At 35.6% G+C, this 57,671-nt stretch carries 47 protein-coding genes, 1 pseudogene and 1 riboswitch (1 of these 49 only partly in view); of the genes and pseudogenes, 41 read left to right on the top strand and 7 right to left on the bottom strand.

The window, feature by feature from the left end; translation table 11 throughout:
• From AC3ISB_RS19535 to AC3ISB_RS19485, 11 genes are all read left to right on the top strand, one after another.
• Positions 1-785, top strand: partial view of an ABC transporter substrate-binding protein gene (locus tag AC3ISB_RS19535; protein WP_098369667.1) — the 3' portion only. Its footprint begins 403 nt before the window's first position; 785 of the gene's 1,188 nt are visible here — the last part of the coding sequence; its start codon lies off the left edge, out of view; the stop codon is at positions 783-785.
• Positions 786-861: 76 nt separating this feature from the next.
• Positions 862-1,740 carry a branched-chain amino acid ABC transporter permease gene (locus tag AC3ISB_RS19530; RefSeq protein WP_098369668.1) on the top strand — a complete coding sequence of 293 codons (879 nt, stop codon included), beginning with the start codon at positions 862-864 and terminating at the stop codon, positions 1,738-1,740.
• Between the two features lie 13 nt (positions 1,741-1,753).
• Positions 1,754-2,725, top strand: a complete 972-nt coding sequence (locus tag AC3ISB_RS19525) for a branched-chain amino acid ABC transporter permease (RefSeq protein WP_098369669.1) — start codon at positions 1,754-1,756, stop codon at positions 2,723-2,725.
• Entirely contained in the window at positions 2,700-3,479 is a 780-nt protein-coding gene (locus tag AC3ISB_RS19520; protein ID WP_489273928.1) for an ABC transporter ATP-binding protein, read from the top strand. The genes AC3ISB_RS19525 and AC3ISB_RS19520 overlap by 26 nt, the downstream gene beginning before the upstream one ends.
• The gene (locus tag AC3ISB_RS19515; RefSeq protein ID WP_098369671.1) at positions 3,479-4,186 is read left to right on the top strand and encodes an ABC transporter ATP-binding protein; all 708 of its coding nucleotides are present in this window, start codon (positions 3,479-3,481) and stop codon (positions 4,184-4,186) included. The genes AC3ISB_RS19520 and AC3ISB_RS19515 overlap by 1 nt, the downstream gene beginning before the upstream one ends.
• Before the next feature lie 47 nt (positions 4,187-4,233).
• Positions 4,234-4,413, top strand: a complete 180-nt coding sequence (locus tag AC3ISB_RS19510; RefSeq protein WP_489273925.1) for a hypothetical protein — start codon at positions 4,234-4,236, stop codon at positions 4,411-4,413.
• A 518-nt stretch (positions 4,414-4,931) separates the two neighbouring features.
• A complete protein-coding gene (locus AC3ISB_RS19505) occupies positions 4,932-6,110 on the top strand; it encodes an ABC transporter substrate-binding protein (RefSeq protein WP_076365040.1) in 1,179 nt (392 codons plus the stop codon).
• Positions 6,111-6,273: 163 nt separating this feature from the next.
• Entirely contained in the window at positions 6,274-7,152 is an 879-nt protein-coding gene (locus AC3ISB_RS19500) for a branched-chain amino acid ABC transporter permease (RefSeq protein ID WP_141995115.1), read from the top strand.
• Between the two features lie 13 nt (positions 7,153-7,165).
• On the top strand, positions 7,166-8,131 hold the full coding sequence (locus AC3ISB_RS19495; protein WP_141995116.1) for a branched-chain amino acid ABC transporter permease: 966 nt from the start codon (positions 7,166-7,168) through the stop codon (positions 8,129-8,131).
• Positions 8,103-8,885 carry an ABC transporter ATP-binding protein gene (locus tag AC3ISB_RS19490; protein ID WP_098369675.1) on the top strand — a complete coding sequence of 261 codons (783 nt, stop codon included), beginning with the start codon at positions 8,103-8,105 and terminating at the stop codon, positions 8,883-8,885. Before AC3ISB_RS19495 ends, AC3ISB_RS19490 begins: the two co-directional genes overlap by 29 nt.
• Positions 8,885-9,592, top strand: a complete 708-nt coding sequence (locus AC3ISB_RS19485) for an ABC transporter ATP-binding protein (RefSeq protein WP_098369676.1) — start codon at positions 8,885-8,887, stop codon at positions 9,590-9,592. The genes AC3ISB_RS19490 and AC3ISB_RS19485 overlap by 1 nt, the downstream gene beginning before the upstream one ends.
• A gap of 65 nt (positions 9,593-9,657) precedes the next feature.
• On the opposite strand, the gene AC3ISB_RS19480 is transcribed toward AC3ISB_RS19485, so the two are convergent.
• The gene (locus AC3ISB_RS19480; RefSeq protein ID WP_489273921.1) at positions 9,658-9,792 is read right to left on the bottom strand and encodes a hypothetical protein; all 135 of its coding nucleotides are present in this window, start codon (positions 9,790-9,792) and stop codon (positions 9,658-9,660) included.
• A 514-nt stretch (positions 9,793-10,306) separates the two neighbouring features.
• Here AC3ISB_RS19480 and AC3ISB_RS19475 point away from each other — a divergent pair.
• The gene (locus tag AC3ISB_RS19475; protein ID WP_489273919.1) at positions 10,307-12,190 is read left to right on the top strand and encodes a S8 family serine peptidase; all 1,884 of its coding nucleotides are present in this window, start codon (positions 10,307-10,309) and stop codon (positions 12,188-12,190) included.
• Positions 12,191-12,565: 375 nt separating this feature from the next.
• Here AC3ISB_RS19475 and AC3ISB_RS19470 read toward each other — a convergent pair whose 3' ends face one another.
• Positions 12,566-12,943, bottom strand: coding sequence for a helix-turn-helix domain-containing protein (locus AC3ISB_RS19470; RefSeq protein WP_489276972.1), 378 nt, complete (start codon positions 12,941-12,943; stop codon positions 12,566-12,568).
• A gap of 328 nt (positions 12,944-13,271) precedes the next feature.
• On the opposite strand from AC3ISB_RS19470, the gene AC3ISB_RS19465 reads away from it, so the two are divergent.
• Positions 13,272-15,290, top strand: coding sequence for a CDP-glycerol glycerophosphotransferase family protein (locus tag AC3ISB_RS19465; RefSeq protein ID WP_489273917.1), 2,019 nt, complete (start codon positions 13,272-13,274; stop codon positions 15,288-15,290).
• 204 nt (positions 15,291-15,494) lie between these two features.
• Here the strand turns inward: AC3ISB_RS19465 and AC3ISB_RS19460 are convergent, their stop codons facing one another.
• The gene (locus AC3ISB_RS19460; RefSeq protein ID WP_034308728.1) at positions 15,495-15,686 is read right to left on the bottom strand and encodes a hypothetical protein; all 192 of its coding nucleotides are present in this window, start codon (positions 15,684-15,686) and stop codon (positions 15,495-15,497) included.
• A gap of 205 nt (positions 15,687-15,891) precedes the next feature.
• Entirely contained in the window at positions 15,892-17,070 is a 1,179-nt protein-coding gene (locus AC3ISB_RS19455) for an MFS transporter (protein WP_489273914.1), read from the bottom strand.
• A gap of 1,261 nt (positions 17,071-18,331) precedes the next feature.
• Here AC3ISB_RS19455 and AC3ISB_RS19450 point away from each other — a divergent pair.
• Positions 18,332-19,936, top strand: coding sequence for a pectate lyase family protein (locus tag AC3ISB_RS19450; protein WP_489273912.1), 1,605 nt, complete (start codon positions 18,332-18,334; stop codon positions 19,934-19,936).
• 565 nt (positions 19,937-20,501) lie between these two features.
• Here AC3ISB_RS19450 and AC3ISB_RS19445 read toward each other — a convergent pair.
• Positions 20,502-20,813, bottom strand: coding sequence for a helix-turn-helix domain-containing protein (locus AC3ISB_RS19445; RefSeq protein WP_489273910.1), 312 nt, complete (start codon positions 20,811-20,813; stop codon positions 20,502-20,504).
• Between the two features lie 472 nt (positions 20,814-21,285).
• Here AC3ISB_RS19445 and AC3ISB_RS19440 point away from each other — a divergent pair, with 472 nt between their 5' ends.
• The 21 genes from AC3ISB_RS19440 to AC3ISB_RS19340 all read left to right on the top strand — a co-directional run bounded on the left by AC3ISB_RS19440 (position 21,286) and on the right by AC3ISB_RS19340 (position 48,865).
• Positions 21,286-21,975, top strand: a complete 690-nt coding sequence (locus tag AC3ISB_RS19440; RefSeq protein ID WP_489273908.1) for a YveK family protein — start codon at positions 21,286-21,288, stop codon at positions 21,973-21,975.
• A 36-nt stretch (positions 21,976-22,011) separates the two neighbouring features.
• Positions 22,012-22,689, top strand: a complete 678-nt coding sequence (locus AC3ISB_RS19435; RefSeq protein WP_489273906.1) for a CpsD/CapB family tyrosine-protein kinase — start codon at positions 22,012-22,014, stop codon at positions 22,687-22,689.
• 140 nt (positions 22,690-22,829) lie between these two features.
• On the top strand, positions 22,830-23,594 hold the full coding sequence (locus tag AC3ISB_RS19430) for a tyrosine-protein phosphatase (protein ID WP_489273904.1): 765 nt from the start codon (positions 22,830-22,832) through the stop codon (positions 23,592-23,594).
• A gap of 431 nt (positions 23,595-24,025) precedes the next feature.
• Positions 24,026-25,846, top strand: a complete 1,821-nt coding sequence (locus AC3ISB_RS19425) for a polysaccharide biosynthesis protein (RefSeq protein WP_489273902.1) — start codon at positions 24,026-24,028, stop codon at positions 25,844-25,846.
• Between the two features lie 75 nt (positions 25,847-25,921).
• Positions 25,922-26,584 carry a sugar transferase gene (locus AC3ISB_RS19420; RefSeq protein WP_489273900.1) on the top strand — a complete coding sequence of 221 codons (663 nt, stop codon included), beginning with the start codon at positions 25,922-25,924 and terminating at the stop codon, positions 26,582-26,584.
• A 2-nt stretch (positions 26,585-26,586) separates the two neighbouring features.
• Positions 26,587-27,231, top strand: a complete 645-nt coding sequence (locus AC3ISB_RS19415; RefSeq protein ID WP_489273898.1) for an acetyltransferase — start codon at positions 26,587-26,589, stop codon at positions 27,229-27,231.
• The gene (locus AC3ISB_RS19410) at positions 27,224-28,408 is read left to right on the top strand and encodes a LegC family aminotransferase (RefSeq protein WP_489273896.1); all 1,185 of its coding nucleotides are present in this window, start codon (positions 27,224-27,226) and stop codon (positions 28,406-28,408) included. The genes AC3ISB_RS19415 and AC3ISB_RS19410 overlap by 8 nt, the downstream gene beginning before the upstream one ends.
• A 184-nt stretch (positions 28,409-28,592) precedes the next feature.
• The gene (locus AC3ISB_RS19405) at positions 28,593-29,786 is read left to right on the top strand and encodes a glycosyltransferase family 4 protein (protein ID WP_489273893.1); all 1,194 of its coding nucleotides are present in this window, start codon (positions 28,593-28,595) and stop codon (positions 29,784-29,786) included.
• A gap of 292 nt (positions 29,787-30,078) precedes the next feature.
• Entirely contained in the window at positions 30,079-31,389 is a 1,311-nt protein-coding gene (locus AC3ISB_RS19400; protein WP_489273891.1) for a nucleotide sugar dehydrogenase, read from the top strand.
• Between the two features lie 118 nt (positions 31,390-31,507).
• The gene (locus AC3ISB_RS19395) at positions 31,508-32,314 is read left to right on the top strand and encodes a glycosyltransferase family A protein (protein WP_489273889.1); all 807 of its coding nucleotides are present in this window, start codon (positions 31,508-31,510) and stop codon (positions 32,312-32,314) included.
• Between the two features lie 22 nt (positions 32,315-32,336).
• The gene (locus AC3ISB_RS19390; RefSeq protein ID WP_489273887.1) at positions 32,337-33,545 is read left to right on the top strand and encodes an O-antigen polymerase; all 1,209 of its coding nucleotides are present in this window, start codon (positions 32,337-32,339) and stop codon (positions 33,543-33,545) included.
• A gap of 84 nt (positions 33,546-33,629) precedes the next feature.
• The gene (locus tag AC3ISB_RS19385) at positions 33,630-35,024 is read left to right on the top strand and encodes an oligosaccharide flippase family protein (RefSeq protein WP_489273885.1); all 1,395 of its coding nucleotides are present in this window, start codon (positions 33,630-33,632) and stop codon (positions 35,022-35,024) included.
• Positions 35,025-35,262: 238 nt separating this feature from the next.
• Positions 35,263-36,183, top strand: coding sequence for a glycosyltransferase family 2 protein (locus AC3ISB_RS19380; protein WP_489273883.1), 921 nt, complete (start codon positions 35,263-35,265; stop codon positions 36,181-36,183).
• Between the two features lie 397 nt (positions 36,184-36,580).
• Positions 36,581-38,032 (top strand): right-handed parallel beta-helix repeat-containing protein, encoded by a 1,452-nt coding sequence (locus AC3ISB_RS19375; RefSeq protein ID WP_489273881.1) that lies wholly within the window; start codon positions 36,581-36,583, stop codon positions 38,030-38,032.
• Positions 38,033-40,591: 2,559 nt separating this feature from the next.
• Positions 40,592-41,767 (top strand): nucleotidyltransferase domain-containing protein, encoded by a 1,176-nt coding sequence (locus AC3ISB_RS19370; RefSeq protein ID WP_489273879.1) that lies wholly within the window; start codon positions 40,592-40,594, stop codon positions 41,765-41,767.
• Between the two features lie 1,128 nt (positions 41,768-42,895).
• Positions 42,896-44,836: an asparagine synthase-related protein gene (locus AC3ISB_RS19365; RefSeq protein WP_489273877.1), complete on the top strand. Its 1,941-nt coding sequence runs from the start codon at positions 42,896-42,898 to the stop codon at positions 44,834-44,836.
• Positions 44,837-44,851: 15 nt separating this feature from the next.
• Entirely contained in the window at positions 44,852-44,983 is a 132-nt protein-coding gene (locus AC3ISB_RS19360) for a paeninodin family lasso peptide (protein ID WP_141489635.1), read from the top strand.
• Between the two features lie 142 nt (positions 44,984-45,125).
• Positions 45,126-46,067 carry an HPr kinase/phosphorylase gene (locus AC3ISB_RS19355; RefSeq protein WP_489273875.1) on the top strand — a complete coding sequence of 314 codons (942 nt, stop codon included), beginning with the start codon at positions 45,126-45,128 and terminating at the stop codon, positions 46,065-46,067.
• Positions 46,051-46,347, top strand: coding sequence for a lasso peptide biosynthesis PqqD family chaperone (locus AC3ISB_RS19350; RefSeq protein ID WP_489273873.1), 297 nt, complete (start codon positions 46,051-46,053; stop codon positions 46,345-46,347). The genes AC3ISB_RS19355 and AC3ISB_RS19350 overlap by 17 nt, the downstream gene beginning before the upstream one ends.
• A gap of 33 nt (positions 46,348-46,380) precedes the next feature.
• Positions 46,381-46,863: a lasso peptide biosynthesis B2 protein gene (locus AC3ISB_RS19345; RefSeq protein ID WP_489273872.1), complete on the top strand. Its 483-nt coding sequence runs from the start codon at positions 46,381-46,383 to the stop codon at positions 46,861-46,863.
• A gap of 202 nt (positions 46,864-47,065) precedes the next feature.
• Positions 47,066-48,865: an ABC transporter ATP-binding protein gene (locus AC3ISB_RS19340; protein WP_489273870.1), complete on the top strand. Its 1,800-nt coding sequence runs from the start codon at positions 47,066-47,068 to the stop codon at positions 48,863-48,865.
• 894 nt (positions 48,866-49,759) lie between these two features.
• On the opposite strand, the gene purF is transcribed toward AC3ISB_RS19340, so the two are convergent.
• Entirely contained in the window at positions 49,760-51,130 is a 1,371-nt protein-coding gene (purF, locus tag AC3ISB_RS19335) for an amidophosphoribosyltransferase (protein ID WP_489273868.1), read from the bottom strand.
• A gap of 813 nt (positions 51,131-51,943) precedes the next feature.
• Here purF and AC3ISB_RS19330 point away from each other — a divergent pair.
• From AC3ISB_RS19330 to AC3ISB_RS19305, 6 genes and pseudogenes are all read left to right on the top strand, one after another.
• Positions 51,944-52,289 (top strand): annotated as a pseudogene (locus AC3ISB_RS19330) (ATP-binding cassette domain-containing protein); the annotation flags it as partial.
• 416 nt (positions 52,290-52,705) lie between these two features.
• Positions 52,706-52,786, top strand: a riboswitch (cyclic di-GMP riboswitch).
• An 18-nt stretch (positions 52,787-52,804) separates the two neighbouring features.
• Positions 52,805-52,915 (top strand): anti-repressor SinI family protein, encoded by a 111-nt coding sequence (locus AC3ISB_RS19325; RefSeq protein WP_489273867.1) that lies wholly within the window; start codon positions 52,805-52,807, stop codon positions 52,913-52,915.
• Positions 52,916-53,195: 280 nt separating this feature from the next.
• Positions 53,196-54,206 (top strand): UDP-glucose 4-epimerase GalE, encoded by a 1,011-nt coding sequence (gene galE / locus AC3ISB_RS19320; protein WP_489273865.1) that lies wholly within the window; start codon positions 53,196-53,198, stop codon positions 54,204-54,206.
• A 1,042-nt stretch (positions 54,207-55,248) separates the two neighbouring features.
• The gene (locus AC3ISB_RS19315; RefSeq protein WP_489273863.1) at positions 55,249-55,380 is read left to right on the top strand and encodes a YwzD family small protein; all 132 of its coding nucleotides are present in this window, start codon (positions 55,249-55,251) and stop codon (positions 55,378-55,380) included.
• A 265-nt stretch (positions 55,381-55,645) separates the two neighbouring features.
• Positions 55,646-56,104, top strand: a complete 459-nt coding sequence (locus AC3ISB_RS19310; protein WP_489273861.1) for a hypothetical protein — start codon at positions 55,646-55,648, stop codon at positions 56,102-56,104.
• Between the two features lie 299 nt (positions 56,105-56,403).
• A complete protein-coding gene (locus AC3ISB_RS19305) occupies positions 56,404-56,583 on the top strand; it encodes a hypothetical protein (RefSeq protein ID WP_489273859.1) in 180 nt (59 codons plus the stop codon).
• On the opposite strand, the gene tagU is transcribed toward AC3ISB_RS19305, so the two are convergent.
• On the bottom strand, positions 56,569-57,498 hold the full coding sequence (gene tagU / locus AC3ISB_RS19300) for a polyisoprenyl-teichoic acid--peptidoglycan teichoic acid transferase TagU (protein ID WP_144526645.1): 930 nt from the start codon (positions 57,496-57,498) through the stop codon (positions 56,569-56,571). The two genes, AC3ISB_RS19305 and tagU, sit on opposite strands and share 15 nt — an antisense overlap.
• Between the last annotated feature and the right edge of the window lie 173 nt (positions 57,499-57,671).

The raw sequence follows: 57,671 nt of genomic DNA, 5'->3' as shown, positions 1-57,671 counted from the left end.
CTCTACTCACACCAACTGCAACAAATCCCGACATTACCAACAAAGCTGGAAAATTAAATGATTATGTGTTCAGAACTTGCTTTATCGATCCATTCCAAGGTACGGTGGCAGCCAATTTCGCATCTGACGAAATAGGGGCAAAGACTGCTGCGATCTATGTGGATAGCGCAAGTGATTATTCTAAAGGACTGGCCGCAGCTTTTAAAGAAGCGTTCACTGCAAAAGGCGGTAAAATCGTGGCGGAAGAAGCTTATGTAACGAAAGATACTGATTTCCGCTCTACATTGACACGTATCAAATCCGCAAAACCGGAGTTCGTTTTCCTTCCTGGTTATTATGAAGAAGTCGGATTGATCTTAAAACAGGCACGTGAAGACGGCATAGACCTTCCATTCATGGGTGGGGACGGCTGGGATTCCCCGAAGGTCGTTGAAATTGCCGGAGCGGAAGCTTTAAAAAATACTTATATCACGAATCACTATTCCCCGGAAGATGAAGATGCTAAAATCCAGGATTTCGTTGCAGCCTTCGAAAAGGAATACGATAAAACACCGGATGCCTTTGCCGCACTTGGCTATGACACTGGGTACTACCTAGCCGATGCCATCAAGAGATCTGGAGATGCTTCTCCCGAAAAAATCAGACAAGCATTGGAAGATGTTAAAGATCTTCAATTAGTTTCCGGAACACTGAACCTTGATGAAAATCATGATCCGATCAAATCGGCGACCATCTTGGAATATGTAGATGGCAAACAAACGTTCAAGACAAAAATCAATCCATAATACCTTATGTGGATAGGGGGCAAGTTCCCCCTATTCTATATTCACTTAAAAAACACCTTAACGGGGAGAGTGCAATATGGAACTGATTCAGCAATTGGTAAATGGCATTTCACTCGGAAGCATTTATGCTTTGATCGCTCTTGGTTATACGATGGTATACGGAATCGTCAAGCTCATCAACTTCGCCCATGGCGACGTATTCATGGTCGGTTCATTTGTAGGGTTTTACGCCATTACCGTAATGGACTTATCCTTCATCCCGGCTTTATTGATTTCGATGGTCACATGTGCCATCTTTGGCGTTTTAATCGAACGCATTGCTTATAAACCCCTTCGTAATGCAACACGGATTGCGGCGTTGATAACGGCCATCGGTGTTTCCCTTCTGATAGAAAATGGGCTGATTTACATCCGGGGCGCCCAGCCGGAAGCCTATCCAAATAATGTCCTTCCGATGGATAAACTCGATATATTGGGAGTTTCCATCAGCAGTCAATCGATATTGATCTTATCTGTTTCCATCATATTAATGATCATCCTACAATTTGTTGTCCATAAAACCAAAATCGGCAAAGCGATGCGTGCCGTTTCATTCGATTCCGAAGCGGCAAAGCTGATGGGAATCAATGTGAATAATACGATTTCAGCTACGTTCGCCATAGGTTCGGCCCTGGCAGGGGCGGCTGGTGTCATTTTTGGAATCTACTATATTAAAATCGAACCATTGATGGGTGTCCTTCCTGGCCTTAAAGCATTTGTTGCAGCCGTCTTGGGCGGCATCGGCATCATTCCGGGCGCGATGGTCGGCGGTCTGCTGCTTGGAGTGATCGAAGCTTTGGTCAGTGCAGCCGGCTACTCATTATGGCGCGATGGTGTGGCTTTCGTCGTACTTATCTTGATTTTGATTTTCTTGCCGCAGGGACTGTTCGGTAAAAATAAAAGAGAAAAAGTATAGGGGAGACATGGCGATGACTACTTTAAAGAATTCAAAGGGTTTTTGGCTCTCGATCGTGCTCGCACTTATTTTTTTCGGAATCATGCAGTACACCATTTCAAACGGTATCCTTAATCCATTTTATATCAACACGCTTATGTTCATCGGCATCAATATCATGCTGGCGACGAGCCTTCATTTAATCATTGGAATAACCGGGCAGTTCTCGATCGGACATGCAGGTTTTTTAGCGGTTGGGGCCTATGCTTCCGCAGTCATGACAATGAAGCTGGAACTTCCTTTCATCATAGCTATATTGGCTGGGGGCGTCATCGCCGCTGTTGCGGGTATGGTGATCGGAATACCCAGCTTGCGTCTGAAGGGGGATTACTTGGCGATAGCTACCCTTGGATTTGGGGAAATTGTCCGGATCGTCCTTTTGAATATTGACTATGTAGGCGGGGCAAGCGGGATGCAGGTATCCCACCTGACCACTTGGCCATGGGTTTTTGCCTGTGTCATGATCACCGTCTTAGTCATCAGGAATTTCACCAATTCGACTCACGGGCGTGCATGCATATCCGTAAGGGAAGATGAAACGGCAGCTGATGCGATGGGAATCAATACGACCTATTATAAAGTGGCGGCTTTCGTCATCGGAGCTTTTTTTGCCGGAATTGCCGGATCGCTTTATGCCCATAATTTTTATATTATCCAGCCATCGAATTTCGGTTTCCTGAAATCCTTCGATATACTGATTTTCGTCGTACTTGGCGGTCTTGGAAGTCTTTCAGGCTCGGTTTTGGCCGCAATTCTACTGACGATCGTGACGACATTCCTTCAGGATTATCCGGAAACGAGGATGATCATCTACAGTCTTGTCCTGATCCTGATGATGATTTTCCGCCCGCAGGGTTTAATGGGAACAAGAGAAATCACATCATTGTTCAAACATAAAAAAACGAAAGGGGGCAAAAAGGATGGAAGCCACAATACCGTTGCTTAAAGTAGATTCGGTGGGTATCCGTTTTGGCGGATTGAAAGCGGTGTCCGATGTGAACGTCGAATTATTTCCAGGGGAACTAGTAGGCTTGATCGGACCGAATGGAGCTGGGAAAACGACCTTCTTCAATTTATTGACGGGTGTGTATGTCCCTACAGAAGGAACGATTGCCTTGAACGGGGAAAATCTAAATAAGCAGCCGCCATATAAAATTACCCGAAAAGGGATTTCGAGGACCTTTCAAAATATTCGCCTCTTCAGTGAGTTATCCGTGATAGATAACGTGAAGGTTGCTTACCACTCGCTTTCCAAGCATGGAATTGCAAGCTCCATATTCCGGGTGCCGGGACATTTTTCCGGAGAAAAGGAAATGAATGAAAAGGCGCTGGAATTCTTGAGGATATTCAGCCTTGATCATTTTAAGGATGAAAAAGCGAAGAATCTTCCATACGGACAGCAAAGGCGGTTGGAAATTGCCCGTGCTCTTGCCGCCAATCCGAAACTTCTTTTACTGGATGAACCTGCAGCCGGGATGAACCCGCATGAAACGAAAGAATTGATGAACCTCATTGCTTTTATCCGGAGGGAATTCAATCTTACCGTTTTGCTCATCGAACATGATATGTCATTGGTCATGGGGGTATGCGAACGGATTTATGTCCTTGATCATGGACAGCTTATCGCTCACGGAAAGCCGGAAGAAATCCGCAACGATCCAAAGGTTATCGAGGCATATTTAGGGGAGGAGGTTTCCTGATGCTGAAAATAGAGGACATCAATGTTTATTATGGCAATATCCAAGCGTTAAAAGGGGTTTCCATGGAGATAAACGAGGGGGAAATCGTGACTTTGATCGGGGCGAACGGAGCGGGAAAAAGCACTTTGCTTAAAACGATTTCCGGTCTGTTAAAACCAAAGCAAGGAAAAGTTCTGTTCGAAGGCGATCCGATCGGGGGAAAAGCTGCACAGTCCATCGTGAAAATGGGCATATCCCATGTACCTGAAGGCCGCCGTGTCTTTGCTAACATGACGGTTGCCGAAAACCTGGAGCTTGGGGCCTATTTGCGGAAAGACAAAGAGAACATTAATAAAGACATGAAAAAGGTCTATGAGTTATTTCCGAGACTGCTGGAGAGAATCAAACAGCAGGCTGGCACGCTTTCAGGCGGTGAACAGCAGATGCTTGCAATGGGGCGGGCTTTGATGGCGAAACCACGTTTATTATTGCTCGATGAACCTTCGATGGGCCTTGCACCGCTTCTGGTGAAGCAAATATTCAACATCATCCAGGAAATCAGTGAGTCCGGCACAACGATCCTTTTGGTCGAGCAAAACGCCAACCTTGCTTTATCCATTGCAGATCGGGCTTATGTCGTTGAAACGGGCCGAATCGTCCTCTCGGGCAATGCCGATGAACTCACTTCAAGTGAAGAAATAAAAATGGCCTATTTAGGAGGCCATTGAACCGCCGTTTGGCAGTTTGAGTTTGTAGTCAAAAGGAGTTGTTTGGAATGGGTGTGCGAGACTCCTGCGGGAAAAGCGCGTCCAAGGGAGACAACGCAGGAGCAAAGTCTGCTGAGGGCGGGACCGCCCGCGGAAAGCGAGTGCCCTACGTTCCAATCAACGTTAAATCAAATATTATCAGGTTTGTCTACAGTCAAGAACCGCCATTTGGCGGTTTTTTTGATTGATGATCGGGATATGCATAATATACAGGGAGATAAAAGCAGGGGATATTCATGCACGATTTTATACATCCAGTATAGTATTATTCAATTTTGATATAGGAATTAAGACTAAAAAACAATGAAAAAAATGGGTTTAATTCCCTATCAATATACTTGTATTTTGGAAAAAATGTAAGTAATAGGATGAAAAAAATAAGAGAATGAATAAAATTTTTTGAGCAATTAATAAAGATTTTACAATATCAATATAATTAAATTATCAGTTTTTTCTGATTATATCGCCTATTTTCGCAATATTTAAAATATATAAAGATAAAAATGATATAGCACTCTCTGTGAAAAATATCCTATTTAGCGAAATCTTCTCACAATTATTGTATAGACGGAATGAAAATTATGCGGTAAACTATTTTTCGAAATATTAATTTAATTTGAAACATTTCATCTAATCAATTTTTTCTGAGGCATCTTGAATAAATATTCATGCATCAGAGCTTGATTACAAAATGGGGGGATTATTTATGAAAAAGAAAAAGTTAGCAGGTGCATTCCTTTCTCTAACACTTGCTGCAGGAGTGCTGGCTGGTTGTTCCGGCTCTGGTTCATCAGAAAAATCAAGCGGGGATGGAGATACGATCAAGATCGGTGTCAACCTTGAATTATCTGGCGGCGTAGCTTCATATGGACAATCGATTGCAGAAGGCCTGGAGCTTGCGACTGCAGAAATCAATAAAGAAGGCATTGACGGTAAAAAAATTAAACTTATAAAAGTCGATAATAAATCTGAAGCATCTGAAGCGACAAGCGGAGCGATCAAGCTGACATCACAAGATCAGGTTGCAGCGATCGTTGGTGCAGCGACAAGCACGAACTCAATTGCACAAGTGCAGATTGCCCAAGATAATAAAGTGCCGGTCATCTCACCATCTGGTACAAGCCCTGAAATCACTTTCAGCAAGGATAAATTGAACGATTACATTTTCCGGACAAGCTTCATCGATCCGTTCCAAGGGACAGTAGCTGCGAATTTCGCCACTAAAGAAATCAAAGCGAAAAGTGCAGCCATCTATATTGACAGCGCAAGTGATTATTCAAAAGGGTTAGCCGCAGCCTTTAAAGAACAATTCGAAAAAAATGGCGGAAAGATCGTGGCTGAGGAAGCTTACATTGCGAAGGATACTGATTTCCGTTCCACATTGACTCGTTTGAAATCGGCAAAACCTGATTTCATTTTCCTTCCTGGTTACTATGAGGAAGCTGGTTTGATCGTGAAGCAGGCACGCGAAACTGGACTTGACGTTCCATTCATGGGCGGTGACGGCTGGGATTCTCCTAAGCTAGTTGAAATTGCCGGTGCAAAAGCTCTAAATAACACGTTCATCACGAACCATTATTCTTCAGGTGATCCTGATGAGAAAATTCAGAATTTTGTGTCAGCGTTTAAAGCGAAGTACAAAGATAAATCCCCGGATGCATTTAACGCTCTAGGATATGACACAGGATACTTCCTTGCAGACGCGATTAAACGTGCTGGTTCAGCGGATTCAGAAAAAATCAAAGAAGCGCTGGAAAAAACGGCGGACCTTGAGCTTGTAACGGGTACATTCACATTGGATGAAAAACATAATCCAATCAAATCTGCTACCATCCTTGAATTTAAAGAGGGAAAACAAGTATTCAACACAAAAATCAATCCTTAATTTCGGAGAAAAACTCCAACCTTTTCGCCGGCCCTTCGTCAATAAGAAGGTGCTGGCGAATTCTCATTTTCAAAGCATACCAGGTCGCTGAACTTCCCCATTGCGGAATGAAAAGAGTCTGGACTAATCACTCATAAAATTAGATTTTCAAGGAGAGTCGAACATGGAATTGATACAACAGTTAATAAACGGGATTTCACTAGGAAGTATTTATGCCCTTATCGCTCTCGGATATACGATGGTTTACGGGATTGTTAAATTGATAAACTTCGCACATGGCGATGTATTCATGGTCGGCTCATTCGTTGGGTTTTACTCGATAACGGTTCTGGATCTGTCATTCATTCCCGCCCTATTAATCTCGATGACGGTCTGTGCGCTGTTTGGGGTTTTGATCGAGCGTATCGCGTACAAGCCATTGCGTAACGCAACACGTATTGCTGCACTTATCACTGCCATCGGTGTTTCCCTTTTGATCGAATACGGATTCATCTACGTCCGCGGTGCACAGCCGGAAGCTTATCCGAATGATGTATTGCCGACAGACAAGTTCAATATTTTTGGAGTTTCCATCAATAGTCAATCGGTTTTGATTTTTGGAGTGGCCGTAGTTCTAATGATCATCCTTCAAATCATCGTTCATAAATCAAAAATAGGAAAAGCGATGCGTGCCGTTTCCTTCGACGCGGATGCAGCTAAGCTGATGGGAATAAATGTCGATAATACGATTTCTGCCACCTTTGCAATCGGTTCCGCATTGGCTGGGGCAGCGGGTGTCATTTTCGGTATTTACTATATTAAGATCGAGCCGCTCATGGGTGTGCTTCCGGGATTGAAGGCATTCGTTGCCGCCGTACTTGGAGGGATCGGGATTATACCGGGAGCTATGGTCGGTGGCCTATTGCTAGGTGTCATCGAAGCTTTGGTCAGTGCCGCCGGTTACTCATTATGGCGTGATGCTGTAGCCTTCGTCGTACTGATTCTTATCTTGATTTTCATGCCACAAGGCTTATTCGGTAAAAACAAAAAAGAAAAAGTATAGGGGAGACAAAGCAATGACTACAATTAAGCGAGCAAAAGGTTTTTGGCTCTCGATTTCACTATCATTGATCTTTTTCGCCGTAGTTCAAGTGTTAATCGGCGGCGGATCGCTAAATCCTTTTTATCAAAATACGCTCATGTTCATCGGGATCAATATCATTCTGGCAGCGAGCCTTCACTTGATCATCGGGATAACCGGGCAGTTCTCCATCGGACATGCCGGATTCCTGGCAGTCGGTGCCTATGCTTCGGCCGTTATGACGATGAAGCTGGAAATGCCATTTTATGCGGCATTGATAGTCGGAGGTTTGGCGTCAGCGTTGGCAGGATTGATCATCGGAATTCCAAGCTTACGCTTAAAAGGTGACTACCTGGCGATTGCGACCCTCGGTTTTGGGGAAATCGTCCGGATCATGCTTTTGAATATCGATTATGTCGGAGGAGCGAGCGGCATGCAGGTTTCCCATTTGACCACTTGGCCGTGGGTATTCGCTTCCGTCCTCGTTACGATCATCGTCATCAGAAACTTTACTAGCTCGACCCATGGCAGAGCCTGCATATCGATCCGCGAGGACGAGACGGCTGCCGATTCGATGGGAATCAACACGACGTATTACAAAGTTGTCGCGTTTGCAATCGGTGCATTTTTTGCCGGTATTGCTGGAGGGCTTTACGCTCATAACTTCTATATCATCCAGCCATCGAACTTCGGATTCTTGAAATCATTCGATATTTTGATCCTAGTCGTACTTGGCGGTCTTGGAAGTCTTTCCGGTGCCGTATTGGCCGCGATATTACTGACGGTAGTCACGACTTTCCTGCAGGATTATCCGGAAACTCGAATGATCATCTACAGCCTTGTGCTTATCGTGATGATGCTCTATCGTCCACAAGGTTTAATGGGGACAAAAGAAATAACATCCATGTTCAAACGTAAAGGAGGAAGCAGCCATGAAAAAAATAAAAACACCGCTGCTTAAAGTCGATTCAGTCGGCATCCAGTTCGGAGGGCTTAAAGCCGTTTCTGATGTTAACGTCGAGTTATATCCAGGAGAATTAATTGGCTTGATCGGGCCGAACGGCGCTGGAAAAACAACTTTCTTTAATTTGCTGACAGGAGTTTACGTCCCGACAGAGGGCACCATTTCTTTGGAAGGTGAGAACTTAAGAAAACTGCCTCCATATAAAATCACACAAAAAGGGATCAGCCGGACATTCCAGAACATTCGCTTATTCAGTGAACTATCCGTGATAGATAATGTTAAAGTGGCATATCATTCGCTTTCGAAGCATGGCATTTTAAGTTCAATCTTCCGCATGCCGATCCATTTTAAAGGCGAAAAGGAAATGGATGAAAAGGCGATTGAGTTCCTGAAGATCTTCAACCTTGATCAATATAAGGATGAAAAGGCGAAGAACCTGCCATATGGTAAACAAAGACGTTTAGAAATCGCCCGCGCACTTGCAGCCAACCCGAAACTGCTTTTACTGGATGAACCGGCTGCGGGGATGAATCCCCAGGAAACGCATGAACTCATGAACCTGATTGCCCTTATCCGTAAGAAGTTTGATTTGACCGTATTATTGATAGAACATGATATGCCGCTCGTCATGGGTGTTTGCGAACGCATATACGTACTCGATCACGGACAACTGATCGCTCAAGGAAAGCCAGAGGAAATCCGTAACAATCCAAAAGTCATCGAGGCCTATCTGGGCGAGGAGGTTTCATAATGTTAAAAATCGAGGACATCAACGTCTATTACGGAAACATTCAAGCCTTGAAAGGAATCTCGCTTTCTATTAACGAAGGCGAAATCGTGACCCTTATCGGGGCGAATGGAGCCGGGAAAAGCACGATGCTGAAAAGCATTTCCGGCCTATTAAAACCAAAACAAGGGAAGATTATCTACGAAGGGCAATCCATCGGCGGAAAGGCAGTACAATCCATCGTGAAAATGGGCATCTCCCATGTCCCTGAAGGCCGGCGTGTCTTTGCTAACATGACGGTTGAAGAAAACCTTCAGCTTGGTGCTTATTTACGCAAAGATAAGGCAGGAATCAAGCAGGATATGGAGAAAGTCTATGAATTATTCCCGCGTTTGCTAGAGCGCCTGAAACAGCAATCCGGGACCCTTTCCGGAGGGGAACAGCAAATGCTCGCAATGGGCAGGGCACTCATGGCCAAGCCCCGGCTTCTGTTATTGGACGAGCCATCGATGGGACTCGCGCCATTATTGGTGAAGCAAATCTTTAACATCATCGAAGAAATCAACAAAACAGGTACAACGATCCTGCTGGTCGAACAAAATGCCAACTTAGCACTATCCATCGCGGACAGAGCCTATGTTGTCGAAACCGGCCGAATTGTCCTATCAGGCAAATCAGAGGAACTGACCGCAAGCGAAGAAATCAAGAATGCCTATTTAGGTGGACATTAAACCGCTTTATAGCGGTTACAGACTGCAGGCAAACTCGAGGAAAAGCGAGTTTGCCTGCAGTTTTTTTATTTTAAAAAGTTCCAGTTGATTTCAGAAATCCGCTCCCTTTCCGCCGACTGTCTACCAAGCCTCATCAAAGCAAGCGGCTGTGGGGTCTCGGCAAGCCAGTAATTCGGCAGGAGTGTCGCAAATTTCTTCAATCTAGTGTTTCATCCATATAAAAAGTAAAAAACATGAAGGATAAACAAGTCTTCTTTTAAAAAAGGATTCGGGTGAGATACTTCGGCCCCCTTTTTTAGACAAAAGTGTTTTTATCTGAATAAGTTGATTGGAACGGAAGGTACGAGACTCCTGCGGGAAAAGCGAGTCCAGGGGAGACCCCACAGGCGCGAAGCGTCGAGGAGGCTCCCGGACCGCCCGCGGAAAGCGAGTGCCTGGAGTGGAAATCAAAGTACAAATTTTAAAGTAATCAATTATTATCAAGTTTGTCTACAGTCAACCGCTTTGTTTTAAAATTAGATAGAACCCAATTTGTCGACAACTGAAACCGCTTTATAGCGGTTTTTTGTTTTTTAAATAAGCTATTTTAACTAGATAAAAAGGTTAGTAAATCCAAATCAGACGGTATACAATCTAGTTAGGAATAATAGTAGAATTGGTTCATGATATAACCTCATCGATAGCTATTCTTAATCATATTTTTGGAGTGATTGTATGCACAAACTTATTCAGGCTTTACTGCCGGTATTATTACTGTTTATGATTCTGCCAATCTACCAGCCAGATGCTGCATCTGCAGAAGAAACCCCGCAATCAGATGGTGTCATCGTCAAATATAAAGAGACGAACGATGAGCCGATCAACGAGTTGATAGAAAAGGTGGAGGTTCCTAAAGGGGAAACGACCGACAACGTAATCGAGGAACTTGAAGAACAGAAGAATGTGGAATATGCAGAACCAAACTATCTTTTCAAGAAGATGGAAAGTCCGAACGATCCAGCTTACATAGACCAATGGCATCATAAAAGGCTTGGTACGAGTGCAGCGTGGACAAAAACAATGGGATCAAAGGAATTGATCGTGGCCATTATTGATGACGGCATCGATCGCAACCACGAAGATTTAAAAGGGAAGATCGTCAATGCTTATGATACGATAAAAAATCGGAAGCATATCGTACCAAAAGGGGCGCATGGAACGCATATCGCAGGCATCATTGCCGGTTCTGCGAACAACGGCATAGGCGGAACGGGTGTTGCCCCGAATGTTAAACTAATGCCGATCAATGTCTTTGATGGAGAGTATGCCGATACGGCGGATATCATTGAAGCGATACATTATGCCGTTCAGCAAAAGGCAAACATCATCAATATGAGTTTAGGAGACACCAGTTATTCGGAGGCCTTGAATAAGGCTGTCCAGGAAGCCTATAAAAAAGGCGTACTGATCGTCGCGGCTGCCGGGAATGAAGGGGATATGGGGAAAAATGTACAGCGTGTGTACCCAGCCGCATTCAGCCACGTCATATCCGTTGCTGCCACTGACTCAAGGGACAGGCGTCCCAGTTATTCCAACTACCATTCAACAGTCGATATCGCGGCCCCTGGAGATGATATCCTTTCAACCTTGCCATATGGTAGATACGGCTGGATGAGCGGAACATCGATGGCCACGCCGATGGTGGCAGGTGTAGCGGCATTGATTTGGTCCAATGAGCCCAAACTTAACAAAACCGAGGTCGAATACCGCCTCTACGATTCAGCCGTGGACCTAGGTGCAAAAGGGAAAGACATATACTATGGAAACGGGCGGGTCAATGCCAAAAAAGCACTCGAGATGAAGACACTGACCAAACCGGCCGTGACCGCGATATCCGATAAGGACACCAAGATCAATGGGAAAATCCCGACTGATTTTAAAACGGGGACTGTCTCCATTTATACCGGTAAAAAGCAACTCGCCACAGTGAAAATCAACGGCGAAAAAACGTTTACAGCGACTATTGCAAAACAAACAGCCGGAACGACCATCTCTACTAGGCTAATCGATAAATCGGGAAATAAAAGTATTCCTGTTTCATTTAAAGTGGCAGATAAAACGGCTCCTGCAAGACCGTCCGTAAATACGGTAGGTGACAATACCGTCAAAGTAACCGGCAAAGCGGAAGCGGGCTCTTCCGTCACTGTCAAAACTGGCAGTACGGTTCTAGGTAAAGCAAATTCCAACAGCGCAGGGAATTTCACCGTAACGATGTCAAAAAAACAAATAGCCGGAAAAGTCCTATCCGTTACAGCAACCGATAAAGCAGGAAATGTTAGCTCGATCAAAACAGTAACCGTCGCAGACAAAACAGCACCAAGTAAACCGACGGTCAACACAGTAACGACAAAAACGACAAAAGTAACAGGCAAAGCAGAAGCCAACTCCACGGTATCCATCAAAGCATCAAGAAAAGTGATCGGCTCTGCCACTGCAACGTCCAAAGGCACATTCTCGGTTAAAATCCCCAAGCAAAAAGCCGGGCAGAACCTATATACCTATGCCAAAGACAAAGCGAAAAACGTTAGCGAATCAAGAAAAGTCACAGTTAAAAAGTAATAAAAAACAAGAACAGCTCCCAATACTCAAATTGGGGGCTGTTCTTGTCAATCTCTATTTCCATACATCATTTCCGTGCTTCGGCTGTAAAGTTCAATGATATTGCCGAAAGGATCTTCACATTGAACTACCCATCACTTATCGACCTTACAGTCTGATTGAAGTGGGGAATTCCTAAGAACATTGCTACTCCCGTAGTTACTACGCTTTGCTGCATAGCTTTGCAGACCAACAGAGGTTCAATCAATCAGATCTTATCGAAATTGAAATTGCTATCCTTATTTTAAAATACAAATAAGGTGCTGCCATTACGTAGCACCTCAGCTTTTTAAAATTTCTATTAGCCATACAATTTCAAAATGACTTCTTCTTGTTTTATTTTTTCTTTGATTGTAACCAGTCTAAAAAGTCATCCCTGAAAACCCTCTTGGACCTTTTTAAACGAATTAAAGGAAAATCGGGACTTCCCATGTATTCATCAGCAGTTCTTTCACTAACGTTTAAATAATCTGCCAAATGCTCTACAGTTAATAATTCTGGTAGTTGTGATATTTCATTCGTTTCGTTCGTTATTATTTCTTCCCTTTTTTCATCATTTACGTAATTTATATGGCCTTCTCCAATGAATACCGCTACTTTCGAACACTTGGGACACGTCAGTGTATCAACCCTATCTTCGATAACAGAAAAACGAGATACTACGCCAAACAGTGTTGAACAACTTTCACATAAATAAGTATATACACCTTCCACTTTCAAATTTATCACTCCTTTGACTTATTATTTGTTAAACTAACAAAATCTATAAGGAGCCAATCTGATATGTGACAGGTTTCACTAATCAAGCTTCTATTTATTGTGCTACCCCGAAGGTACTCCTCCATTATGGCTACAATATCCTAGGGCTATTAGGATGAACCAACAAAAGATATAAGTTTTTTTAAATTATAATTACATTGAAGTGTTTAACTAGTATAATATCATAGGTATATTGTCTGTTTTTCAAAATATAGGGTGTGACAAAGGTACCTGCAAAATATGTCGTAGGATTACAAGTTCCGGAAAACATGGGGGGAAAGAATTGAAACAAGAAACAGTTTATGGTCGTCTTGAAAATGGAAATCCTGTTTTATTGGATGACTATTGCCTTTTCAATGGCACAAAGAGTATAAGTAAAAAAAGGAAATTCAATATAAAGTATTTCGTGTATAGTCAAGAAACGAACAATACGGTTACTCTCTCAGCATATGAACCAATGACAATCTTACAAACAATCACTTTAAAGAAAGGTCATGTTAATAAAGAGGGGAAATTTGAGAATGAAAGAATCATTTTCTTCGTAGATACAAACTGCAAACTTTCCTTCGTGAAAACAAATCAAAAAAATCTGCAGATAGACAAAACTCTGGATAAAATAGAGAAAAGCCCGTTTTTCAAAAGTTTAGTATTCCTTTTATTCTTTCGCTTCCTATTTGTTGGGGTCATGCGTTTCAGAAATTATTCGTTCAAAGAAGCATATTTATCGTTCGGTTACGATAAAAGTATAAATTTCAAAGTGCATTTTCTCTTTCCAGTCAAAATAAGAGAGAAATTTGCATTGAAGACAGGAAAGATATCCGTACTCATTCATACTTACTGGACTTTCGTGCCAATGAAAGAAATTTATCAACATTATGTAAATACTAGCGAGATAAATACGCCTATTTTTATCCAACTCAGTCACTCTGATCATAATTATTGGTATAATTTTAAATCAGACTCTAAGCACAAATACGATAAAAATCATTATCTGTACAACACCCGTTCCTATCGTTTGGGGCAGATGAATAGTGAACTTTTTATTCGGAAGTCTATCACAGGTCAATACGTTATCGTATTGACAAGTATGATGAGCAAAAGCATTATAATAAAAGAAAGATTTGCTTATCTCATTAGCCTTTTTTCACAAAACAAAAAAAAATACGACATCTATTTTGAAAAGTTTAGTGCAGGGGCTTCGGAATCAGCATTTGAACTGTTTAAATATGCATTCAAGATGGGGGATTCCTGCGTTTATATATTAGAAAAAGGCCACCCCGAATACCAAAATCTTAAGCAACATTACGGCAGGGCCCTTGTTGGGAAAAATAGTTTTCTAGCATTTTATCACATCTTTTTAGCCAGAAGCTTTCAATCTTCCGATCTGGTTGGACATATACAACGCCGACTGTACGATAACGATTATTTAATTAAGAAAAAGGTTCTTTCAACTGATAAAAAAATAATGTTGCAGCATGGACCATGTATGGCGACCAATATTTTCGAACGTGGTTACTTTAACCGTAAAGTGCCGATTGCACCAGATTACATGCTCGTAAATTCCAATTTTGAGAAAAACTTATTCCTTAATAATACAGGTTATACGGAAAAAGAACTGATGGTAACAGGGCTGCCTAATATTGATTTATATGTCAAGGAACAACAAAGTGAAAAAAATCAAATTACATTTATGCTTACATGGCGACCATGGGACCTCACAGGAAGCATTGAAGTTGGAAGCTATTTAGACCGGTATTTCTCCTTCTTGGAATTGATTCGAAAAGAGAAGTTCTATAAAGATAAAAAAATTAATGTCATTCTCCATCCTAAATCAAGAATCATACTTCAAGAACAGTTCCCAGATATATATGATAAATACGAAGAATCGTTTTATATAGGGGACATAAAGGATGCTCTATTGAACAGTAAAGTTGTCATATCCGATTATTCTTCTATTACTTTTTATGCGTTTGCAGGTGGAAGTAATGTTATCTTCTATTGGGAAGACAAAGCCTTGGCAGAAGTGGAATATGGCGCGCCTAACATTCTCCAGAAAGAGATTGCTTTTGGCGGCATAGTAGAGATATTCAAGGATTTGCACTCCGAAATAGTTTACAGTTACAATAACCCACAATCTCCTTTCTATACTTCACAGTTTTCAAAATTAATGGAGTGCACAAGTGGTCACAATACTAAAAATACCTATGACTACATTCAAAACATACTTTTCGAAAGTGAACATAACCCTTTAGAGGAAGAGAGTGCATTTACTATTCCTGAAAAGCAATCTTCTGCTTCTTGATTGTTCTGAATGAAACGTCAACCCGGGACAAAGAGGGGATAAGGCCACCAATTGGTGGTCTTTTGAATGTGTGATAATTTACATCATACATTCAAATTAGAGAAAAATACCTTTGAAAGGGACAAACGGCACCGTTTTGGACAAAAAAAAGAAGCAATAGCCAATATTGCTTCTTTTTTACATATATCGACCTCATGAAATTTTTTAAATCTCACCCTCTTCAAGCCTCCTATTATACTCAACTTTACTAATTAATCCCTTTGCATTACAGGTAAGACAATCTGTATAAATATCGTAAGCACCTGTACCTGCACAAACATGGCATTTAACATGAGTTTCCGGTATATCCTTATGCATGAATGAAAAAGCTTTTCCAATATACTGCAGAATAATCATTCCCAAAACTCCTTTTTTTTCTATCATACAACGAAAAAGAGAGAAGGAAACAGGGAATACAATAACATTACTTAAAACAAATAAAACCATAACATAGTTTACATAGGGTTAAAAAATGTACTGATGTTAATGCGATAAACTGTTCTACAAACACTTCTGTTTTCAGGAAAAAAGAACATCCATAAAGATGTCCCTTAATGTGTAATTACTTCATTTTTCTTAAAATCCATAGGTAAGCCAAGATTGAAATCCCCACAGAGACTGCTGCCATTATGTAAATGCTTATATACCCGAAAAGATAGCCGATTTGTCCGAAGAGGATGGCACCGAAACCGATTCCAAGATCAAAGAAGGAATAGAAAGTGGCATTGGCCATCCCTTTTCGATTTCGAGCAGCGTGTTCAAGAGACCACGCTTGAAGAGCCGGTTGGACAGCACCAAATCCAATGCCATAAAAAATAGCTGCCAAATACAGAATCATGTTACTTGGCATCCAGGCTAGCAATAGCATCGCCACTACGATAAAAAGAGTGGATGGAATGAAGACAGCTTGATGTCCTTTTTGATCATAGATTTTTCCAGCAAACATACGTGTGAAAATAAGCGCTAAAGCGTAAAGAAAAAAGTATCCTTGAATACCTGTCAGACCTTTTTCAATTGTATAAAGCGGTAAGAAGGTAGCAGTCCCGCCAAAAGTTACCGTAATGAAAAAAACAAGAACGGATGGAGCAACAGCGCTTTTTTCATAAATGTCAAACCTATTAGTTTTTACTGGGACAGAAGCATGATCTACTTTTTTATAAGTAATTGTTGAAGCCATGATCCAAGCTGCCAGGCTTAATACACCGCAAAATAAAAACAAATGTTGAAAGGTTAAAACATCCGCTAAGAAAAGCCCGAATGAAGGACCAAAAGCCATCGCCAAATTACCCGATAAAGTGAAGTATCCCATTCCCTCACCCCGACGCTTTGCTGGGATAAGATCAGAGGCAATCGTACCTGATGCCGTGGTCGCATATCCCCAGCCAATCCCTTGCACAATCCTCATAGCGCATAGAAGGAAAATACTCATCATAAATCCAAACGAACCAATCGCTACAGCCAAAAGGGCTAGACCGAACAAGAAAACAAAACGTCTACCTTTTGTTTCCAAGGCCTGTCCAGCAAAGGGGCGGACAATCAGGGCAGAAAATAAAAACATGCCAGCAACTAACCCAATATACCGTTCATTGCCGCCAAGCTCTTTTACAAAAAGCGGAAGGGTAGGGGAAGTCATCTGAAAGGATAAAAAAACAAAAAAGTTAGCCAAGAAAATCATAATAAAATCACGCGACCAGATTTTATTAACAACCGGAAGCTCTTCTTTTAACAAAGGTACACCCATAATAGTTATTCTCCTTAATTGATAGTAATTATCATTCTCATTTTACTAAAGTTATAGAGAACAATCTATTAAAATTAAGAGATCACTATAAATCTAAGTAATATTGACTACAACAAAATAAAAAGAGCCCTAAGGCTCTAAAATAAACTATTAATGATCAATTTAATCCATCCAATAAAAGAAATCCATAGCGGTATGCTCAAAGATGTACCAAACAAAAGTCCTTTTAAGAAATTCCCTTCATTTTTACCTATCATATTGAACACACCTCTCGGCCTGATTTTCTTATGATAATTATAAATGAAAGCGCTTTCTTTGTATATGAGGCATTTGAGGTAATTAATTTACAATTTAATCCATAGATTAAGCAGACAAGTTGAATAAAAAATTAATGTAATAATAATTAAAAACTAGCCCATTAATGATAATAAAACACATACGGAGTTAAGTTGCATGATTTAAAAAGACAAAAAATTCGTATTACGCTACCTTTATAGTCATTATTATTCAATCAAACCATTATTAAATGTTTAAACTGAAATATTTAGAAATAAATGTTATCTCCCACTTTTGCGCCTTTTGGCGGTGAGCCCTTCTATTTTTCATATCACCATTTATTAATTTTCACAAGTTTTTTATTTCCCTCGAAGCAGCCACCGATGATTCCTTACCTTTATCTAAATTTCTTACCTGCAGAAGAAAATATTTATTACTTGAGTCTATAAGGTATGTTTTCGCTTTAACTGAATTTAATACACGATAGAATAAGGTTGGTTTGCTAATGAAATGTGAAGAATGTGCACGGATGACCAACTTTAAGTATTCAACTAGGGCATCATAGAGAGGCTATGGGTTTCATGGTTTACTTAAATTTCCTGTTATAAATTGATTCTTTGAGCAAGGTGTTAAACCTTTGTAAAATAAGACTTTTCTATAAAGAATATTAATATTTTTTGAACAACAGGACAAATGTATAAACCATGCAGTATAAAATTGCATTAACTATATAAAACACTTAGAAATGAGATAAATTAAATTAATGATATTTTGAACGTTTCTAGAAATTCAATTTATAGTAGCGATACTTTGGATAATCTAAAATTGTACAAGCAAGAGTGATTGAAAAGCTTATTCTTGCGGCAGCACCTTAAAAAGTATGTAAAACCTAGTGGTACAGCCTTTAGTTATTTTATGACACCTTGTAATTTATCAATCTGTTGTATTAACAAGCGTGGCAATTAATGAAAGTAGGTAATTAATAATGGCTAATGAAGCTATGAATATCGGTACTTATGTAGGTGAATTTGGGGCAAAAGGTAACAACATAGACGATGATTCAGTAGCCATTCAAGCAGCAATTAATTATAGAAGTGCAAATGGCGGTGGGGATGTTTTACTTATGTCACAGCACATTATTAACAAATCTATAACTATACCGTCCAATATAAGATTGAAAGGAGTTATGTTTACAAAAATAAAATCAACAAATTCAAGTTATCTTTTCGGGATTCCTGCGGATGCAGATAAGGTAGTGATAGAAGGTATAACATTTGATTACGAAAGCCTAAACTCCAATATTGCTATTCTAGTGAATGAAAATGTAACTAATCTAAACTTAAATAAGTTGGATTTTAAAAACTTTATTGCAGGTAGTGCAGTCCAACAGAATGTTATTAGATTAAAAACAGGAATACAAGGAAATATTTCACATTTAACCTTTAGAAATATTAAATGCACTTCAAATGGAATTACTGGTGATAGTGGCGGAGCGGGGCGTTGTATACGAACAGATTCATATGGAGTTAAAGACCTTAGAAATTACAGTTTGAACATTTCAAATATACACATAGAAGATTGTTTCAGCGTTGATGAATATGGAAATTTCATCATTGAAGATTTTGATGCTTTCCATTTCCAACATATGGGAGTTAACGGGATGATAAACGTGTCTAATGTGACAGCAAAAAATTTCAGTAAGCGATTGATGAAATTTGAAGCAGACGGTGTAAATGTTTCTAATGTAGTAGCAGAATCAGAAAAATATGTTCCATGGTTATTTTCTGTAATGAGTAAAAATATAAATATTTCAAATGTAAATATTAAAGGGAATGTTGAAAAAATTTTTGAGTTTGTGAATGCTAAAAATGTGAATATAAGTGTTGTATTTGTAGATAGTAATTTCGAAGGTATGAATATCTACGGTTCTTTATTCGCTTTTTACAATTCATCGAACATTAATATATCTCAAGTATCAGGAAAGGGCTATGGAGGATTTCTTTTTTATGGGAAGGTAACAGAAAATATCTACATCAATAAAGTGAATTTAATGCTTAAAGCCCAAATAATATATATTCAGGATAGGGACTCTCCTAATACATCTTATACAGGTGGCAGAATATCCAACATCATCTTTTCTGAAGTTTTTATTAATGTACCGACAACAATGTATAGTGCACCTTTATTATCTGTTAATGGATTAGGAACGGTTAATCCAATATCACAAATTAACTTTAGAGATTTTAAGATTGTAGCAAATCAATGTTATCAATTCGGTTTAATAAGGTGTAGATCTGCAACTGATGTAACCTTTGATAACCTAATCATTGAAAATAATTCTGATTTAACTAACCCTGTGTTAATAAACGCTGATGCATCGAGTACAGTCCAGATACGGGGGTTAAAAGTAAGGGGGACACCAACAATAAATGAAATATTAGTATCAGGGAATGGCAATCTTCTTGTTATACGCTCAAATATTGCTAATGCGCAGTTAAATGGTATACATGCTAAATTAGAGTTAGAAAAAACACCGGGACTAGTATCATATCTTTCGGGTGCTACAAGTGCCCAATTGACAACTAGTTAATAACAGTTTTGAAAGAAAACCATGCAAAAGTTGACTTCAAGACAAAGAGAAACAGGAAACCGATGGCCGTCATACTAAATCAAGGTCAATTTTATAATTTTGATCGGAAACACCAGATACTAATGTTTTTTTGGGTTTACCTAAATCAAGTATGATGACACTTTTAATAATAATTCGCTTGTACAGTTCCAAAAGAATCGATCTTGGTATTGAGAGTGTCACTTAATTACCTTAGAGAACCCAGCAGAAAATGCTGTTTTTTTTTTGAGCCTTGTTAAGAAAAATGAGTTCCAGCAAATCTAAAAACAAGTAATATCGTTTTTTTTATGTTCCCTTTTAATTTAATATGAATAAAGTTTTAAAAAAATAAACAGAAAATAGCAGATCCATGCCCATTGCTTATGGGTTTTAATTCCATTTTGTAAGCTAATAGAGTGTAATGAGGGGAAAAGTGGTTTAAACCACTTTTCCCTCTCTGGAAATATTTTCAACAATGGATGCTGGGAAAGCTTTTCGAAATAATGAGGAATAGAAAAAACAAGACGTCCCTTAATATATACATATTTTAACGAGCAGAATATTTCCTATCCTCGATAAACTCGCGCATTTCCTCTTTCGATATTCCTGACCCCATAACATCCTGCATGATTTCCATCCACTCTTCATCTATGTCCTTGACTTCTTGTTTGTATAGCAGAGCATCCACCTTTATACAAAGAATTCCAGCTAATTTTTCTAAAACTAGTATAGTAGGGTTTGTTTGAAGGTTTCGTTCCAGTGAGCTTATATAAGATTTGGCAACGCCGGATTTTGCGGAGAGTTCACTAATTGACATTTTCTTTTCTTTCCTAAGCGACTTAACTCGGTAACCTATCATATTGACCACACCTTACCATTAATATGAAAATTAACTGATTTAAACTATCACTTTCAGTTTACACATTTTCCTTTCATTTTTAATGATAACTAGGCACTAAAATACTTGACACAATATTATCTATAAACGGATTTTCCTGTTTTGGTAGGCATTTAGTTAGGTTTTTTACAAGAAAATATTTAAAACATACAAATCATATAAGGAAGGTTTGAATTTAGTGTATACTTATGTTTATTGAAATTTAAGTCGCAAATATTCTGGGAAATGGGTTATAAATATGTATTCAATTCAATATTTCAAATTTAGGAATTATTTCCTTTGTATTGTCATTTTCTTTTTTGTAAAATTAATTGGGCATTTGAAAAGTATTCTTAGATTGTAAGTTTCATGTAAATTTCCTTGAAAATACATAAAAATAGGCAATATTATGTTATAATGCAATAGGTCATTTTTAACATATCAGGAGGATGAAATGGAAGAAACTATTAGTATTAAAGATATTTTTAAAACATTAAAGAAACGTTGGAAGCTAATCATGCTGCTAACATTAATTGCTGCTTTGATTAGTGGAATAATTTCTTATTTCTTATTAACACCGATTTACCAGTCTTCAACACAGATACTTGTTAATCAGAAACAATCGGAAAACCAATTGGACTCGAATCAAATCCGATCTAATATCGACATGATCAATACATACAGCGTGATCATAAAAAGCCCTGCCATTTTGGAGAAAGTCATTGATGAGCTTGAATTAGAGCAAAGCGTAGAACAACTTAGTGAAAAAATCACAATCAACAGCCAAGAAAATTCACAGGTCTTTTCATTAACTGTTCAAGATAGTAATCATACCAAAGCAGTAGAAATAGCAAATACAGTTTCTGAAACTTTCCAAAAGGAAATCAAGGATATTATGAACGTCGATAATGTGAGCGTTCTGGCCAAGGCTGAAATTAAGGAGAATCCTACACCTGTAAAACCTAATCCAGTATTGAATATTGCAATTGCGTTGGTGGTCGGATTGATGGCTGGAGTCGGCTTGGCATTCCTACTGGAGTATATGGACAATACGATCAAGGACGAGGATGATATTGAAAGACTCCTAGAGTTACCTATACTTGGATCAATTCAAAAGATTACACAGGTACATAATAAAGGATAATTCGGATTAGAAGCAGTATGAAAGGAAGCGGGATTTTTGAGAAGTAAAGATAAAAAACAGGTGAACTTGATTGCACAGACAAATCCTAAGTCACCTATCACTGAACAATATCGATTAATTAGAACAAACATTCAATTTTCCTCAGTTGATAAAGAAATACAAACCATTGTGGTAACTTCATCGGAGCCTAATGATGGTAAATCGACCACAGCTGCCAACCTCGCCATCGTGCTGTCACAGGAAGAGAAAAAAGTTGTGCTAGTGGATGCAGACTTAAGGAAACCATCCGTTCATTATGCTTTTAGTCTTAGTAATATAGAGGGACTTACGAGTGTACTAACCAAGAAAATGAGCATAGAAAAAGCAGTCATGAAAACGAATGTGCCTAATTTGGAAATTCTTACAAGTGGGCCGATACCGCCTAACCCCTCGGAATTATTAAATTCCAAAGCGATAGAAAAAGCTATTGATGAATTAAAGGAAATATATGATTATATCATTTTTGATACACCGCCCGTTCTCGTAGTGCCGGATTCCCAGATTGTAGCCAATAAATGTGATGGCGTGATCATGGTAGTGGCGAGCGGCAAGACAAATAAACAAAGTGCAGTAAAAGCAAAGGAGCTCTTAGTGAAAGCTAACACATACTTACTTGGAGTCGTTTTGAATGGCGTTGAAACGGATAACAGCAATTATTATTACTATCAATCTTAATGGAATAAAACAATTTTCGACAAAATAACACCCTGTTTAATGGCATTTTTATATGCTACTATTAATCAGGGTATTAATTCCTATTTTCAGATAAATTAGGTCATTTTTCCTATTTGTTTTATAAAGGAAGTGTATGAGATTTGATTGACATACATTGTCACATTCTCCCAGGGGTTGATGATGGATCCACGGACATGAAGGAAAGTATGAACATGGCAAAGAAAGCGATAGAAGCAGGAATCACCCATATATTTGCCACGCCACATCACTTAAACGAGAAGTATGTAAATGTTAAAAGTGACATTATTGACAGTGCAGTTAGGTTAAATGAGAGTTTGCAACAAAACAATATTCCTCTCACCATTCATCCCGGGCAAGAAGTAAGGATACACCGGGACTTATTTTCTTCACTTGAAAAAGAAGAAATCTTAACGTTAAACGATAAGGGTACATATTTGCTGCTAGAGCTTCCTTCGGGAAGGGTACCCACATACACACAAGAAGTGATTTATGAGCTGCTACTGAAAGGAATAACACCGATTATCGTACATCCGGAAAGAAATAAGGAACTGATAGCGGATCATAAACTATTATTTGAATTGGTCCAGGAGGGCGCGTTAACTCAGATTACCTCCGGCAGTATCATCGGGAACTTCGGTAAAAGTATTCAATCATTTTCAAAAAAGATAATCGAACATAATCTGGCTCATTTTATTGCAACAGATGCTCATAATATAGGCCCTAGAGGATTCACATTACAACTAGCCTATGAAAAAATAACAAAAACATATGGAATAGAACGTACTTTTCATTTTAAAGAAAACGCTGAACAGCTATTAAAGGGCCAAAGTCCTACTATTGAAAAACCAGTGCCATTCAAAAAAAAGATTTTAGGGATTTTTTAGTATGGTGGATAGTTAGGAAACGCTTTCATTATTATAAATAATATTCGTTAATGTGTAAAGTTTTATAAGGCTCTTAAGAAATAATAGGATTCAGTGTAAAGGATTTAAATAAGGAGATAGATTAATTTGGAAAAGTTTAGTGATTATCCGAAATCTATAAAGAAAGCACTGCGATACATACAACAAGATGCTTCCTTAATCTTATTAACTCAATTAGAGACGAGCCTACTAAAGTCTATTAAGAAAAGAAAAAAAGCTCTACAAAAAAAGGAAAAGGAACTATGATTTAATTTAATAATTTTAGTGACAATTATAAGGTTACTTTTTGGAACAGTTTAAAACCTGTTTTCATTGAAAAGTAAAGGCCGAGAACATTAGAAGACTCTGCTTTTGCTGAATTTAAAAGTAAGTATTTGAAGGGGGAAATTTGGTTGGCCTACCGAAATCGACTAACGTTACTGGCATTATTAGACTCCGTAATCGTATTATCGGCCATTTATGTAAGTTATTTAGTACTACATCCATATTTAGAAATTTTTAAGCTTACAGCACTCTTAATAAGCTCAGTCGCTCTATTAATTAGCCATCATTTTTTTGCTTCTATTTATAAGCTGTATAATAAGGCATGGGAATATGCGAGTATTGGAGAGTTACTGTCTATTGTTAAAGCAGTAAGCTTATCAGTTATCGTAGTTATTGTCATCCAGTTAATGGTTTTTCAAGATGTTTATGTAAGAGCCATGGCATTGACCTGGATGATGCATGTCATCCTTATAGGCGGATCCCGTTTTTCGTGGAGAATGCTGCGTGACCGCTTGATAAATAATCAAAAGGAAACCAGAAATACATTGGTAATCGGTGCGGGTTCTGCTGGAACCATGGTTGTACGCCAACTTCTTAATAATCATGACACGGAACTTAAACCTGTAGCATTCATTGATGATGATCCGAAAAAAGATAAGCTAGACATCTTAGGAATACCCGTTGTGGGTAACTCAAAACTTATCCCCGAAATGGTGGGAAAATATCATATAGATAATATTGTCATTGCAATTCCTTCATTAAATAAGAAAGAATTGAAGGTCATCTTTGATGAATGTGTCAAAACGACTGCAAAAACGCAAATTATGCCCATGATTGAAGATATTATGTTAGGGAAAGTAGCAGTTAATCAGTTTAAAGAAGTGGAAGTGGAAGATCTATTAGGGAGAGAACCTGTTGAATTGGATATAACCAGTATATCAGAATATGTAACAGGCAAGACCATCCTGGTAACCGGGTCTGGGGGCTCGATTGGTTCAGAGATTTGCCGCCAAATATGCAGATTCTCACCTGGCAAACTTATTCTCCTAGGACATGGAGAAAATAGTATCTATCAGATTGATATGGAACTGAAAAAGTTATATGCAGAACAAATTGAAATCATACCTGTTATCGCAGATATTCAGGATCGAGAAAGAATTTTTGAAGTGATGGACACCTACCGCCCTGATGTTGTTTATCATGCTGCTGCACACAAACATGTTCCTTTGATGGAATATAATCCACGTGAAGCGGTAAAAAATAATATTTTCGGAACAAAGAATGTTGCAGATGCGGCAGATACTTTTGGTGTCGGGGCTTTTGTCATGATTTCTTCTGATAAAGCGGTTAACCCAACAAATGTTATGGGATCAACCAAACGTATAGCTGAAATGATCATCCAGAAGTTAGCTAAAAATAGCACGACAAAATTTGTTGCTGTTCGTTTCGGAAATGTTTTAGGCAGCAGAGGGAGCGTAATTCCTTTATTTAAAAAGCAAATTCAAGCCGGTGGACCAGTTACGGTCACACATCCAGACATGACGAGGTATTTTATGACTATACCTGAAGCGTCCAGATTAGTCATTCAGGCAAGTTCATTGGCTCGAGGTGGAGAGATCTTTGTTCTTGATATGGGGGAACCTGTTAAAATTGTCGATTTAGCGACAAATCTTATACAGTTATCAGGCTATTCAGTAGATGAAATTGGAATCGAATTTTCCGGTATCAGACCTGGTGAGAAAATGTATGAAGAACTATTAGGGGAGAAAGAGGTTCATAGTGAAGCTGTGTTCCCTAAAATCTTTATAGGAAAAGCGGTTCTGGAACAGGAAGAAGAAATAGAATATCTACTAAGCTTCCATGAAAAATTATCTTCATTAGAACTTAAAGTATTCGTTATAAATTTAGCTAATCAGAGAAAGAACAAAGTTTTATTAGCGAAGTCCTAGTTATTGTAAATAGTTTTATAGTGTTACTACAACGGTAGAACTTAGTTGAATCTCAAAATCAAAGGATGTGTAATATTGAATAATGAGCAAAAAGGATTACTAGTTAATAATTCATATTTAATCTTCAAAAGAATTTCTGACTTATTTTTTTCAATATTATTATTAATTCTAGCATCTCCTATCATGGTTTTAGCAAGTATTGCAATTAAGATAGAATCAAGTGGCCCTGCAATATTTAAGCAACAACGACCTGGAAAAGATGCTTATGTGTTTAAAGTTTTCAAATTTAGAACTATGAGAGTTGAAACAGAGAAAGATGGAAGAGTTCTTTCTGATATGGAAAGAATGACCAAAATTGGTTCCGTGCTGCGTAAGACAAGTATCGATGAACTTCCTCAGCTTATTAATATCCTACGTGGTGAAATGAGTTTTATAGGACCAAGGCCCTTACTTGTAAAGTATTTAGATTATTACTCTGAAGAACAAATGAGAAGACACGAAGTAACACCGGGTATATCAGGGTGGGCCCAAGTGAATGGAAGAAACACATTAAGTTGGGAAGATAAATTTAAATTCGATACTTGGTATGTAGATAATATAAGCTTTTCTCTTGATTTGAAGATACTTTGTCTCACTATTTATAACGTTTTAAAAAGAAAAGATATTAATAATTCTAATGGTGATACAATGCCATTCTTTACAGGAAACACAAAAAAGAACATTTCGGAGGCCAAATAATAATGGGGAATTTATTAATTTTGGGAGCCGGTGGACATGGAAAAGTGGTATCTGAAATTGCAATGCAAACAAATTATTGGGAAAACATTGCTTTTCTGGATGATAGAGAAAATCTAAATAAAGTATTAAGTATTTCAGTACTTGGCAAATTTAGTGAATATAATTCTTTTAAAAAAAAATACAAATATGCCTTTGTTGCCATAGGAAATAATAAATTAAGGCTTAATTGGATAGAACGGTTGGCAAGAGAAGGATTTATTATTCCCACACTCGTTCATCCCTTTAGCTTCATTAGTAAAACAAGCTCGTTAGGTGAGGGGACAGTCGTTATGGCAGGAGCAGTTGTAAATGGTGATACAAATATTGGGAAAGGTTGTATTATCAATACTTCCTCTAGTGTTGATCATGACTGTATACTTAATGATGGGGTACATATTTCACCTGGTGGGCATATTGGTGGTACTGTAACGATTGATAAATGTACTTGGGTTGGAATCGGTTCATCAATTGTGAATAATATCCATATTGGAAAAAATGTTCTTATTGCATCTGGAGCTTCTGTTATTAAGAATATTTCTGATAATATTATGGTCGCTGGGGTGCCAGCGGAGTTTAAAAAACATCTAGGAGTGAATGATAATGAATAACAAAACCATCCCACTTTCTGTTCCGAACCTCTCTTTAGATATCCTGGAAAACCTAAAAGAAACTATTGAAACAGGCTGGGTATCTACTGGAGGAAGATTTATTGAGGAATTTGAGACTAAAATTGCTAAATATGTAGGAGTTGATAGAGCTATATCTTGTCAAAGTGGTACAGCAGGATTGCATCTTTCTTTAAGGGCACTTGGTGTTGAGAATGGAGATGAAGTCATTGTACCTACATTAACATTTATAGCTGCTGTAAATCCTGTTCGATATGTAGGAGCAGAGCCGATTTTTATGGATTGTGATGATACTCTTAATATGGACTTGGATAAGTTAGAAGAGTTTTTAGAACTTGAATGTAAATTTGTAGATGGAAAAGTAATTAATAAAAAGACTAATAAACATATTAAAGCGATTATTGTTGTTCATGTATTCGGGAATCCGGTAAATATGGAAAGGCTAATGTCGATTAAAGAAAGATATAATATAAAACTTATTGAGGATGCAACAGAAGCTCTAGGATCCTACTATCTTAAAGGGCAATATGCAGGAAAACATTGTGGAACTATCGGTGATGTAGGAGTTTATTCATTTAATGCAAATAAGATCATCACAACGGGTGGTGGAGGTATGGTTGTTTCAAATACCCAAGAGTTACTCGATGAGATAGTTTTCCTATCTGTTCAAGCTAAGACTGATCCTTTGTATTTTATTCATGATGAAGTAGGTTATAATTATCGAATGACTAATATACAAGCTGCTTTTGGCACAGATCAGATTGATAGACTAGATAACTTTATCGAAACTAAAAAAAGGAACTATAAACTTTATAAGGAAGCTATAGGTAACATAGATGGCTTAACCCTATTACCGTTTAAACCAGATACAAGAGCAAATTATTGGTTTTATTCAGTTATAGTAGACAAAGAAAAGTTTGGCATAGATAGAGATGAACTTCTTTTATTACTTAACGAAAATAATATTCAGACAAGACCATTATGGGGCCTTATTCATAAGCAAAAACCCTATTTAAAGAATCAAGGATATAGAATCGAGGAAGCCGATTTTTATGAGAAACACCTTATTAACGTGCCTTGTAGTAGTAATTTATCTGAGGAAGATATTTTGAAAGTAATAAGTACTTTAAAAAAATGTAGAAGACTATCTATGCAATAAAGCAACAAAAAAAATAACTTTAGGTATTTTTAAATTATAGTAAATATTAAAAACACCAAAGTAAATTTGAAAAAGAAATAGTGCTATTTAGCTGTTTATCAGTGTATCTCAATTAGTTATTATGTGAGCAATATTATGTATAAAGATAAATGTTTTTAAAAAAAGTGTAATTCGGAGGTTAATTATGCAAATTATATACCTTCACCAATATTTTTCGACTCCTAGTAGTGCGAATGGAACAAGGTCATATGAAATTTCTAAGCAATTAACAGAATCTGGTCATCACGTAAATATGATAACTGGAACTAATTATAGTGAGGAAGAAATTAAAGGGTATCTTCCAAATAACTTTAAATTATATTCAACTAACACCCCGTATTCAAATGCGCTGTCTTTTTTTAGACGAATACTGGCATTTTTAATTTATGTTTCTAAAAGTTTAATTATAGGAATGAAAATAAAACAACCTGACGTAGTATTTGCATCATCTACACCTCTTACAATTGCATTACCTGCACTTGCGATTTCCAAATTTAAACGGACCAAATTTGTTTTTGAGGTAAGAGACGTTTGGCCGGAGGTTCCTGTTAAACTTGGGTTTATAAAGAATAAATTATTAATAAGCCTCTTATACAAATTCGAAAAATATGTTTATGATAAAGCAGATCACATAATTGCCCTTTCACCTGGAATGAAAACTAGTATTTCTTCAAAAGGTGTTAATCCGGAAAAAATTTCAGTTGTTACAAATTTTTCGATTATGCAATTATATGAAACCATACCCTTGAACAAACGAGAAATTAAAAAAAGGTATGGCATACCTGAAGATAAATTTGTATGTGTTCATCCTGGTACAATGGGTTTTGTTAACGGACTTGATTATGTAATCGATGCTGCTAAAAAGATTCAAAAATATGATAAAGATATAATCTTTTTACTTGTTGGTGATGGTAAAGAAAAGAATTTGCTGAAAAATAGAGTTAAGGTAGAAGCGATAGAGAATGTTATTTTCAGAGACCCATTACCAAAGCATGAAATTGCTTTACTAACTAAAGGCTCTGATATTGGGCTAGTAACTGTTAGAAATAATCCTATCTTATTTAATAATAGCGCTAATAAATTTTTTGATTTTCTTGCTGCAGGAATTCCAGTAATGATAAATTACAGTGGATGGCAACAGACAGTACTTGAAACACATAATGCTGGTTTTGCTAGTGATCCTGAAGATTACCAAGACATGGTTGAAAAAATCCTTGAAATTAAAAATAATAGAAGACTATTTGAAGAGATGGGAGATAATGCTTATCACTTGGCAAAGTCTTCTTATTCAAGAGATATTTGTTGTAAAAGGATAGAAGAAATCATTAAAGGTGCTTAAAATATGATTTTCAGACTAGGGTAGCTGAATATAGAATCTTTTTATTGTTTGTTTTTTTAAAAAACAGAGAAAATAGAAATTCTAATATATTCCAAGGTATTGCAAGAGAAATAATTTTTGTAAGGTTAATCACTGAATATTTAATTACCAAAATTTAGGTAGAAAAGCATTGAAATATAAATCATTTGCTAATAAAGGAAAGCGCGTAAGATTGATTAGTAGTTAATATGTCTTTCTTTGGTCTTTAGGGATAACTTTAAGGATATAGAGAATAAAAAAAGGGGAAATTCAATTGAGTATTTATGAAAGTATTTTATCAAAAGAAGAAAAAATCGCTATAGTAGGGCTTGGTTATGTAGGTATGCCTCTCGCTATTGAATTTGCAAAATATGTAGAAGTAATAGGTTTTGATACAAATAAAGATAAAATTGAAAAGTATAAAAGCGGTATCGATGTAACTAATGAGGTTGGGAATAAGGTTATACAAGATACTACCATGTGTTTTACATCAAATGAAGAAAAATTGAAAGATGCTAAATTTTATATAGTAGCAGTGCCTACACCGATTAGTAGTGATAAAATGCCAGACTTATCTCCAGTTATCGGTGCAAGTGAAGTAGTAGGTAGAAATTTAACTGAAGGCTCTTATATTGTATATGAATCAACCGTATATCCTGGTGTAACAGAAGAAGTTTGTATTCCTATACTGGAAAAAGAGTCTGGTTTAAAATGTGGAGTTGATTTTAAAGTAGGTTATTCTCCTGAAAGAATAAATCCTGGTGATAAGGTACATAGACTAGATTCCATTGTAAAGATTGTATCTGGGATCGATCATGAGTCATTAGAAATAATTACAAAGGTTTATGAAATAGTTGTTAAAGCAGGAGTTCACAAAGCTAGTTCTATAAAAGTAGCTGAGGCTGCAAAGGTTGTTGAAAATTCACAAAGAGATATTAATATAGCATTTATGAATGAATTAGCAATGGTTTTTGATAAAATGGATATTGATACAAGTGAAGTAATAAAAGCAATGAATACGAAATGGAACGCCTTAGGCTTTTATCCTGGTTTAGTTGGTGGTCATTGTATTGGTGTAGATCCTTACTATTTTATCTATAAAGCAAACCAACTTGGTTATCGTTCACAAATTATTGCATCTGGAAGAAAAATTAATGATGATATGGGCAAGTTCGTTGGACAAGCAATAATAAAAGAATTAATAGATGCTGATAAGAAAGTTAAAGGTGCAAAGGTAGCGATTTTTGGGGTTGCTTTTAAAGAAGATTGTCCAGACGTAAGAAACTCAAAGGTAATGGATATAGTGAATTATTTAAATGATTTTGAGATAAACATAAAATATATTGACCCTGTTGTGGATCCCGATGAAGCTTATCGAGAGTATGGTCTTAGTTTATCAAGCTTAGACGATGTAAGAGATATGGATGCAATTGTTTTAGCTGTGGGGCACGAAGAATTTAAAGGTATTGATTTGGAGGAATTATCCTATTTCTATGCTGATAATAATAAAATACTTATTGATGTAAAAAGTGTTAAAAATAAAAGTGAAGCTATACAAAAAGGGTATTTGTACTGGAGTTTGTAATATATAAAGAACAACTAAGGTAACTATACATTTTAGTTATCTTAGTTGTTCTTAACATTAATATTTGAAAGGATAATAGTGTTTTATTAGGTATAGTTATATTATTGGAGGAAAAACAATGAAAGTTGAAATGTTAATATCAACAATGAATCAGGAGAACTTGGATTTTTATAATAAAATGAATATATCTACGAAATCTGTAATAATAAATCAAATAACAGATATAAAGTTAGATCATCCTGAAAAAATTGAAAATAATGATATGGTTTTCATTTCTCTGAATGATAAAGGCTTAAGTAAAAGCAGGAATATGGCAATTGAAAATACAACTGCTGATATTTGTGTTGTATGTGATGATGATATGAAATATAAAAAGGGATATGACAAAACTATTATAAAGGAATATATGAAAAATCCAGATGTTGATATAATTGTGTTTCAAGTTGAAAAAAGTGATGGCTCCTTCTATAAAAAATATCCACAAAGAGAAAAATATCTAAATTTTATTACAGCTATGAAAGTAAGTTCTGTTGAAATTACATTTAAAAAAAGTTCGATTGTGGATGCTGGAATAAGGTATAACGAATTATTTGGAGCAGGAAGTAAATTCTTTATGGGAGAGGAAAGCATTTTCTTATCTGAATGTATAAGAAAAGGGTTGAAAGTATTATTTGTCCCTAAAAGTATTGGGTACTTAATGGATAGTGAATCAACTTGGTTTAACGGGTTTAATCGTGATTATTTTAAAGTAAAGGGGGCTTGTTTTTATGCGATGAGCCAAACTTTTTATCCACTCCTAATATTACAATTTGCCATTAGAAAATATAAATTGTATAAACAAGAAATGAAGTTAATTGATGTAATTAAATCAATGTTAATTGGGAAGAAAGAGTATTTAAGATCAATTAATAAGAAGCTTGATTAATTATTAATCAGGGGAAAAAGGGTTGCGTATGAACGAAATTTCAAGTGATATAAAAAAAGATAGAATAAATATAATCTTATTTGTCTTATTCTTATTTTGTGATATTTTAACTTTTCCTGTGGTAATGTTAACAGGAAGTAGTTTGGCTTTTTGGATATTTTTGATTTCATTAATAGTATTTTCGACATTATTAAATAAACAGATAAACAAAAAAATATTATTGATTTTTATTACTGGGACTATTGTATTTATGGTTAATATATTTTTGGTTGACTATAAACGAGACGTAATGTACATATATATGTTATTTATTAGGGTAGGGATTTTTTCATTATATTTCTCTAGCTTAATAAAAAATTATAAAATTTTAATAAAGTATTATTATGCTTTTAGTTTGATAGCATTACTTATTTCTAATCTTTATTTAAATTATTTTACAAGTACTAATGGTTATATGGATTTAGGAACCAATCTGGCTTATATATTTATTGGCTTAGCCATTTATCTATATAATGCTAAATTCAAATTAAAATTACTTAATTATTTTTTATTATTTTTTGTATTTATGGAGGTTTTAATTTTTGGTAATAGATCATCTTTATTATTTTGTATATTTGTAATACTTTATTTTGAATTGGTTAAAATAAAGTTGGATAAAAAAGGATTACTAGTTTTGTTTACAAAAATGTGCACTATGCTAATAATAATATATATTTTATTAAGAAATATTAGCGTTTTATTGCAAACAATAAGTAATTTTTCTTCAGCATTCGGAATAAATTCATATACACTAACTAAGTTGGATTTAACAATTAAGAGTGGTTTATCTGGCATTGTAGAACAATCTTCTGGAAGAGAAGTTCTCTATCCTTTGATAAAAGAAACAATTATAGAATCTAACTTTTTACCAAACGGTGTAGGCTATCTACCTATTATCACTAATTATACCTATGCATACCCGCATAATTTATTTTTAGAAATAACATTGGATTTTGGAATATTTGGTTTGATTGGGTTTATCATGATATTTATTTCATTATTTAAGAAATATCTTTATATATCAAATGAGGATCAAATGTTTAGGGATATAGTAACTACTATGGCCATATTTAGCTTCACTAGATTAATGGTTAGTGGTTCATATTGGCAGGAACCATTATTATGGAGTGTTTTTGGGCTAATCCTATTTTATAAAAAAGGACTAACTAATTCTAGTAAAAATAATAGTTGAACTAAATAATAGACAGTTGAGATTTTAATATATCTATTCCCGAATAGAATATACAAAGTAAATTGCTGTTTTAAGGAGAAAAAATTGATAAAGACAATAATAAGCTACCTTCCTTCGGTTATTATACCCACAATTATTTCGCTTATTACCACTGTGCTATATGGAAATTATATGAAGGCTGAACAATACGGAGAATATAATATATTTATCACAACATTATCAATTTTTAATACGTTATTTTTTTCTTTTATGTCTTCTTCTATGCTTAGATTTTATAATAGTTTTGAAAAAATAGATAAACAATATAAAATCATAAGTTTATACGTTGTTACGACGTTAGGATTGTTATTAATATTAACTGTTATTATAATTCCGTTTAAAGGAATAGAAAGTATTTATATAATAAGCTGTTTAGCTTCAATAGGATTTTTCAACCTTTATTCTAATTTATTGCGAGCAAGCGAAAATAAAATTTGGTTTAATGTTATTAAATCGTTGTTTCCAATAGGAACACTTCTGTTGGTTTTATTTTTCGTTCTCAATGATAACCTTAATACAAGCAATGCAATTTTTTCCATGTATGTACCAATGGGTATTATCACTATAGTAATGACCATTATATATTTTAAAAAAGGGTTAATACGTTTTACCTCAGGCTATGATAAAACCCTGTTAAAAGAAACAATAAATTATGGAATGCCGTTAGCGTTTTCTGGATTACTATATCTTGTGATGGCAAGCTCTGATAGATTTATGATAAGTTATTTTCTTGGTAATGAACAAGTAGGCATATATTCATTTGCATATAGAATAGCTGAATTATCACTGGTGAATGTAACCATGATTATTATGTTAGCCTTATATCCACAATTGGTAAAGGTCTATGATTCTTTTGGTAAACAAAAGGCAGAGGCATTATTAACTAAATATTTAAGTTTACACTTTATAGTTATTATCCCAGTTGTTATGCTAATGATTTTATATGTAGATGAGTTAATGGATATAATTTTCCCAATATATAGTGAAGGGGATGTTATTGTTAAATTCACTATAATTGGTACTCTATTTTTTTCTATCAGTACTTATACAGATAAAGCCTTTCAATTAACTAAAAATACAACAGTAATGCTCAGAATTCTTCTGATTTCTGGAATAATAAATATTTTACTAAATTTAATATTAATTCCGAAATTAGGTGTTAATGGTGCTATAATAGCCACGATTTTTTCGTATATTATTTATATTTTATTATCTTTAATTCTTTCAAAAAAATTTATGAATATTGTATTCCCTATGAAATTTTTGTCCTACATTTTAGTGGTCAATTTTTCAATATCATACTTTGTAATTGTATTAGATGAAAAATTATTAATAAACGACATTGGCAGGGTATGCATTGGAATACTATCTTACATAATTTTATATTCAATAATTATCTACTTTACTTTCAAGTACAAAAAAAGAAATCTTGAATATTAAGTGTTAAAAATGCAATAGAATTGAAATCCATGTACTACTCTCACTTTTATCTATCTAACCAGATATATTTTGTTTTGGTTAAAATGTCACTGTATCAACAAAAGTAACAATCATAAAATAGTTTGTTCAATATGTCATTAATAGGTAAGTATAAAACAGTTGCCTGTAAATTTGAAATGCATAAAAAGTCACTTGGTTAATATTGAAAACCTGTAAAAATCAAAGGAGCTGTCCAAGTTTGAAAATAGATACTAAAGTTAGTGTGATAATACCAACATTTCGGAGACCAACTTCGCTAAAAAGGGCTATAGACTCTGTATTAAATCAAACTTACAAAAATATTGAAGCCATAATAGTCGATGATAATGATCCAGAAACTGAGGCTAGGTCACAAACCGAAAAAATTATGAATGATTATAAGAATATTAATGAAGTTAGATATATAAAACATAAAAGGAATAAAAATGGTGCAGCAGCAAGAAATACTGGTATAAAAAATAGTTTTGGAGATATAATTTGTTTTCTAGATGATGACGATTATTTTTTACCAGAAAAAGTAGAGAAACAGATAAAATATTTAAAAAGTCAAAGTCAGTATCAAGGGGTGTATTGTGGTAGAATTCAAAGGGGAAAATATATTAAACCAGAAAAATCAGGGGACTTAACGAAAGAAATCCTTTCCCTTACTTTTACTCCTACTACTTGTTCCTTAATGTTTTATAAACATGCTGTAGAAGATATAAATGGTTTTAATGAATCATTTAAAAGGCATCAAGATTTCGAGTTTTTACTAAGGTTTTTTCAAAAATATAAGTTAGGATTCATTGAAGAAGCTTTAGTAGTAATTGGTGAAAATTTAGGGGAGAATGCTATACATGGGAGAGAATTAGAGAACATGAAAAAAAACTTTTTTAGTTCCTTTAGTAATATTATGGAGGAATTAAATGAAAAAGAAAAAAAGGAAATATTTTGTTCGCATTACAGTAAAGTATTTTGGGACCATATACATCATAGGTATTTTCATTTAGCATTAAAAGTGTTTATAAAATATACATTTAAGTATCCAATTGAATTTACAAAATCAAATTCAATTTTTTTAATTAAATATATTAAGAGGTCCATTCCCCTGCCTAATAATAATTCCTTAACAAAAGACTAAACTTCGATATTAATTATTTTTAAAACGCTATAAATAATTTTTTTTAGTCATTAATATGTATACATCCATTACATTAAACATTAACTTCATTATACTCAATGTCCTTTATAACAAAATTAAGTCTTAACTTTTACAGTTATTTGGGGAATAATGTTAAAGAGCGGTCACACTTCTATTTAACCTTAAGTGAAATTAAATCTCTTAAAGAGCACATAGGAGTATCCAACTTTTTTCTTAATTGTTAACCTACTCATTAATGTCTCTCTTACACGCTGAGTTCTATCAATTCTTGGGTTTGATAATATGAGAGGTTAACTGACAAATACTACATTAATAGCTTTGCCATAAACACCCAGGTTTATGGAAGAGCTGTTTTTTTTGGAGGGATCGAGCTCAATTGTACAATGTAAAAAGGAAGAAGGAACTTTTTAAAGGGAAATGGCTTAAATATTTAAAGAAAGATGTTGTGTTTCTTCTTTTCTTTATTTTGTTACTTTTTATTCTTAATGGAATAATTATAACTCAAGTAGAGGTGACAGAGGTTTATCAAAAAAGTGTCAATGTCAAAACATTTGGAGCAAAAGGTGATGGAGTTACAAATGACACTGCAGCTTTGCAAGCTGCTCTTAACTATTCGTTAAAGGGGAAAAAAGTGTTTTTACCTAAAGGAACCTACTTGATTGATTATTTAACAGTTCCTAAAAATGTTAAGCTAGAGGGAGAGTCAGGTTCAAGAATAATTGCAAACGGGAATATGTATTCGGAATTCATAAGAATTTCTGGTAACAACGTTGAGCTAAAGGGACTTGAAATCAATGGAGATGGTAGGCGTTCTATTGGGCTGAGTGTTGGGCAAGGATCACAGAATATAATAATCCATGGATGCTCTATAAGTAACATAAATTCTACTAAACTAGAAACAACGGCAGGAATTAAAGTAGAAGGTAATACAAACGATGTGCTTATTCAAAATAACTCGATTGATGGGATTTATAATAAACCTAATGGGAAGGAGTCAGATAATGCAGGTACTTCAAGAGGCATATGGATTGGTAATGAGGCAAAAGGAAGAGAACTAGTAGAACCGAAAAATATAAAAATAGACAATAATGTTATAAGCAACATATATACTCGTGAAGATGGAGATGGGATATCCGTACAAGGTTGGGATGGTAACGTTGACGTTTCTATAATAAATAACTTATTTAAGTTTTGTTCAAAAAGGGCTATCAAAATTATGTCACCAGGTGTTTTGGTGCAGGGGAATGTAATTTTAAATAGCTATACACATGCTAGTGATTACAATAAGGTTATGTACTCATTTATATCGGTTTATGCTAGTGATGTAATTATTGAGGGGAATCAAATGCTAGGTGGTAATTCATATCATGGCATAGACATAGGTACGGACCTGAGTGAATCAACAAAACGAATAAAAGTTACAAATAATGAAATTGTTTTATCGGAAAAAGGAATCAAAACTTTTCTGGGCGGCATCGCTATGTACACAAATGTCGAGGACGTGTATTTATCAGGAAATATAATAAAAAATACAAATACCGGAATATTTATGCAAAAAAACATAAAAGGATGTATAATTACGTCAAATTCAATTAGTAATGTTTCTGAGCGTGGGATAACTATTAGCAGTTTTAAGTACAGAGATATAAGTGACATTGTAATATCAAATAATGAAATTGAATCTACAAAAGAAGCAATAATATTACAAGCGGGGAAAGCAGTTGTGTCAGGTAATTCAGGAAGGACAAGTTCTAAAGCGTGGCCGTTTATTACTATTGCAGGAAAAGCAGATGTTCGCCTAAAAGGGAATTTACCTGATGTTAATTGAGCATAATTTATACCATCCTTATTTTAATTATTTCTTCTCGGTTAGAGTGAAGTCTTGTCAATGATATGATATGTAGCCACGTCTGCTTAAGTTGGAATTATTTCACCACCACCTAATTAGAGAGCTTGCTAAATAAACGAAAATATTGATTAAGATGATATTTGGGATGTATCCTCGTAAGTTTGTAGAAATTTTAACTAATAATTGTCGTTACATATATGTATCAAAGAATCAAAAAGAACTCAATTGGCTTAGATGATTTTCTTTCCGTTCAATGGCAATTTCGTAAAAAAAGGGGTGGGGATTGCAAGCTGAACTATTTTCTTTGATAGAAAAGTAGAGAAAAAGTATGCAGAAGCGTTTCCTTCAGCCTATTAGAAACATTGGTTATCCAACAGCGTGAAACCGCCGAGCATTTCATATAAACAATCTTCAATAACTCATCAGTCTTGGAATATAATTTTCCTCTTCTTAAACATAAATCGAGTTTTTCAGTCTGTTTAAAATAATTTATTTAACTTTTTTAGTTTGAAGAAACCCTTCCCTATATCTTGCTTATCTACATACCATAATGCTGTATTTAAGCCAATCATTGGTTGTGGTTAGATATGTTTTAGCAGCCCCCCACCATATAAAATGAAATTATCTGAATATCATATCTATAAACTCTTTCAATAGTGTCATATCATTACTCCAAAATTAAGCTGGATATGGTTCAAATCAAATGTGTTCCAATTATCCTTTCGTAAGAGTTATTTAATAGAAGGCTAGTCTTGTGACCTCTTCCCGCTTTTCTGAATTTTCGAAATTTAATACAAACTATTTTGGCACATAGATTTTACATCAGGAAAGTGTTTTATGATCTAACTAAAATATTAATAGTTTTGCGTAAGGTTGATTTTAGTCTTAAATTTGGAATCACCTACTTTTTAAAGAGAGTTAAACATATTAAAGAGAGTTAAACATATTAAAGAGGGAATACCCTTCATAATTCTTGGATCTCTTATTTACTCGATTTACGTAAATACTTTAGACCTGTTTGCCTTAAAGTGTGATATTATAATTAAATTTATTGAGACTTTGTATACACCATGCTATGATGATTAGTGCTATAGTTATACATAATTAGTTCTATATGTAAGAATAGGTTTTAAATGGGGAAGTTGTATAAAAAGTTTATGATAATCTCACGGTCATCATAAGAAAAAAAATTTATTTAAATTTTACATAATATAGAGGACTACGTTTTCATGATATTGGAGCAATTCTTCAATTCCCTTTAAATGAAAAAGAGGTGAAAGAGAGTACACTATTTTATAAGTTACAGCGGTTAGTAGGTCAATAAAGGATAATCAACAAATTTGGGCATATAGCCAAGTTTAAGATGAATTCTCTTGTGATTATACATTGACATATTCTAACCCCTCCATCCTCAATGAATATAATGGATTTTTAATATTTGGAAGGGTATTTCTTGTGCATTTATCATGGTTTTGATTTATCCAGGTGTAATTAGTAAGCCTGGTTAAATGCCATAATGCGTTTGCGTTCTTTAAAATATGTGGAAAGAAGGGTCTCTATACTTAAAGAATAATTTCTTCTATAGGTATTGCTCCTCCTAAATAGTCATTGTGCCGTGATGTATTATGACTAGCAGGAATGTATGGCTCAACATCCTTTTATAAGAGATAAACCAAAAGGTACATGTAGCTAGAATCTCGTGATTGATGCGGTAGAATATTTCCCTCTTGTTAAACTTACGGGAAGTATTTTCTAGATAGTGTCAATACGATATGAAAACGATATTATGATACTAAAATAAATTAAATCATTTATTTTATGGCTTCAAATCTAGATTAACTATCTCATCACTTAGTTACTTTTCATCGAATGCGAATCTTAATGCCCTTAATGAAAAGATAAGGAACAACCTCCCTGATTTTTAACCCGATGAAAATGAAAGAAATATATTGATAGCAAAGCTTGATTCGTCCTGATATTTATTGATTTTCTCAATAAATGATCCGCGCTTGTTTGACCTCGTCTCACCTATTTACCCAGTTAAAAGAGGGGGGCAAGTCATTTTCAATATTCATCTTTTTCCTTGGTTTGCTATTCAAATATAATTGAAACCCCAGTTGTTTTTATATAGTTATAAATAGTTCTATATTAGTCATTATAGATTCTCCTCAGTTTTAGTGATTGTGTCACTTATCTTTACTTATACTATATAGATAAATTCAGCTGATCCATAATAGTTACTTGCAACTATGACCTACTCGGGAGTTTAATATGCGTCATTGACGAATAAACCCTTAGAAAATATAAGTACAACGCTTACAACTGAAAATGGTTCCATTACAATGAAAGAACACATTTTTACTACCGGATGATTTTTAACAACTTGTTATTTATAGTTAATAGATTCTATGTGAAGTACTACATACAAAAAGATGTCTAGAATTCTAGTTACTTGCTACAAGAAATGAGGCTTTCAAGTTTATGAAATGTTTATATAAATGTTATCGTTTATAACATATAAAAGGAGAAGACAAGACAATGAATAATAATTTTAACCTCGATTTTGAACATATACCAAAGGAATTATATTTGTTACTTGAAATCCTTAAGAAGGATGATGATTGTCTATATTTAATTGAACCGGAATTGTTTAAAGAGATTGATTGGGAGCAATTCCTCCAATTAGTTTGGCATCATCGTGTTTATCCAATAATTTATTCGAAAATTATAAAGATAGGTGAAAAAAAAGTTCCTCCTTATGTTATTAAAATATTGTGTCAAGAATACAAGAAAAATACTTTTCAAATGCTACTTTTAAGCGGAGAAATGGAACAAATAAGTAAAATGTTTTCAGAAAGTAAAGTTCCTCTTCTGTTTTTAAAAGGACCAGTAATTGCAGCAAATCTCTATGGAGATATTTCTCTCCGAACTTCCAGAGACTTAGATTTTATAATTCCAATAACAGATTTAAAAAAAGCAGAAGAACTTCTTTTTAATCTTGGATATGAGAAAGAGTTGGGGACAAGTTTATTAAATGAATGGAAGTGGAGGGATCATCATGTAGCTTATTTCCATCCGCAAAAGAATATTCATCTTGAAGTTCATTGGAGATTACAACGTCGACCTTCGAAGGAACCTAATTTTAATAAATTGTGGGAACGAAAAAGGGTAAGCAATCTCACATCTTTTCCGGTCTATTTTCTTGGAAAAGAGGATTTGTTTTTATATCTTGTATCACATGGTGCTAGACATGGTTGGTTTCGTCTTCGTTGGCTATTAGATATTGATAAAATTTTAAGAGCGGGGATAAATTTAGAAAAAATTAATTTAATGATGAATTCTTATCACAACCATCACATAGTAGGGCAAGCAACTATTTTATCTTCTCAGCTGTTAAATACTCCGATTATTCGAGGGATGGAAATATTAACAATGGAAAATCAGTCTATAAATTTGGCACAAAAGGTTATACCCTTTATCAAAGGAACGGATTCATTAGAAATTATTATGTCGACTAATCACTATAAACGTTATCTATTTTCATTGAAATCGAAGCTACAGAAATTCTTTTTTATTTTGATTTTATTTTACCCAGGAAAAGCGGATGTAAAGACCTTATTGTTGCCTAAGCCTCTTCACTTTTTATATTTTCCGCTACGCCCCCTATTAAAAACTTGGAGATTAGTTAGGAAATTAGTACTAGAGAGGGGATAAGTCCGAGGGTTTTTACGTGATTACACTTTTTAGTTAAAACTATTTGCATGTTACTTTAAGTAAAATGAATTTAATCATCAATTTTAAAGCATTAAGAAACTGAAGACTATAACAAGTGGATTGTAAGTGCACGTAACTTTGATAATTATTGCCTTAGGTATTTTACTTATGTATATTTTTCAGAATTTTATAAAAGTATTTGTGGAGTGTATTGTATCCAACCATAGTAAGATTTGTAACTCTAACTTGAAGATAGGTACAGATGGATTGGGTTGAAGTGATATATTCCCCTAAGTAGAAAGTGTGTAAAAGGGCTACAGATATCTGTAGGATACACTCAAACTTAGAGGGGATTTTTGCTATGTCTAGAAAAAAAGCAGTTATTATTACGAGTTACAGAAACAAACAGTTAAAAGTTATCTAACGGGTAAAGGAAATTATGTAAAAGTCATCGAATAGTATGAATTAAAAAATAAAACTTAATTAGAAAATTGGGTGAGAAATATCGTGAAACATGAAGTGTAGATGTTTTTAAAAACACTTCTTCACCAGGGTCTGGCTGTAAGGGAATTCCTAATCCACTAAAGGATAGAAAGTACATTTCAAAAGCGTTGAAGCAGAACATGACTAATATAAGGCAGGCTGAATACCTCAATGCATTATCATTATCTGTTAATGGCGGCGTTCCGACATATAAAGCTCGTAATGTAATAAAAGATATTGACATAGGCATAAATAAATGGTAATTTTAGCTTATGTAATTCGTTATAAAGAACGGAAGATTCTTTAGAGAGTACAGATATACGGCATATTAATATTATATTGATGGTAAAAATCATCAGAAGATAAAGCAACAGTAGTACATTTAAAAACAGAATATTATCCAAAGTGAATTTATTTTTATAAAAAATTGTCTATACAGATCAAAGACAATTTTTGATTAATTCCTGAAGAAAGGATGAATATAAATGCCTCTATTTCTAATGAAAGAAATATGGACACCATTAAAGTTAGTTGGCGTAAAATTTTTTAAATCAGATGATAGAAGTATTTTCATCAAAGTTTTTAACCAACATCGAAGGAAGATAATGTGATTTATTCACATATCAAAACAATCAGGGGGAAAACATGAGTGCTATAGCCGGTATTTATCATTTTAATGAAGAGCCTATGAATCTTCAACATTGCCATAATTTGATGACGGCTTTACAAAAGTACCCTGCTGATTCTATCCAAATGTGGCATTCAGAAAAGGTTTTTCTCGGTTGTCATGCTCAATGGATCACGCCTGAATCTGTTGGTGAGCAGCTCCCGCTTTATGATTTTGAAAGACGCTGTACGATTACTGCTGATGCTATTATTGATAATCGTGATGAGTTATTCCAGAGGTTACAAGTTAAGCCATCCAACCAAAAGGACATGACGGATAGTGAACTGATTCTACTATCCTACTATAAGTGGGAGGAAGATGCGCCCAAATTTTTAGTTGGGGATTTTGCTTTTTTCATTTGGGATGAAAAGAAACAGAAGTTGTTTGGGGCAAGGGATTTTTCGGGAAGTAGAACCCTTTATTATCACCAAAGCTATCAGAAGTTTGCCTTTTGCACTACAATGGATCCACTTTTATCATTACCTTTTATTGAAAAAAGGTTGAATGAGCAGTGGCTTGCTGAGTATTTGGCCGTATCGGGAATGATTGATGCAGTAGATTCATCATTAACACCGTATACAACCATAAATCAGATTCCACCATCTCATAGCTTATCAATAGAGAAAAATAGGGTGACTTTAAAACGATATTCCTATTTAACTCAGGGGGATAAGTTAAAACTTAAATCTAATGGAGATTACATCGAAGCATTTCAAAGTGTCTTCCAGGAGGCTGTTACATCTAGATTAAGGACACATCGGAAAGTTGGCGCCCAGTTGAGTGGTGGGTTGGATTCCGGGGCTGTTGTTGGCTTTGCGGTGAATAAATTGCAGCGGGAAAGTACTGCACTACATACATATAGTTATATTCCTCCCGAAGATTTTAAAGATTTTACTCCTAAATACTTATTGGCTGATGAGCGGCCTTTCATCAAATCGACCGTAGGACATGTTGGTGGAATTATTGATCATTATTGTGACTTTAAGGGGAAAGACTCCTATTCCGAAATGGAAGACTTTCTCGACATCATGGAGATGCCCTATAAGTTTTTTGAAAATTCTTTCTGGTTAAAAGGGATGTTTGAAAAAGCGAATGAGGATGACATAGGTGTTTTGCTTAATGGAGATAGAGGGAACTTTTCAATTTCCTGGGGATTCCCCTTAGAGTATTACTCCCTTCTATTAAAAAGGCTAAAGTGGGTTCGACTATATCAAGAGTTGGAACAATATAGGAATAATGTTGGCGGATCTAGATTGCGAAAGGTGAAAACTATTGCAAGAATCGGCTTTCCAATCATTGATCGGATCTTCCCGGAAGGCACTCCGTATAAAATTCCTTCATTAATCAATCCAAGATTTGCCGAAGGAATGGGCGTATATGACAAATTTAAAGAATTCGGCATGGATGAAACAGGCTGGTATTCGAATTCTGATATTTTTAATGAAAGAAAAAAGCATTTTGAAGATATCTTTCAGTGGAATGCAGGAAATACGCTTTCTACAAAGCTCTCCTTACGATACAAGTTGTGGAAGCGAGATCCGACGAATGATATCCGTGTTATTCGCTTTTGTTTATCACTTCCGGAAAGTCAATATGTACAGAATGGGATGGATCGTGCCCTGATTCGAAATGCTACAGTGAATTACCTACCCGATAAAGTAAGGCTAAATCAACGATACAGGGGGGTGCAAGGAGCAGATTGGATTCACCGTATGCTTCCTAAATGGGGTGAGTTCATAGAGGAGATAGAGCAGCTGAGCACGGATGATAAAGCTCTGGAATTCCTGGATGGTCAAGCGATAAAGAATGCATTAGTAACGATTAAAAAAGGAACTGGACCTGAACTTGCTACGAATCCTGACCATAAATTCCTAATGCGGAGTTTAATTGTGTACCGATTTTTAAAACGATTCAATTAAAAGGAGGTGAATACTATGAAAAAGGAATGGAAAAAACCTGAATTAGAAGTACTTGATGTTAATCAAACAATGCTTGGAACAGATGGTGATTACACAGATGCTGCATTTCCAGCGGGCACTCCTAAAGGTGACATAACTTTTAGTTAAACTTTTTACGCAACAAAGTCTGTTAGGATTCCCCTAAGCCCCTATTTATCCAGTTAATAGGGGTATGACTTCAATAATAACAAAGTATTAAACATTGTACCTGTCTAATTAAGAGACGTTATTTATGTACGGGGGTATTTATATGATCGGTATCAAAACAAGGACTGTTTATGAAGCGTATGGTTTAACCGTTTCAAGTGATATGGCTTTGCCTGAATTGTTTCCTATTAATATAGTGGATGATAAAACGGATATTGCTATCGAAAAAGCTGAACTCCATGCATTATGGTCTGAGCATTCAGTTCCTGAAGATGATTTTGTCATTAAGAAAGACTGGATTATGTTCCATGTTTCCAAGACGGCCATTTTCTTGATCCAAAGCGGTAATAGAATAGAGTTTTGTCCAATTGATGCGGCACAAGAAGATGAGATTCGACTTTATATCCTCGGAACATGCATGGGTGCCATTTTGATGCAAAGAAAAATCCTTCCTATACATGGAAGTGCGGTAGCCATAGATGGAAAGGCATATGCGATTGTTGGTGATTCTGGTGCTGGGAAATCCACTCTTGCTTCAGCTTTTTTAAAAAGGGGCTATAAGCTCATGAGTGATGATGTCATACCAGTAACACTAAATGATGAAAATATCCCAATTGTAACACCTTCATATCCACAGCAAAAATTATGGCTGGAGAGCTTAAATCATTTTGAAATGGATTCAAATAACTATCAGCCACTCATTGTTAGAGAAGATAAATTTGCTGTTCCTGTTCAAGATCAATTTATTACCGAACAACTCCCGCTTGCTGGTGTATTTGAATTGATTAAGAGTGAAGATACCGAGATAGATATTAAGCCTATACCATCTCTTCAAAGATTTTATAAATTATATCATCATACATACCGCAATTTTTTTATCCAAAGATCTGGTTTGATGGACTGGCATTTTAACACTTCAGCCAAAATGATTAAGAAAATCGAGTTTTTCCAACTACGAAGGCCAACAAATCGTTTCACGGCTCCGGACTTATCCGAAATAATTTTGCATGCATTAAAAAGGGAGGAAAGTGTTCATGAATATTAATCAACTTGATACAAAAAATCTATATAGCCAAAGTCCAGGAAACATAGTAAGTGATATGGATGGGGAAAAAGTCATGTTAAGCGTTTCTAACGGAAAATATTATAATTTAGGTGAACTAGGCGGGGAAATATGGGAGTTAATGAAGGAACCCATTACGATTCAAGAGTTAGTTACTACATTACAGTCACAATACAATGTCGACCAAACCGATTGTAAAGAGCACGTCACGGACTTTTTAAGTCAATTGTTAGAACAAGGCTTAGTCAGCATCCATTCCTAGTATCATGAATCTTTAGTCTAGGAGGCTAAAACAATGAATATCGTAAAAAAAGCTCAGTCTTTTCTTCGTTTAGATTTCAAGACAAAGCTGCTGTATATTGAAGCCTTTTTACATTTAGGCAGGGCCCGTTATCTTAAAAGCATTTCCTTTTCAAAAGTTGCCCCAACACTTGGTGAACAGATGAAAGAGTCATCATTTGAATTAAATACAGCGGATAAAGAGATTTTAGCAAATGTATCGCGGGCTATAAATATTATGAGCCGCTACACCATATGGGAAAGCCAGTGTCTTGTAAAGGCAATGGCAGCTATGAAGATGCTGGATAAACGAAAGATTGATAGCACTCTTTATTTAGGTACAGCCAAAGATGAGAATGGAGGGCTCATTGCACATGCTTGGCTGCGCAGTGGACCTTTTTATATAACTGGAGCTGAAGTGATGGATAGGTTCACTGTTGTTTCTAAGTTCTCTAAAAAGAACATGGTTAGGGGTCTGAAAGAACAAGAATCTAGTTAATCTGAAAACATTCTATTGAACCAAATAAACCCTCCAAAGTTTATCCAGTGTCCACGCGTCACCACCCCACCCTACTATCTTCATTGAGAATAATAATCTTAGAAAAGTGAATACCCGACAACTTTCCTTCCATTTTTGCGCTTTACCGCCGGTAACATGGAGGAAAACGATTAAATATGGGCTGCGAATGGAGGATATGGTTATGAAACATCTGTTACTTTTTACGAAACAAATACATGATTATTCGGGGAAAATTCTCTATATCAATCTTGTTTGTATGATTTTAATAGGTTTTTTAGAAAGTGTAGGAATTTTCTTATTGATCCCATTGATTGGATTAACTGGTGTAATGGATATAAAAACGGATGAAGTGCCTTTCTTAAGCTGGGTTAATGAATTATTCATCGGAATTCCGGAAACGCTCAGTCTTTTAATAATACTTGGCGCTTATGTGATATTAATGGTGGGGCAAAGTATATTTAAGCGGAATCAAACAATCTTGGGAGTGAAAATCCAACAAGGTTTTGTTAGAAAGTTAAGGGATGAGGCGTATGGCAGTCTGCTGCAAGTCAATTGGGGATTTTACTTAAAAAAGAGGAAATCCGATATTATCAACATCATGACTAATGAAACCTTCAATGTAAGTGCAGGGATCAATTTATTTTTACAGTTTATATCCTCCCTTATTTTTACTTTCATTCAAATCGGTATAGCTTTTTATTTATCTGTCCCAATGACGAGTTTTATAATAGCCTTTGGGTTCATTCTCATTTTTTCGTCCCGGAAATTTGTGAAAAAGTCTCAGTCTATTGGAAAGGAAACCTATCAGCTAACACAAACCTATTTAGCGGGTATGACTGATCACCTTAACGGAATGAAAGATATCAAAAGTAATTCACTAGAGGAATCTCATTTGAATTGGTTTCTGTCTTTAAGTGAGAGAATGGAAAAAAACAGGATCAAGTTAACGACTTTAAATACTACTTCCCAAATGATTTTCAAAATTGTATCTTCAGTTTTAATTGCCATTTTTGTGTTTTTTTCGATAAAGATGTTCATGGCCCAGCCAGCACAATTAATGCTGATCACGGTTATTTTTTCGAGGTTATGGCCAAGGTTTACTAGCATTCAATCTAATTTAGAGCAAATAGGGTCTACGCTTCCGTCTTTTAAAGCATTGTCGGATTTACAATACGAATGTAGAGCTGCAAGAGAGTTATATGAATCCGATTATAAAAATATCAAGCCTATTGAAATTGAACAAGGGCTGGATTGCCGTAATGTTTATTTTAGTTATGATCAAAATGAGAGCACTTATGCCCTTAAAAATATAAACATACACATACCATCTAACCGTATGACGGCAATAGTAGGACGATCCGGTGCCGGAAAAAGCACCTTAATAGATATATTAATGGGGTTGAATAACCCTAATAGTGGTGAAGTAAGAATAGATGATATTCCCCTTACTAATGACCGACTATTATCGCTGCGGAGGTCCATAAGTTATATCCCGCAAGATCCATTTCTCTTTAATGCAACAATACGGGAAAATTTGCTGATCATTGACCCTGATGCAAGTGAGAAATCCATATGGGAATCTTTGGAGTTCGCTGCAGCTGCTGATTTTGTCAGTAAGCTTCCTCAAGGTCTGGATACTCTCATCGGTGATCGGGGTGTCCGATTGTCAGGAGGGGAAAGGCAGCGTCTAGTGTTGGCCAGAGCGATTTTACGCAAACCTGCCATCCTGGTTTTGGATGAAGCGACAAGTGCATTGGATACGGAGAACGAAGCGAAGATTCAATCCGCCATTGAAAGGTTAAAAGGAAAAATGACCATCATCGTCATAGCGCATCGATTATCGACAATTCGCAATGCCGATCAAGTGCTGGTCATGGATCAGGGAGAAATCATTCAGGTCGGTGAATATTACCAATTAGCAAATGAAAAAAGAGGGATGTTTAGTAATTTATTAGGTATCCAAATGGAATCAAGTGTGTGATTGTCTAATTAAATTCGATTTGCTGACCTTTCTTTATAACATTGGGTAGACACTATATGAAAATCAAATTAATTAACTTTACAATAAAAAATGGTATTTCCAGCAATTTTTATTGTTATAAGTTCGTTGATGTTATGAATTAACCAGCTTATTTCGTATGAAGAGGTTTAACATAAGGATTATATGACATAACAATGTATAAGTTAAAAAAGAATAGAAATAAAAAAAATAATTTCCACTATGTGGATTAATCATTCAAATAATGGGTATTATTAAATGTAATTAAAGAAAGAGAAACTATTAAAAGCTATGACTCAGATCTAGATAGCGGTTGCTCTATTAACTGGGTTAATTAAGAAAGGATGAATTTTTTTTTAATGCCTTTATACCAAATGAGAGAAATATGGACACCCCTAAAATTAGTTGGAGTTAAGTTTTTTAAATCCGAGGATAGTAGTATTTTCATCAAGGTTTTTAACCAACATCGACGAAGGTTAAAGTAATAAGATGAAAAAACAAGTGCCCGAAAGACTCAAAGGAACCTTGACCATTATTGTAATTGCTCATCGGTTATAGACGATTCGTAATGCGGATCAGTATTGGTTTTGGATTAGGGTTAAGAAGCATAAAACCTTCACCATTTATATATAATTCCGCTCCTTGTAACACGAATCTCTTAAATCCCGTTCAGCATAAACGTGATCACCTAAAAAAAGTTGTCTAGATAAGTGTAGCCCATCCATTTGTAGAGAGGAGAGAGGTAAGTAATTGTAAGTGGTATAAGAAAACAGTGACAAAATCCAAGGTTTAATATTAAGAAAATGGGGTTTTAGGCATCACACAGTTGTTTTTGTGTGATGCCTACCATTTTTAACACACTTAAGCTGTATCATTTCAAATATTAGTTGGGTAAGCACCACTAAAACAGGCTATACAGCGGCTGCTAGTTTCTCCAAGATCCACATCTACTGCCTCTAATAACCCATCGGTGCTTAAAAAGGCTAATGAATCTGCCCCGATAACCTTTCCCATAGCTCGTTCGTGTTCGTGTTTGTTGGCAAATAGTTCTTCCTTAGTTGGCATATCCACTCCATAAAAACAAGGGTTTCTAACCATAGGTGAACTAATTCTTACATGGACTTCCTTGGCACCTGCTTGCCTAATCAATTGGACAATGCGCTTGCTTGTCGTTCCCCTAACAATCGAATCATCGACTAAAACCACCCTTTTTCCTTCCAAGATTTCTTGCACAGCGCTTAATTTCAGTCGAACAGCTAAGTCGCGCAATTCTTGCGTGGGCTCAATAAACGAACGACCAGCATAAGGATTTTTAATAATCCCCATTTCATATGGAATTCCTGATTGTTGGGAAAAACCAATGGCGGCAGGGACGCTTGATTCGGGAACTGCAACGACAACATCAGCTTGTGTCGGATGTTCTTTTGACAGAATTTTACCTAATTCCTTCCGGATTGTTAAGACACTTCTCCCTTGAATAACGCTATCCGGACGGGCAAAATAGACAAATTCAAAGGAACAAAGGGAAACCTTACCTTTTTCCACAAATCTTCCAGTTTGAATTCCATTTTCATCTATAAGAAGCCATTCACCCGGTTCAACTTCCCGCCAGAACTTAGCATCAACCGCATTTAAAGCGCATGTTTCTGAGGAGGCGACGATTGATTCACCAATTTTTCCAAGGCTAAGCGGACGTAGCCCATGACGATCCAGGGCAATTAGCATTTGTTTTTCAGTCATTATAATCAAGGCAAATGAACCGTCGATACGTTTAAGCATATCAGGTGCGCTTTCTGCGAAATGCTGTTTACTTGAACGAGCTATTAAGTGAGCAATAATTTCAGTATCGGTTGTTGTTTGAAATATGCTTCCCTGCTGTTGTAACACATCCCGTTCTATCCTTGCATTTACGAGGTTGCCATTATGAGCAACAGCCAGGTCCCCCTCGCTATATTTAAAAACTAGGGGTTGTGCGTTCTGCAGTAAACTTTCACCAGAAGTTGAATATCGTACATGACCAATGGCCATATTTCCGCTTAATCCATCTAGGATGTCCCGTGAAAATACTTGGGTAACTAATCCCATTCCCCTGTGATTCCTGAATGATTTCCCATCACTAGCCACAATTCCTGCACTCTCCTGACCACGGTGTTGAAGTGCATGAAGTCCGTAATAAGTTAATTCGGCTGCTTTGGGGTGATTAAACACTCCAAATACCCCGCATTTCTCCTGCATTTCTGAATCCATTTTTCTCTTCCTCCCGTTAATACCATTATTCTTATTTTTGGCAAATGGTGAATTTCTATCCTTTTTATTTACTAATCGGTAAATCGATATGGAGTAAACTAATTGCAGCCATAAAAATAGTTCTATGGAACAGGTGGGGATAATTGCATAGCATTATTATCTTGGTATAAAAGACTTTTGGGTATAATGGAATATTTTGAATTAATGTGTTTTGTATGATTTATAGTAAACTATATAGTAAAGTACAGATATTAATTTATAAGATCTAGCCCATTATAAAAATATTGAATAATACAGTTAATATTTTTGCCGGTTTGACGATACTTTAATATGAAGATTAAGCAAAGGGACTTCGCAGAAAGCGTTGTCATATAGCTGCCATCAAAATATAAGGAGAATATTTGATGACAAAAAACAAATTTATTACGTTCGAGGAAGCTTATGAAAAGAAAGAAAGAAGTAAGAAAATTTTTATTGGGTCTTATATTACTATTATTTTAATTTTGATTTCATTATTGACTTTTTTTCTTGGTAAATCATAACGGGTGTTAAATAGGGCTGAGAAATCAGGCCTTTTTTTGTTAAGAAGGTGAATGAGGAAGTATAAAGGGAACTCTCCTTTTGTCGAAATGGGTAGTCTAAGGAGCTAAGAGTCTAAAACTACGAAAGAGATGATCTTTATTTTCAGAAGTTCTTGTTTTTGGACTATTGTGGGGAATGCTTTTAAGCTTTACGTTGTGGTTGTTAATTCTCGGTTGGATCAAAATAATAATGAATTTTATAAGATAAGAAATTAAAGACTCGGAATAAAAAGATACACTCATCGGCGATCGGGGTGTCCGACTGTCAGGAGGGGAAAGGCAGCGTCTAGTGTTAGCCAGAGCGATTTCACGCAAACCGGCCATCCTGGTATTGGATGAAGCAACAAGTGCATTGGATACGGAGAACGAAGCGAAGATTCAATTCGCCATTGAAAGATTAAAAGGAAAAATGACCATTTCGTAATAGCTCATCGGTTATCGACGATTCGCAATGCCGATCAAGTGTTGGTTATGGATCAGGGAGAAATCATTCAGGTCGGTGAATATAACCAGTTAGCGAATGAAAAAAGAGGGATGTTAGCAATTTATTAGGTATCCAAATGGAATCAAGTGTGTAAATATTTATAGAGTCACGAACAGTCAGGTTACAGCCATATTATGGTTTGTAATGCTGGATTTTTTCTTAGGGGAAATTAATTAAAACTGAATTAATAGTTCAAAATATTATTTTTGTGAAATAGCAAATATAAGAATTTTATAGCGATTATATCTCTATTTTCAATAAAGATGTTTTATATAAAACGCATTATACAATGTTTTTCCATTGTGATGTCACTTTTTGATGAATAATGTTGAAAAATGACATAAAAAAACGAATAGTATTATGAGTTATTATTACGTTTTTACGTATAATTAACATTAATATAGTTTTAATTGAGGGGAAATTTTTTTAGGGCATGATGGTTTATTTAGTACCATGGAAACAAGAATCCAAGAGATTTATTAATCTTGGTTAATAATTAATGTGAAATATTCTTGAGAAAGGCAAACCTATTGAAAAGGGACGCAAAATTACAGGTCTAAGGCTAAATGCTAAGACGGCTGTGTTACCACAAGTTGGGTGGGATTTGACATGGAAGCTAACAATGAACTGGAAGAATGGGTTTATCTAATTTTGGAAGCTAAAAATTCAGGGTTTTCTATTGAAGAAGTACGTGAGTTTATTCAGAATAAACAAAACTAGAATGAAAAATATTACTATATGAGGATGGAAAAGGGTATGAGTAACTTATTTTAAGCTATTCTTATGAACTTAATCCTATGAGTTTTTACTCTTTCGAAAGTCTTCTTGCTATTGTAATCATCAAAACGATAGCATTCTTTCTTATAATTAATATATACTTATATAACAACAAATTAGAATATAATTAGTTGACTTTATTACATATTACAGGAAATTGGACCTAATGCTAGGTTAAAGAAATAAAAATGTTTTTATTCTAAAATAAAGTGAGGAATTTAACTTGGCAATACTAGTAACTGGAGGGGCAGGCTATATCGGAAGCCACGCAGCTGTAGAACTATTAAATACAGGTTATGATATTGTAATAGTCGACAACCTGTCAAACAGCAATTTTGAATCATTAAATCGGGTTAAGGAATTAACAGGTAAGGACTTAACTTTTTATAAGTGTGATTTATTAAATCGTGATGAGTTGAATACCATTTTTGAGAATCATAATTTCGAAGCAGTAATGCACTTTGCAGGGCATAAAGCGGTAGGGGAATCAGTTGAAATCCCACTAAGTTATTATCATAATAATATAACAGGTACGATTAACTTGTGTAACCTGATGGCAAAGCATGATGTTAAGAAACTCGTCTTCAGTTCATCAGCTACCGTGTACGGTCACCCAGATAGCGTCCCAATTGATGAATCGTTTCCATTGAATGCAACTAATCCATATGGCCGTACAAAATTGATGACAGAAGAAATATTAAGTGACTTACATGTTTCAGATCCCACTTGGAGAATAGCTGTATTACGCTATTTTAATCCAATAGGAGCTCATGAAAGCGGGAGAATTGGGGAAAATCCGAATGGAATACCAAATAACTTAATGCCATATATTACACAGGTTGCAATTGGGAAAAGGGAAAAACTTTCTGTTTTCGGAAATGACTATAACACCCATGATGGTACTGGAGTCAGGGATTTCATCCATGTGATAGATTTGGTAAAAGGCCATTTGAAAGCACTCGCATACCTTGAAGAAAATAGTGGAATCGAAACATTTAACCTGGGAACAGGTGCGGGATATAGTGTAATGGATCTTATTAATACTTTCAGTTTGGTCAATACGAAAGAAATACCTTTTCAATTTGTAGATAGGCGCCCTGGTGATATCGCAATTTGTTATGCAAATCCTATAAAAGCAGAAAAAGTTTTAGGCTGGCGTGCAGAAAAGGATCTAAAAGATATGTGTAGAGACTCGTGGAGATGGCAAACAGAAAACCCAAATGGATATAAATAAATTTTAGAAATAATTAGATACCAAGGGATAAATTTACTTTATTGTTAATAAAGGTAAATTTTTCTCTTGGTATACAATTAATTAATTTATTTACTTTACCTTGATTATTTTTAAGAAAAAGCATGTTTAAAACTTATGATTATTTAAGAAAAAGACTTCAAAAATGAATGCGTTTACAACCATTGAAGGAAAAAGGTAGATTAAAGTAGTCTGTGAAGTAGCTTCAAAACAAGTTTATAAACGGAATTAATACTTTTTTTGAGGTTTATTAAAAGATTAAAAGTAAGTCAAGATTTTCCTGAAAAATACTCTTATAATCTCCGTATGCCTCCTAAATAAATAATATAAACCAATCAAAACGCAATTCAACTATTTTTCTGTAGATTCATTAGATTTAAAATGTAACTCCATGTGGAATACAAAAAAATACTAATTTAATATTATTTGTATGGATTTTAATGAATGTTAAATTGAAGACCCATTATTTGATTTAAGAAATTTAGCTTAAAAAATAGTTAATAATACTTAAATATTTTTGGTAATGTGCCGATACTACATATAGAGCTCAAGCAAAGGTACTTCGCTGAAAGCGAGGTCAGATAGCTGCCATCAAAATATAAGGAGATTATTTGATGACAAAAAACAAATTCATTACGTTCGAGGAAGTTTATGAAAAGAAACAAAGAAGTAAGAAAATTTTTATTGGGACTTATATTACTATTACTTTAGTATTGATTTCATTAATGACTTATTTTATGGGACAAGCATAATATGGGGTGCCGAAGGGGCTGAGGAATCGGTCCTTTTTTTGTTTTCTTATATCGACACGTATTTACCTAAAACTTACTAGTAGCCATTCCTAAGGGATATTTCAGAAATGTTAAAATTGGGTAAAATTTTGGTTTTTAAACTAGTTTCTGCTTGCCAATCCCTACAATATATGTGATTATCAAAGATATGAGCTATATTCCTTATTTTTGAAAAAAAGATTAGGACAACAGTATGAAATGTTAGATTAATTAAATTGGAGTGGAAATTTCGAATGGATTTTTTTGATATTTTAAAAGATACTTTTGCCAAGGGTGAGTCTGGACAAGATGTTACTGTAAATGAACTTGTGGAAGAGATTAAGGAGAAATTAAGCGGGATCATTGAAGAACCTGATAGTATATGATCCATAGATACTTCGACTCGAGCTTAGATTTTGGGTGGTTGGATACTTAACCGATGGCCGAACTCCCTTGTGGCAGGATGTCATGCTTGACACGTTCGGCGGTTTGCTAGGAATCTTCTTTTCTTTTATCGATGGAGAAGGCGTCAATGAATCTAAGAAATCATTTCAGATACATATACTTAAGGAGCATGTCTAACAACATGCTTCTTTTTTATGGTTTTCCATTATATATATAAATGAATGATAACCTGTGAGGGTGATGAGGGTGAGGAGACAAGGTAAGATTCCGATAGGAGTATTGACGGCTATTCTCATGGTTTTAGTTGCAGGAGCTTGTATCATTTTTCTTTTTCCGAGCGGATCAGAAAGCGTGGTTGAAGATTTCTATGAGTATGAAAGTGAAGCGGAGTTCGGGAAATCCTGGGATTTGTTAAGTTCTGAAATGAAGCAGCGGTTTCCGGATCGGGCAGATTATGTGCAAAATCGGTCACATGTATTTTTACAGCATATGGATGTGGAGTCCTTTCAGTATGATGTAGGCCATTCTAAGAAAGTGAAGAACTGGAAGTTGGATAAGAGTGGAAGGCTGCATAAAACGGCCTATGAGATTCCAGTTACACAGGTCTTCAATTCTCGCTTTGGAATGTTTACTTTGAAACAAAATTGCTATGTCGTCAAAGAAAAAGGCGAATGGCGTATATTATGGGATTATCGGTTTGAATAGATTCCTCTCCTTTTTCAGGCTCAAGTTCGTTTTATTGAAAAGGGAGAGGCGCTGCTCTCATATAATGCCGAATAGATTTACTTCTCATGAAACATATTTCATTCTTGAACGGTCACTGATGGCTTTCAAAATAAACATTTTGTCCTGTGTGCTTAGCATAGCCCAGCTGCCTGCTTTGATTTTCATTTAAATACACTCCTTTTGTTTAGGATTATTTATTATAGGTGATGAATGACGGATGATGGAATTTCTGGGTCCAGAGAATAATAGTGTCAAGTGATTATAGGGGCAAGGGGAAGATGGAATTGTCAGCTCATATTAGATTATACCGTCTTTTAATGCCTAATAAACAACAAAAATTCCAACAAATCTCTACAATTGGTGTTCGTTTTTTGTCAGAATATTGGACGGGGAAAATGAAAAAGCTGTCAGGATGCGGGTCCGGACAGCTCTTTCATTTTTTCTTATTTGATGGATAATTGTTCTTTTAATTCGGATTGAACCTTTTCTTTTTCTTCATCCGACACAATATAATAGTAGATTCCGTCGATTTTCGTTCCGGTGCCGTTTATGGATGATTGGGTAATGCTTTTGCTTGCATCCCTGTAGTTCTTTTGGATGTCCATCATGTCATCAAACGTCAAATTAGTCTGGATATTATTACCGAGTGCATCGAAGACTTCATCGTATTTCGTCAGGGAGGAAAGGCTTGCGCCTTCTTTGATGACTGCTTCGATGATGGCACGTTGTCTCGATTGACGGCCAAAATCACCACTTGGATCATCATGTCTCATTCTTGAATAGGCAAGGGCTTCTTTCCCGTTTAGGGTCTGCGTTCCTTTTGCAAAATGAATGCCATCGGAGGTGAAGTCCAGATCGTTTTGAACGGTCACGCCGCCGACTGCGTCAACGATATCCTTGAAGCCTTCCATATTGATCTTCATATAATAGTCGATTGGGATATCAAGGAAGTTTTCAACGGTATCCATGGACATTTTCGCGCCGCCGAAGGCAAATGCATGGTTGATTTTATCCTGTGTACCATGACCGACGATCTCGGTCCGTGTATCACGCGGAATGCTTAGCATTTTGACCGATTTTTTTTGTGGATTGACTGTCAAGACGATCATTGTATCTGAACGGCCTTTGTCGCCATCACGTTCATCGACGCCAAGCATGAGCATCGAGAATGGCTCCTGATCTGATAGCGCAAGGTCTTTCGTTCGTTTATCCGTGGTACGGTCTATTGGTGTATGCATCGTGTCAACGGTTTTTGTCAGTGAATTCCATACGGAGTAGGCAAAAGCTCCCCCAGCTAATATGAAAAGTAGGACAATTATCCCGACTACCTTCAGCCATGTCCGTTTCTTTTTCTTCTTTTTTTCATGTCTCATATTTTACTTCCTTCCTCTTTTTGTAACCACTTCATCTATTATATTTAATTTCATAATAAAAGAATAGTATATTTTACTATTTTATAATACCTTTTACATATTTTGGTGTGCTGTTCACTAGTAACTAGAACAAATCTGAGGGGTTAGGAAGTTAGAATCATTAAAAGTTTAAT

The organism is Peribacillus sp. GL_122 (genome assembly GCF_057835005.1).
The sequence above is the reverse complement of the archived record's forward strand: the minus strand, read 5'-3'. Positions and strand labels throughout refer to the sequence as shown.

Bases quoted from the DNA above. Each gene is read 5' to 3' on its own strand.
- AC3ISB_RS19530 (WP_098369668.1), top strand. From the start codon at position 862: ATGGAACTGATTCAGCAATTGGTAAATGGCATTTCACTCGGAAGCATT.
- AC3ISB_RS19525 (WP_098369669.1), top strand. From the start codon at position 1,754: ATGACTACTTTAAAGAATTCAAAGGGTTTTTGGCTCTCGATCGTGCTC.
- AC3ISB_RS19520 (WP_489273928.1), top strand. From the start codon at position 2,700: ATGGAAGCCACAATACCGTTGCTTAAAGTAGATTCGGTGGGTATCCGT.
- AC3ISB_RS19515 (WP_098369671.1), top strand. From the start codon at position 3,479: ATGCTGAAAATAGAGGACATCAATGTTTATTATGGCAATATCCAAGCG.
- AC3ISB_RS19510 (WP_489273925.1), top strand. From the start codon at position 4,234: ATGGGTGTGCGAGACTCCTGCGGGAAAAGCGCGTCCAAGGGAGACAAC.
- AC3ISB_RS19505 (WP_076365040.1), top strand. From the start codon at position 4,932: ATGAAAAAGAAAAAGTTAGCAGGTGCATTCCTTTCTCTAACACTTGCT.
- AC3ISB_RS19500 (WP_141995115.1), top strand. From the start codon at position 6,274: ATGGAATTGATACAACAGTTAATAAACGGGATTTCACTAGGAAGTATT.
- AC3ISB_RS19495 (WP_141995116.1), top strand. From the start codon at position 7,166: ATGACTACAATTAAGCGAGCAAAAGGTTTTTGGCTCTCGATTTCACTA.
- AC3ISB_RS19490 (WP_098369675.1), top strand. From the start codon at position 8,103: ATGAAAAAAATAAAAACACCGCTGCTTAAAGTCGATTCAGTCGGCATC.
- AC3ISB_RS19485 (WP_098369676.1), top strand. From the start codon at position 8,885: ATGTTAAAAATCGAGGACATCAACGTCTATTACGGAAACATTCAAGCC.
- AC3ISB_RS19475 (WP_489273919.1), top strand. From the start codon at position 10,307: ATGCACAAACTTATTCAGGCTTTACTGCCGGTATTATTACTGTTTATG.
- AC3ISB_RS19460 (WP_034308728.1), bottom strand. From the start codon at position 15,686: ATGATTATTCTGCAGTATATTGGAAAAGCTTTTTCATTCATGCATAAG.
- AC3ISB_RS19455 (WP_489273914.1), bottom strand. From the start codon at position 17,070: ATGGGTGTACCTTTGTTAAAAGAAGAGCTTCCGGTTGTTAATAAAATC.
- AC3ISB_RS19450 (WP_489273912.1), top strand. From the start codon at position 18,332: ATGGCTAATGAAGCTATGAATATCGGTACTTATGTAGGTGAATTTGGG.
- AC3ISB_RS19445 (WP_489273910.1), bottom strand. From the start codon at position 20,813: ATGATAGGTTACCGAGTTAAGTCGCTTAGGAAAGAAAAGAAAATGTCA.
- AC3ISB_RS19440 (WP_489273908.1), top strand. From the start codon at position 21,286: ATGGAAGAAACTATTAGTATTAAAGATATTTTTAAAACATTAAAGAAA.
- AC3ISB_RS19415 (WP_489273898.1), top strand. From the start codon at position 26,587: ATGGGGAATTTATTAATTTTGGGAGCCGGTGGACATGGAAAAGTGGTA.
- AC3ISB_RS19410 (WP_489273896.1), top strand. From the start codon at position 27,224: ATGAATAACAAAACCATCCCACTTTCTGTTCCGAACCTCTCTTTAGAT.
- AC3ISB_RS19405 (WP_489273893.1), top strand. From the start codon at position 28,593: ATGCAAATTATATACCTTCACCAATATTTTTCGACTCCTAGTAGTGCG.
- AC3ISB_RS19395 (WP_489273889.1), top strand. From the start codon at position 31,508: ATGAAAGTTGAAATGTTAATATCAACAATGAATCAGGAGAACTTGGAT.
- AC3ISB_RS19370 (WP_489273879.1), top strand. From the start codon at position 40,592: ATGAATAATAATTTTAACCTCGATTTTGAACATATACCAAAGGAATTA.
- AC3ISB_RS19365 (WP_489273877.1), top strand. From the start codon at position 42,896: ATGAGTGCTATAGCCGGTATTTATCATTTTAATGAAGAGCCTATGAAT.
- AC3ISB_RS19360 (WP_141489635.1), top strand. From the start codon at position 44,852: ATGAAAAAGGAATGGAAAAAACCTGAATTAGAAGTACTTGATGTTAAT.
- AC3ISB_RS19355 (WP_489273875.1), top strand. From the start codon at position 45,126: ATGATCGGTATCAAAACAAGGACTGTTTATGAAGCGTATGGTTTAACC.
- AC3ISB_RS19345 (WP_489273872.1), top strand. From the start codon at position 46,381: ATGAATATCGTAAAAAAAGCTCAGTCTTTTCTTCGTTTAGATTTCAAG.
- AC3ISB_RS19340 (WP_489273870.1), top strand. From the start codon at position 47,066: ATGAAACATCTGTTACTTTTTACGAAACAAATACATGATTATTCGGGG.
- purF (WP_489273868.1), bottom strand. From the start codon at position 51,130: ATGGATTCAGAAATGCAGGAGAAATGCGGGGTATTTGGAGTGTTTAAT.
- AC3ISB_RS19325 (WP_489273867.1), top strand. From the start codon at position 52,805: ATGGAAGCTAACAATGAACTGGAAGAATGGGTTTATCTAATTTTGGAA.
- AC3ISB_RS19315 (WP_489273863.1), top strand. From the start codon at position 55,249: ATGGATTTTTTTGATATTTTAAAAGATACTTTTGCCAAGGGTGAGTCT.
- AC3ISB_RS19305 (WP_489273859.1), top strand. From the start codon at position 56,404: ATGGAATTGTCAGCTCATATTAGATTATACCGTCTTTTAATGCCTAAT.
- tagU (WP_144526645.1), bottom strand. From the start codon at position 57,498: ATGAGACATGAAAAAAAGAAGAAAAAGAAACGGACATGGCTGAAGGTA.